Consider the following 54,105-nt stretch of genomic DNA (forward strand, 5'->3'; position numbering starts at 1 on the left):
GGGGAAGTTCGACGAGACATGGAGACTTCTTCCGTTGGTAACGATCAGATGCGAAACCCGGACTTTCCCGGGTTTCGCTGCGCTCTACCCAGGCTACTGGTTGATTTTGGTGAAGATCTGGTCGAACACGCCGCCGTCGTCGAAGTACTTGGGCTGGGCCTGTTTCCAGCCGCCGAAGTCCTTGTCGATGGTCACCAGCTTGAGATCCTGGAACTGGCCCTTGAACTCGGCGGCGATCTTCTCGTTGCGTGGGCGGTAGAAGTGCTTCGCGGCGATGCGCTGGCCTTCCTCACTGTACAGGTGCTCGAGGTAAGCCTCGGCCACGGCGCGGGTGCCCTTGCGCTCTACGTTGGCATCGACCACCGCCACCGGCGGTTCGGCGAGGATCGACAGCGACGGGGTGACGATCTCCAACTGGTCGCCGCCTTCTTCGGCCAGCGACAGGTAGGCCTCGTTTTCCCAGGCCAGCAGCACATCACCCAGGCCACGCTGGACGAAGCTGATGGTCGAGCCACGGGCGCCGGTATCCAGCACCGGGGCATGACGGTACAGCTCGGTGACGAACTCCAGGGCCTTGCCTTCGCTGCCGAATTTCTCGCGGGCATAGGCCCAGGCGGCGAGGAAGTTCCAGCGCGCGCCGCCGGAGGTTTTCGGATTCGGGGTGATGACTTCCACGCCGTCTTTCACCAGATCATCCCAGTCCTTGATGCCCTTCGGATTGCCCTTGCGCACCAGGAACACGATGGTTGAGGTATAGGGCGTGCTGTTGTCCGGCAGGCGCGCCTGCCAGTTCGGGTCGATCAATTGCTGGTTGAGGTTCAGCGCGTCGATGTCGCCGGACAGCGCCAGGGTCACCACGTCGGCGCGCAGGCCATCGATCACTGCGCGGGCCTGCTTGCCCGAGCCACCGTGGGATTGCTGGATGGTCAGCGGCGGGTGGCCCTTGGCTTGCCAGAACTTGTTGAAGGCGGCGTTGTACTCGACGTACAGCTCGCGGGTCGGGTCGTAGGACACGTTGAGCAGGGTTTCGGCGGCGACCGGGCCGGCGATCAGGGTGCTGGCCAGCGCGGCCAGGGCAAAGCGACGAATGGACATGGTGCAGCTCCTAAGGGGCGGAATTCTTGTGTTGGCGTGCGTTTAGCCCTCTGGTGGTCCAGTCGGGCTGCATCATGAGGTCGAGGTTCTGTTAGCTGTTCTTGGTGTTCGGTTGTTGCAGGCGAATCTTTTCCTTGCGCTCGATCTGCACCACCTGGCCGTTGTGCACGGTGATTTCCACCGAACCGAATTTCAGGCCATGCAGGGCGCTCTGGATCTCACGCAGGATGCTGGTTTCATCCTGGCCTTCGAGGTTTCTCAGCGTCGCGGTCATTTTCAGACTCCTTGTGAATGGCGCCGCGCGGGTCAGCAAGCCGCCGGCACTGGCGTGGAGCGGATAGTAGAAAGGCTCGAATATTCTTAAAAATAATGTTTAAGAACATTAATATTCCTTTTTGAGCTAATAAGGTTTCGGCATTAATGGAATAAATAAATAATTTCTTATTCTTTTTGAATCGATTCCGTGCTGCCTAGAATGATGCCATTCGATTCAAGGAGGCGCCGAATCATGCGCAGCGAAGCAATCCGTTATCTGATCCTGCCAGGCTGGCAGGGCTCCCCTGAGGAACACTGGCAAAGCCACTGGCAGCGCAGCCTGCCGGGTAGCGTGCGAGTCGAGCAGCGGGACTGGTTCAATCCGCAACGGGGCGACTGGGTCGCAGCGCTTAACCAGGCGATTGCCGCCGATCCGCGTCCGGCCACCCTTGTTGCTCACAGCCTGGGCTGCGTGACGGTGGCCCATTGGGCGCAGCAGGCACCGCGTGAACTGTTGCGCCGGGTACGCGGTGCGCTGTTGGTGGCGCCGGCCGATGTCGAGCGGCCAGGGTGCCCCGAGCCGCTGCAGAACTTCGCGCCTATCCCGCGCGCGCTGCTGCCCTTTCCCAGCCTGCTGATCGGCTCCGACAACGACGCTGCCGCCAGTGCCACACGGGCCATCGAGCTGGCCCGCGACTGGGGCAGCGAGGCAGTGATTCTGGGTGGCGCCGGGCATATCAATGTGAAGTCCGGGCACCACCATTGGGAGCAGGGCTTCGCCTATCTGTACCGCCTGCAGCACCGCATCGAGCAACAGCAGCGTCTGCAGGCGTGATCGTTCGAGGCGGGGAGGGCCAGGCAGCCACCCGCTTCCTTTTTCTTCCTGTATGCGCCACCCCATGAGGGGTGAGCATGGAGCGCTCCGCCATGACGTTCGCAGCGAACCCCCCTCTGACCTTCGCCGAATCCGACCGGAGCCCGCTGAGCATCCGCGCCAAGGCGCTGGTGTTCGTCGATGCCCGCTCGCAGCAGTTGCGCGAAAGGGCCGAGGCCCTGGCCAGCACTGGAATGCCTCTGTCGATTCTCGGTGAGACGGGCACCGGCAAGGAGCTGCTGGCGCGCTATGTTCATCGTCGGAGCGAGCGCGCTGGTCTGTTCGTAGCGGTGAACTGCGCGGCCATCAGTCCGCAATGGGGAGAGGCCGAGCTGTTCGGCCATGTCGGGGGTGCCCATGTCGGTGCCGCCAGCAGTCGCGCCGGCTGGTTCGGTTCGGCCAATGGCGGCACCCTCTACCTGGACGAGATCGCCGACCTGCCGCGCCCGTTGCAGAGCAAGCTGCTGGCGGCGCTGGAAACCCGCGAGGTCTACCGTGTCGGCGCCAGCCAGGCCTTGCCGGTGGACGTGCGCTTAGTGGCGGCGAGCAGCGTCGATCTGGCCCGTGCGGTGGCCGCCGGTACCTTCGACGAGCGCCTGCATGCTTACCTGTGCGATGGCCAGTTGTTGTTCCCGGCGTTGCGCCAGCGAATCGGCGATATCCTGCCGCTGGCCGAATATTTCCTCGGTATCCATGCCCAGCGCCTGGGGCTGGCCATCGCCGGTATCAGCCCGGCGGCGCAGGCCGCGCTGCAGGCTCACTCCTGGCCGGGCAACACCCGTGAACTGGAGAATGTCATTCACTTCGCCCTGCTGCTGGCCGGCGAAGAGGAAATCGGGCCGGAGCATCTGCAGTTGCCTGGGGGCTGAGGTGGCCGGCAGGCAAGCTGCCTGCCGGCCTGCGCTTCAGCTCTTGTGGTAGCTCGGGGCGAGCTTGTAGACCTCGGTGTCGAGGCCCTCGAAGCGTGCCTTGAGTTGCAGTGCCAGGTACAGCGAGTAGTGCCGCGACTGGTGCAGGTTGCCACCGTGGAACCACAGGTTGGCCTGTTGCGTGGGTTTCCACATGTTGCGCAGTTCCCCCTCGTATGGGCCGGGATCCTTGAGGGTGCCGGAGCCCAACCCCCAGCAGCGGCCCACCTTGTCTGCCACTTGCTGGGAGATCAGTTGCGCCGCCCAGCCGTTCATCGAGCCGTAGCCGGTGGCGTAGACGATCAGGTCGGCGGGCAGGCGGCTACCGTCGTTGAGCAGCACGGCATCCTCCTCGATGCGTTCCACACCGAGGCCCTTGCCACTCTTCAGGGCGATGCTGCCGTTGGCGATCAGCTCGCAGGCACCGACGTCGATGTAGTAACCCGAACCCCGGCGTAGATACTTGAGGAACAAGCCAGAGTCATCGTCGCCGAAGTCGAGCATGAAGCCAGCGGCGCTGAGGCGCTCGTAGAAGTCCTTGTCGCGCTCGCGCACCTGCTCGAAGACCTGGCGGTGGAGGGCGGGCAGCACCTGATAGGGCAGCGAGGCGAACAGCAGGTCGGCCTTGTCGGTGCTGATGCCCTGTTCCAGGGCCTCTTCCGAGTACAGTGGGCCGAAGACCAGATCCATCAGCGTTTCAGAACGCACGATATGGGTGCTGGAGCGTTGCACCATCGTCACTTGCGCACCGTTCTCCACCAGGTCGGCGCAGATGTCGTGGGCCGAGTTGTTCGAGCCGATCACCACGGCGCGCTTGCCGCGCCAGGCATCGCCGCCGGGATGACGGCTGGAGTGGTGCTGCTGGCCACGGAAGTTTTCTGCCCCGGGGTACTGCGGCACATTGGGTACGCCGGACATACCGGTGGCGAGAATCAATTGGGTGGGCTGCAGCGTCAGTGGCTTGCCGTCGCGCATCACCTGCACGTTCCAGCGTGCGTTGGCCTCGTCGTAACTGGCCTTCACGCACTCGGTGCGACTCCAGTAGTTCAGCTCCATCACCTGGCAGTACATCTCCAGCCAGTCGCCCATCTTGTCCTTGGGGGTGAACACGGGCCAGTGATCGGGAAATGGCAGGTAGGGCAGGTGGTCGTACCACACCGGATCATGCAAACACAGTGACTTGTAGCGGCCGCGCCACTGATCGCCTGGGCGCTCGGCCTTGTCCACGATCAACGTCGGCACACCCAGCCGCTTGAGGCGCGCACCCAGCGCCAGGCCGCCCTGGCCACCGCCGACGATCAGGCAGTAGGGCTGCTGGCTGACGCCGAGCGTGGCTTGTTCGTCGCGGCGCTTTTCCAGCCAGTTGCGTTTGTCGGCATGCCCGTGGCCGTGCTCGGCGCCCAGTGGCCGGCGACGTCCGGCGGGCTCCTCGAAGCCCTTGAGCTCGCGCATGGCGGTGAGCAGGGTCCAGCAGCGGCCATCTTTCAGGCGTACATAGCCTTTGCCGCGTGCCGCTGCGGTTTCCAGGCTGATCCAGCCTTCCAGCACGCCATCCTTGAGGCTGGCTTCGCCTTCCACTTGCCAATTCTGCGGGGCAACCTGCGGCAGGCGGGCATCGAGCATGGCGCGGATCTCGGGCTTGCCGCTGAGGGTGACCAGGTTCCAGGAGAACAGCACCAGGTCGCGCCAGTGGCAGTCGTCGGCGAACAGTTCCAGTGCGCCGTCGCTATCACGATCGGCCAGGCACTGGCCGAGGCGCTCGACCCAGGCCGAGAGTTGTGCGGTGGGGTGGTTTGCAGCAATCGAATCGTCATGAGTTTTCATGGTTACTCGCTTTCTTGTTGTTGTTGAGGGACTCGCCTGTGGGCTGGAGCAAGTCCGGGGCCATGTCGCTCTGAGGCGCGTGGCAGAGCGGTTGGCGCGCGTTGGTCGGGGGCTGCTTCTGTTCCCGCGCTGGTACACCGGGGTGACACAACGTGGCATGCGTGTGACAGCGGGGCGCCACGCCTCTGGCTGGCGTATGCTGGTAGCGACGCGATGCCTTGAAGGAGTCCAACAACAATGTCTTCGATCCGTCAGCACGCACATCAGGTGATGCGTTTCGGCGAAGGGCTTGGCGGCGCCAGTGGCCCGGCCCAGGATCCGGCCATCGCCCGTTCCTGGCGCCGTTGTCTGCACCAGCATCAGCTCGACCCATCGCGCCCCGAGGCGCCCTGCGTGGTCGAAGAGAGGCGCCTGGCCGAGCGGCGCGAACCTCTGGACAACCTGATTGGCATTGCCCGTGGGCAGATGAGCAGCCTGCACCAGCAGCTCGGTGGCCGTGGCCGCACGATCCTGCTGACCGACACCGAGGGGGTGGTGATCGACAGCCTCTGCCATCCGGACGAACGCCGCGAGTTTCAGCGCGCCGGGCTCTGGTTGGGGTCGGTCTGGAGTGAAGCGGTGGAGGGCACCAATGGCGTCGGCACCTGCCTGGTGGAACGCCAGCCGCTGACCATCCGGCGCGACGAACATTTCCGTGGCCGGCACACCGGGCTGAGCTGCTCGGCGATTCCGCTGTTCGACCCACAAGGCGGTCTGCAGGCGGTGCTCAATGTCTCCAGCACCCGCGAGGAGTTGTCCGGGCAGAGCCAGTTCCACGCCACCGCCCTGACCACCCTGTCGGCCAAACTGATCGAGAGCTGCTGCTTCCTGCAGCATTGTGAGGATCGCTACCTGCTGCGTTTTCATGCCCAGGCCCAGTTCATCGGCCTGCTCAGCGAGGGGCTGTTGGCTTTCGGTGGCGATGGCCGGGTCGAGGCGGTCAACGAGGCGGCGCTGGCGTTGCTCGAGGAAAGCCGCGAGCGTTTGCTCGGGCGCCCGCTGGAGAGCTTGTTCGCGGTACGCCTCGACGAGCTGCTGCAGCGTGCCCGCCCCGAACCGGACACCTGTTGGCCGCTGCGCCTGACCAGCGGCCGGCTGCTGCACGCACGTTTGCGTGGCCAGCGTCTGCGCAGCTTGCCGGCAATTCCCGCGCCGTTGCCTGGCCGACAGCGAGAGGCTGCGCCCTGTTTCGCCGACGCGCAGGTGCAGAAGGACTTGGCGCGGGCGCTCAAGGTGCTGGAGCGTGATGTCCCCGTGCTGCTGTGCGGCGAAACCGGTACAGGCAAGGAGGTGTTTGCCTGCGCCTTGCACCGTGCCAGTTCGCGTGCTGGCAAGCCGTTCGTGGCGCTCAATTGTGCGGCGATTCCAGAGGGCCTGATCGAGAGCGAACTGTTTGGTTACCGGGCCGGCAGCTTCACGGGCGCACGCAAGGAGGGCATGAGCGGCAAGCTGCAGCAGGCCAATGGTGGTGTGCTGTTTCTCGACGAGATCGGTGATATGCCGCTGCACCTGCAGACTCGCCTGCTGCGCGTGCTGGAAGAGCGGCGGGTGATGCCGCTGGGGGCGACCGAGGCACAGCCGCTGGACATCCGCGTGATCAGCGCCAGCCACCGTGATCTGCAGGCGTTGGTGGCCGAGGGGCGCTTCCGCGAGGATCTGTATTACCGCCTCAATGGTCTGTGCATCGCCCTGCCGGCCCTGCGCGAACGTAGCGACCGCGCGATATTGATCGAGCAAATGCTGGAGGAGGAGGCGCAGGGCCAGAGGCTGCAGTTGGAGCCGGGCGTGCGCGAGGCCCTGTTGGCCTTTGCTTGGCCGGGCAATGTGCGACAGTTGCGCAACGTGCTGCGCGCCCTGGTGGCGCTCAACGAGGATGGCTGGGTGTCGCTGGCAGAGTTGCAGCGGGTATTACCGGCGGCCGTAGCGGCGACGCGCCCGGCACAGCAGGCCGATCCGCTCGCGGCCGCCGAACGCGATGCCCTGCTGTCAGCCGTGCGCCGGTGCAACTGGCAACTGACGGCCGTGGCTGCAGAACTGGGCATCAGCCGCAATACCCTGTACCGCAAGCTACGCCGTTACGGTATTCGGCGCCAGGTGGACTGACGAGGTTCAAGGCGCCAGCAGCGACACCGACTTGATCTGCGCCCAGAGCGCTTGCCCGTCATGGATTCCGAGCTGCTCGAAGGAGTAACGGGTGATCCTTGCCAGCAAATGTTGATCACCCAGGCGCAGGGTCAGCAGGGCCTGGGCGTCCAGCGCCTGGCAGCGTTCCACGGTCACCGGCAGCAGATTGAGCAGGCTGCTGCCCTCGGCTCGTTCGAGCGCCAGGCTGACGTCACGCGCCTTGATCTTCACCCGCACTGCCCGACCCTCCGGCACCGCTGAGTGGGGTAGGCTCAATATCGCCTCGCTGCCTGGCAGGCGCAGATGCAGCAGGCCGTAGCGGGCGTCGTGGGCGCAGACCTGGCCGTCGATCACCGCCTCGGCATCGTCTTCGCTGGCAAAGGGCAAGTCGGCGCGCAGCAGCAACTCCTTGAGCGGGCCGCTGGCGCGTACCCGGCCTTCGTCGAGCAGCACCAGGTGATCGGCCAGGCGCGCCACTTCATCCGGCGCATGGCTGACATAGATCACCGGGATGTCCAGCTCCTCGTGCAGGCGCTGCAGGTAGGGCAGCACCTCCTGCTTGCGCTTGAGATCCAGCGAGGCCAGTGGCTCGTCCATCAGCAGCTGGCGTGGGCTGGTCACCAGGGCGCGGGCGATGCCGACGCGCTGACGCTCGCCACCGGACAGCGCCGAGGGCATGCGTTCGAGCAAGTGGCCGATGCCCAGTAGCTCCAGCGCCTGATCCAGCGCCACCTTGCGCTGTGCGGCTGGGATGCGTTTCTGCCCGTATTCCAGATTGCGCCGCACGTTCAGATGGGGGAACAGGTTGGCGTCCTGGAACACATAGCCAATGGCACGCTGGTGCGCGGGCAGAAAGAAGCCGCGTTCGCTGTCCTGCCAGCATTCCCCGGCCACCTGCAGGTAACCCTGCTGTGGTCGATCCAACCCGGCGAAGCAGCGCAGACAACTGGTCTTGCCCGAGCCGGAATGGCCGAACAGCGCGCTGACGCCACGGGCGGGCAGGTCGAGATTCACGTCCAGGCGAAAGCCAGGATGCTGCACCAGGAAATGCGCGCGGATACGTCCGTCATCGGTTACAGGCAGAGGCGAGGTCTTGCCGAAAGCGAACATCACCAGGCCCTCACGCTGCCGCTGCGGCCACTGTATAGCGCCAGCAGGACGATGAAGGAGAACGCCACCATGCCGCCCGCCAGCCAGTGCGCCTGGGCGTATTCCATGGCCTCGACATGGTTGTAGATCTGCACCGAGACCACCTGCGTCTTGCCAGGAATATTGCCGCCGATCATCAGCACCACGCCGAACTCGCCAACCGTATGGGCGAAGGCAAGGATCGCCGCAGTGACGAAGCCCGGCCGCGCCAGCGGCAGCACCACGCTGAAAAAACTGTCCCAGGGGCCTGCCCGCAACGTCGCGGCGGCCTCCAGCGGGGCGCGGCCGATGGCCTCGAAGGCGTTCTGCAGCGGCTGCACGACGAAGGGCAGGGAGTAGAAGATCGAGCCGATCACCAGGCCGGTGAAGGTGAACGTGAAGGTGCCGAGTCCGAGGCTCTGCGTCAGTTGGCCGAAGAAACCGTTGGGGCCCATGCTCACCAGCAGGTAGAAGCCGATCACCGTCGGCGGCAGTACCAGCGGCAGTGCCACCAGCGCGCCGACCGGGCGCTTGAGCCAGGAGTCGGTGCGGGTCAGCCACAGCGCGATGGGCGTGCCGATGATCAATAGCAGCACGGTGGTCAGCGAGGCCAGCTCCAGGGTCAGCAGGATGGCATCGAGATCGTTCTTGGACAGCGGCATGGATGGGGCCCAGGCTACGGCAGTTTATAGCCAAAGGACTCGATCACCTTGGCCGCTTCCGGGCCTTTCAGGTACTCGACCAGCGCGGCGGCAGCCGGGTTGTTCGCGCCCGCTTTGAGGATCACTGCGTCCTGCTTGATCGGTTCGTGCATCGCTTCCGGTACGATCCAGGCCGAGCCGCTGGCGAGCTGGCCATCCTTGTACACCTGCGACAGCGCGACGAAGCCCAGTTCGGCATTGCCGGTGGCGACGAACTGCTGTGCCTGGGTGATGTTCTGACCCTCGACCAACTTGCCCTTGACCGCCTCGCTCAGCCCCAGCTTGTCCAGCACCTGGGTCGCCGCCAGACCGTAGGGCGCAGCCTTCGGGTTGGCGATGGCCAGGTGCTTGAACGTGCCAGCCTTCAATGCAGCGTCGGTGCCGTCGAGGTAGTTGGCATCGGCTGACCACAGCACCAGGCTGCCGATGGAGTAGGTGAAGCGCGAGCCGGGCACTGTCGCCCCTTCGCGCTCCAGCTTGGCCGGGGTGCTGTCGTCGGCGGCGAGGAACACCTCGAAGGGAGCACCGTTGTTGATCTGCGCATAGAACTGCCCGGTGGCGCCGAAGGAGGCCACCAGCTTGTGCCCGGTGGCTTTCTCGAATGCCGGGGCGAGGGCCTGGATGGGGGCAGTGAAGTTGGCGGCGACCGCGACCTTGACTTCATCGGCGCTGGCGCTGCTGACGAAGACCAAGCCGAGGCCGAGCAAACCGTGCTGGAGAGACTTGAGCATGGGGGCTCCTGGTTGTGCTTGGGCGATGAATCGGCGCCTGGGCAGAGGCAAGTGCGGCAATCCTACATCGTTGTGTAATTTTGTATATAACGATGATGAAAGCTGCGTCTTCGACGCCATGGATTTTGCGTTCGATGCACGCTCGGGCAATCGAACGATCTGTTAAGGTGCGCGTCGCGCCGGCTGTCTGGCCCAAGGGAGAAGCAATGAAAGGAATCCCGCAATGAAGCGTTGGTTGCTCGCGAGCCTGTGCCTGGTCGTGTTGCTGGTGGGCTACACCAAGGTCATGGGACGCCTGGCTGGCGGCCCGGCACCGGAAGCTGAAAGCGCCGAACAGGCCGATCTGATCACCGTCGACAAGGCTCAGCGGCGCATGCAGCTCTGGTATGCGGGCACGCTGCTGAGCGAGTACCGCATCGTCCTCGGTGCAGCGGGCGACGAGGGGCACAAACAGCGCGAAGGTGACCAGCGCACGCCTGAGGGGCGCTACCTGATCGACTGGCGCAATGCCAAGTCCATGGCCTATCTCAGCCTGCACATCTCCTACCCGAACGAGCAGGATCAGGCCGCTGCTGCCGCGCGCGGCGAGAGCCCTGGCGGCAATATCATGATCCACGGCCTGCCCAATGGCTGGGGCTGGCTCGCGCCGCTGCATCATCTGTGGGACTGGACCGATGGCTGTATCGGCGTGACCAACGAGGAGATGCGCGACATCTGGCTGCGGGTCGCCAATGGCACACCCATCGAAATTCACTGAATGCACCTATCGAGGAAAGTGTCATGCGCGAGCCTGTGATCCAGGAAGACGTCTCCGGCTGTGGCATCGCTAGCGCCGCTAATATCCTCGGCAAGACCTACGCACAGATGAAGGCCATCGCCAATGCCATGGGCATCCATGCCGAGGACGAGGCGCTGTGGTCAGACACCCGTTATGTGCGCCGCCTGCTGGCCAGCGAGGGCGTGGTCTGCGCCGACGGGGAAACCCCGTTCCAGTCTTGGGAGGCATTGCCCGCCCTGGCCCTGCTGGCCATCAAGTTCCATCGCGAGGGCGAGCGCGACTTTTGGCACTGGGTGGTGTTCCGGCGTGAGGCCGGTGCCGCCGTCGTGCTGGATTCTGCGAGTTATCTGCCGAGCAATCGACGCACCGATTTCCAGGCCATGCAGCCCAAGTGGTTTATCGAAGTGTTCGGCGCCAGCGAGCAGCTCTGAGTAAGGCATATGGCGGGCGCCTAATCGCGAGAGGCGCCATCGCTTCGTTGTGGCATTCGGACTCGTTTTCTGCCTCGTCATGGGGCGTCAGGTAACGCTTTTGGTGCGCGCGTTGAGGCGCTGCTATCCGCTCTAAAAGCTATTTTCCTTGAAAAACAGCAAGTTGTGATTTTAGGCACGGCACCTGCATTTGGATGATTGTGTTTTTGGATCCAAAAATTCAGGAATCCTCACAATGCCTTTCGCCGTGACCACCTTCAATGCCCAGCCGGCCCTCTCGGCCGAGGACGAGGCTTACCTGCATCTGCTCGATGCCATCTGTCAGGGCCGTTACCGCACCGGCGACCGCCTGATAGCCGAGGACATCGCCGGGGAACTGGAGATGAGCCGCATGCCCATCCGTGGCGCCTTCAAGCGCTTGGCAGCGGAAGGCCTGGTGACGCTACGGCCCAATCGCGGTGCGATCGTCAGTGGCCTCAACCTCGAGCAGATGCGCGAAGTCTTCGAGATGCGCAGCGCCCTGGAGGGGCTGGCGATTCGCGTGGCCACGGCCAAGGTCAACGAGCGTCATCTGGCGCGCCTGGAGCGCCTGCTCGATGAAATGGACGAGTGCCGTGAGGACAGCTCGGAGTGGGTGGTGCGCCACCGCATCTTCCACGAGTACCTGTGCAGCCTCAGCGAGCGGCCACGGTTGATGCGCCAGATCAGTGCCCTCTACGCGCTGATCGAGCCGTACATGCGCCTCTGGCTCAAGCACGTCGACAAGCCCCTGAGCGCCCGCGAAGAACATCAGGTAATCCTCGACGCCCTGCGCACCGGTGATGCCCGGCATGCCGAGCGGATCCTCTGCGAGCACATCGAGGGCACCGTCCCCGACCTGCTCGAATTCCTGGAAAAGTCGGGCGCCTGAGACCCGTCCTCCCCCTTCATTTCGTACTGCCATACCAACAATTACACCGGAGTCGAACATGTCAAAACGTACCTTCGCAGCATCCCTGATGACTCTCTCGCTGATGGCCGGCCTGGCCCAGGCCGAGGTCACGGTTCCCGAGCGCCTGAAGACGACGGACAAGATCGTCTATTGCGGCGCCATGGATTCGCCGCCCATGGGTTTCTTCGACGAGAAGCAGAAACCGGTGGGTATCACCGTCGAGCTGGGCGACGAGATCGCCAAGCGCCTCGGCGGCAAGCGTGTGGAATGGCGCGTGACGCCCTTTTCCGGCCTGATCCCGGCGCTGATGGCGCGCCATTGCGACATGATCGTCGACCAGTTGTTCGACAAGCCGGCGCGCCGCGAAGTCATCGACATCGTCAACTACATGTACTCCAGCCAGGCGGTCACCGTGCTCAAGGGCAACCCGGCCGGCATCCACAGCCTCGACGACCTCTCCGGCAAGCGCGTCGCCGTGCTCAACGGCTCCACCATCCGCACCCTGCTCGAAGCGCACAACGATGTGCTGACCAAGGCCGGCAAGGCGCCCATGACCCTGGTGGTGTTCAACTCCGACACCGATGCCTTCCAGGCGCTGCGCGTCGGCCAGGCCGATGCCTACGGCACCACCATGGAAACCGCTGGCTACTACCAGAGCATGGCGCCGGAGCTGTTCGAGGTCGGCGTGCCGGCCTTCGACAAGATCCTCACCGGTCTCGGCATCCGCAAGGACGACCCCGAGCTGAGCACGGCGGTCAGTCAGGCCCTGGCCGACATGAAAGCCGATGGCAGTTACATGGCGCTACTGAGCAAGTGGCACATCGAAGGCAATAAGCTCGACTGAGGCGCGACGATGAACTTCAACTGGGACATATTCTGGCAATACCTGCTGCAGCCCAGCGACGTATACCTCTACGGCCTCTGGCTGACCTGCGTGATCGCGGTGATGGCGATGCTGCTGGGATGCGTCCTCGGCCTGCTGGCGGCGCTGATGCGCGCCTCCAGCAACCCGCTGCTCAACTATCCGGTGCGCTTCTACATCTGGCTGATGCGCGGCACACCGCTGCTGGTACAGATCGTCTTCCTCTATACCGCGTTGGCGGCTGGCGGCATCTTCCGCTTCGAGGATCTGGATCTGGGCCTGTTCATCCTGCCGGGCAACATCCAGGCGGCGATCATCGCCCTGGGCCTCAATGAAGGTGCCTACATGGCGGAGATCATCCGCTCCGGGATCAACGCAGTGGATCGCGGCCAGTACGAGGCGGGGCGCTCGCTGGGCATGACCTACCCACGGCTGATGCGGCGCATCGTCCTGCCGCAGGCCTTCCGCGTGATCGTGCCGCCGCTGGGCAACGAGTTCAACGTGATGCTCAAGAACACCACCCTGGTCAGCGTGATCGGCGTGCAGGAGCTGCTGCTGAGCACGCAGATGATCACCTCGGCCACCTTCCGCGTGTTCGAGCTGTATCTGGTGGTGGCCATCTACTTCCTGCTGCTGACCACGCTCTGGGGCCTGTTCCAGCGCTGGCTGGAAGCGCGCTTCGGGCGTACCGACGGCCACGTGCCGGCGAGCAACCGGCTGTTCGGCCTGGGTGCCATGAAATTTCTGAGGGGGCGTTGAGATGGGCGCATTGGACGAGAGTCTGGTGATCCAGGCCAGTAGCGTGCACAAGCGCTTCGGTGAGCTGGAAATCCTCAAGGGCGTGTCGTTGAACGTGCGCCGTGGTGAGGTGGTGGTGCTGATCGGCGCCTCCGGCTCGGGCAAGACCACCTTCATCCGCTGCCTCAACTACCTGGAGGACATCCAGGGCGGCAGCATCCTGGTCAACGGCAAGCCCATGGGTTACATCGAGCGTGCCGACGGCAAGCGCGTGCGTGACTCCGAGCGCAACATCGCGCGCATGCGCCGTGACATCGGCATGGTGTTCCAGCGCTTCAACCTGTTCCCGCACATGACCGTACTGGAGAACATCATCGAGGCGCCGACCCAGGTGCTCGGCGTCAGCCGGCGCGAAGCCGAGGAACAGGCGCGGCAACTGCTGGCCCGTGTGCGCCTGTCGGACAAGGCCGATCACTACCCCAGCCAGCTCTCCGGCGGTCAGCAACAGCGTGTGGCGATTGCCCGCGCGCTGGCGATGAAGCCGCAGGCCATGCTCTTCGACGAACCGACCAGCGCGTTGGACCCGGAAACCGTGGGCGAGGTACTGCAAGTGATGAAGGAGCTGGCCGAGGAGGGCATGACCATGGTGGTGGTCACCCACGAGATGGGTTTTGCCCGCGAGGTGGCCGACCGTGTGGTGGTGCTGCACCAGGGCGAACTGATCGAAGAAGGGCCACCGGCCCAGGTATTCGGCAACCCCCATCACCCGCGCACGCGGGAGTTCCTCAGTCGCGTTCTGTGAGAGGCGAGCGGCAGCGACCTGCCGCTCAGCCCTGCAATCAAACCCTGTATCGAGTTCCAGTCATGCTCAATTTCTCTGCCCACGAATATCCCTACGCCTCTCAGCGCCAGAGCGTGTTCGCCCGCAAGGGCATGGTCGCGGCCTCGCAGCCGCTGGCGGCCGAAGCCGGTATCGCCATGCTGCGCCGTGGCGGCAATGCGGTGGACGCCGCCATCGCCACTGCCGCCGCGCTGACGGTGGTCGAGCCCACCGGCTGCGCCATCGGCGGCGACGCCTTCGCCCTGGTGTGGATCAAGGACAAACTCCATGGCCTGGACGCCAGTGGCCATGCGCCGGCAGCGCTGTCCAGCGAAGCGGTCAAGGCCGCCGGCCACGAGCGCGTGCCGGTGCACGGCTGGTTGCCGGTCACCGTACCCGGTTGTCCCGCGGCCTGGGCCGAGCTGTCGCGGCGCTTCGGCAAGCTGCCCTTCGCCGAACTGCTGCAGCCGGCCATCGAGCTGGCGCGCGATGGCTTCCCGGTGTCTCCGGTGGTCGCCCACCAGTGGCGCATCGCCCAGGATGAGTACCAGGCCAGCCGCGAGGCCTTCCCTGAGCTGCAAGCCTGGTTCGACACCTACCTGATCGACGGCCAGGCGCCTGTAGCCGGGCAACTGTTCCGCAATCCGGCGCAGGCGCAGACCCTGACCGAGCTGGCCGAAACCCAGTGCGAAAGCTTCTACCGCGGCGCCATCGCCGAGCGTCTGGCCAGTCATGCTGCCGCCACTGGCGGCAAGCTCACTGCCGCCGACCTGGCCGGCTATCTGCCGCGCTGGGTCGAGCCGATCAAGGTCAACTACCGCGGCTACGACGTCTGGGAAATTCCGCCGGCCGGCCAGGGCCTGATCGCCCTGATGACCCTGAAGATTCTCGAAGGCTTCGACTTCGACCACCGCGACAGCCGCCAGACCTGGCACCGCCAGATCGAGGCGATGAAGCTGGCCTACGCCGACGGTCTGCACTACATCACCGACCCCGAGCACATGCGCGTGGCCGCCGAGCAACTGCTCGCCGACGACTACTGCGCCCGGCGCCGCGCACTGATCGGCGAACGTGCCCGCGAGCCGTTGCACGGCGACCCCCAGGCCAGCGGCACGGTGTACATCGCCACCGCCGATGGCGAGGGCAACATGGTCTCGTTCATTCAGAGCGCCTATCACGGCTTCGGCTCCGGCGTGGTGCTGCCGGACAGCGGCATCGCCCTGCAGAACCGGGGTTCGGAGTTCAGCCTCGACCCGAGTCATGCCAACTACCTGCTGCCGGGCAAGAAGACCTTCCACACCATCATTCCGGGCTTCCTCAGCAAGGACGGCGCGGCGGTCGGCCCGTTCGGTGTGATGGGCGGCTATATGCAGCCGCAGGGGCACGTGCAGATGGTGATGAACCTGGTGGACTTCGGCCTCAACCCCCAGGCTGCGCTGGATGCCCCACGCTGGCAGTGGCTGGGCGGGCAGAAAGTGGGCATCGAGCAGGAAACCCCGCGCGATCTCACCTTCGCCCTGGCCCGTTGCGGCCATCAGATCGAAGTGGCCTGCGACCGCACCGACTACGGGCGCGGCCAGATCATCCTGCGCGACTCGCAGACCGGCGTGCTCTGCGGCGGCACCGAGCCGAGGGCCGACTCGCATATCGCCGTGTATTGAGGTTCGGCGCCCTTTGGGCGCTGGTGGCCGGGGATGCGCCTTAGCTGCGATACAGCTTGAGGCTTTCGACCCGCGCCCGGTAGGCGCCGAGGCGTTCCTTGAGCTGATCCTTGCGGGCGCTGGCGACGCAGTGCAGCAGCACGTTCAGGGCGCTGGTCAGGCCGCCGGTGGACTCGAGGATCAGGCCGGTCTTGGTCTTCATGGTGACGATGTGCGGCGTGTCGATATGCTTGGCGATGCCGTATTCGTCGGTGAACACCACCAGGTCGGTGTTCTGCTGCAGGCAGTTGTTGGCGAAGGCGATGCCGGCATCGGCGTAGGGCGCGATGTCGATGAGGATCACGCAGCAGCGCTGGTTGTGGCTGTCCAGCCACTGGCCGAGCACGCCGCTGTAGAGGTCGAGAAATTCCACCCCCGAGCGCACCAGGGCCAGGCGGTTGGCGAAGTCCTCGGCCAACCCGCGAATGGTCTGGAAGCCACAGACGAACACACGCTCGGCATCCCCCACGCGGGCCACGATGTCGCGCCAGTGCTGGCTGCCGAGCAGCGCGGCGAAGGCGCGCAGGGCTTCGATTTCCTCGTTGAGGTGGGCCACCAGATCGTCCGGTTGCTCCACCCGCTCGATCAGCGCCGGGTTGAGCAGCGATTGCACGCGCACTTCATCGCGCAGTTCGTCCTTCAGGCTTTTCAGGCCCTTGTAGCCGAGCCGGCGCAGGAAGCGGCTGACGGTGTTGGGGCTGACCCCGCTCTTGGCCGCCAGGCTGGCGCCGTTCTCGAAGGCGAGGGTTTCCAGATTGGCCTGGATATAGGCCCACAAGGTGCGCTCGGCCGGCGTCAGCTTGCCTTCCAGGTGTTGCATCTTGCCATCGAGCATGTCCGATTTTCCTACCATACCAAATCGGTCTGACATTTAAATGTCAGAGTATTGATCTTTGGAATAAATATATTCTACTCTGCAGTCGTAACGCAAAGAGATGTCGATTGGCCGTTACCAGGGTGAAGAAAGCCATCAGAGCCTTTCCGCTGCGCAATCGACACTCGCGCTTCCTGCCGCAACAAGCAAACGTCGCGCCCTGCGCGGCCACAACAGTGGAGAACAGGAACATGCCCACACTGCGTCATCTCACCCTGTGCGTCGCGCTTGGCAGCGGCTGCGTCACTGGTGCCGCCCAGGCCGCCGAAGAATTGCGCCTGTACAACTGGGGCGACTACATCAACCCCGAGGTATTGACCCGTTTCACCGCCGAGACCGGCATCAAGGTATCGCTCGACACCTATGGCAGCAACGAAGAGATGCTGGCCAAGCTGCAGGCCGGCGCACAAGGCTACGACATCGTCTTCCCCTCGGTGCACATGCACGACACCATGGCTGCCATCGGCCTGCTGGAGAAGACCGAGATCAACCAGGATCCGGCTTTCGCCAATATCGACCCCGCCTTCCTGCGCTCGAAATCCGATCCCAAGGGTGAGTACTGCATGCCCTACGCCTGGGGCACGGTGGGCATCTTCTACAACAAGAACAAGGTCTCCAAGCCGATCGAGAGCTGGGACGACTTCTTCGCCGAGGCCAAGGCCGGCAAGAAGGTGATCATGCTCGACGACATGCGCGAAACCCTCGGCGTCGGCCTGATCAAGGACGGCAAGTCGGTCAACACCACCAACCCCGACGACCTCAAGCAGGCTGCCGACTGGCTGATCGAGCGCAAGCCGCTGATCTCCGCCTTCACCTACGACAGCGTGCCGATGGTGCAGTCCGGCGACGCTGCTGCCTCGCACTATTTCGTCGGCGCCATGATGTACGTGAAGCAGGACCCGCAGAACCTCGCTTACGTCATTCCCAAGGAAGGCGCGACGATGTACCAGGAGGACATGTGCGTGCTCAAGAGCGCGCCGAACAAGGCCAACGCCAAGCGCTTCATGAGCTTCTTCCTGCAACCGGAGATCGCCGCGCTGAATACCGCGCAGCAGATGAACGGCACGCCCAACAAGGAGGCGCTGAAGCTGCTGCCGGCCGAGCTGCGCGACAACCCGCAGGTCAACCCGCCAGCCGAGGTGATGGCCAAGCTGCAGATCTTCGAGGATCTGGGTAAGGGGCTGCGTCAGTACGACCGGGTGTGGACGCGCGTGCGTACCGCCAACTGAAGGTGGGTTGCGCAGGGCTGTTAGGGCTCTGCGTAGCCGATGTTGCCAACGGTGCGCACAGCGCACCCTACGGCGTCCGTTTCGCCTTCGGTGAACGGGCCTGTGCTGGAGTCTTCCATGACCGCTTTCACCCAGACCGCGCCTGTGGTCGAGATCCGTGGCGCGGTGAAGCACTACCGTGCACCGGAAGGGCACCTGGTGCGTGCCCTCGATGGCCTCGATCTGGCCGTCGGCGCCAATGAATTCGTCACCCTGCTGGGGCCGTCCGGCTGCGGCAAGACCACGTTGCTGCGCACCATCAGCGGTTTCGAGCAACTCGATGGTGGTGAGCTGCTGATCCAGGGCCAGCCGATGAACAGCGTGCCGCCGCACCGCCGCCCGGTGCATACGGTGTTCCAGAGCTACGCGCTGTTCCCGCACATGAGCATCGGCGACAACGTCGGCTACGCGCTGGACGTGCGCGGCGTGGGCAAGGCCGAGAAACGCCAGCGCGTCGGCGAGGCCCTGGAAATGGTCGGCCTGGCCGGTATGGAGCGGCGCAAGCCCGGCCAGCTCTCCGGTGGTCAGCAGCAACGGGTGGCGCTGGCTCGCGCCATCGTCGATCGCCCGGCGCTGCTGTTGCTCGACGAGCCGCTGTCGGCCCTCGACCGCCAGTTGCGCCAGGCCATGCAGCGCGAGCTGAAGAACCTGCAGCACGAGCTGGGCATCGCCTTCGTCTTCGTCACTCACGATCAGGAAGAGGCCCTGACCATGAGCGACCGCATCGTCGTGCTCAATGGTGGCCATATCCAGCAGATCGGCGCCCCGGCAGAGATCTACCACCGCCCGGCCAACGCCTTCGTTGCCGGTTTCATCGGCGAGAGCAACCTGTTCAACGCGCACGTCGGTTCGGTCAACGACGGCATCGCCTATCTGCTCGACAGCCAGGGCGACCTGCTGCAGGCGCGCCATCCCGACCTGCGCGTCGGCCAGTACGCCCAGCTCATGCTGCGTCCCGAGCAGTTCCACCTGCATTGCCCCGGCGAGGGCTTCGCCGCGCTGGAAGGGCGGCTGGAGCAACTGCTGTTCATCGGCAAGGATTTCGAGCTGCTGCTGCGTACCTCGCACGGTCGCCTGGTCAAGGCGGTGCTGCGTGACGCCGCGCCGCAACGCCTACGCACCGGCGATAGCGTGCAGCTCTGGTACGGTCGGGAGGCCGCGCACCTGATCCCAGGAGGTGCCTGATGCCGTTGCGCGAGCGCTTGCGCCTGGTCGGCCTGCTGACCCCGGTGACGCTGATCATCGGCGTGTTCTTTCTTGCCCCGTTGACCATCATGGCGCTGTACAGCCTGCTCGAACCGGGACTCTATGGTGGCGTCGAGTGGAACTTCTACCCGGACAACTTCGGCCGCGTGCTGGGCTGGGCCGATGGCACCAATGAGGACTTCGATCCGGTCTACCTGGAAATCATCCTGCGCTCGTTCAAGCTGGCCGGGATGACCGTGCTGGCGACCCTGGCGCTGTGCTACCCGGCGGCCTTCTGGGTGGCGCGGCAGCCGGAGCGGATGCGCAACTTCTGTCTGTTTCTGATCACCCTGCCGTTCTTCACCAGCCTGATCGTGCGCCTCTACGCCTGGCTGCTGATCCTGCGTCCCAGTGGCGTGATCAACACCGCGCTGGCGGCGCTGGGTTTCTACAACCCGGTGGAGCTGATCTACACCGAGGCGGCGGTGCTGATCGGCATGACCTACATCTTCATCCCGTTCATGTTCATGCCGGTCTACGCCAGCGTCGAGAAGCTCGACAGGCGCCTGCTGGAGGCCTCTGCCGACCTCGGCGCGAGCCGCTGGCAGAGCTTCTGGAAGGTGATCTTCCCGCTGACCTTGCCGGGCATCGCCGCCGGCTCGATCATCGTCTTCATCCCCAGCCTGGGTAACTTCATCGTGCCGTCGCTGCTCGGTGGCGCGCGCGTGCTGATGATCGGTAGCCTGGTCGAGCAGCAGTTCCTCGCCGCGCGCAACTGGCCGTTCGGCGCCGCCCTGGCGATGTTGCTGATGGCTGCGGTGCTGGTGTGCCTGGTGCTCTACGTGCTGGCGCAGGGGCGCAACGGCGCACAGGAGGCCAGCCGATGAACACCTTGCCCGCACGTCTCGGGCGCCGCCTGCTGGGCGGCTACAGCCTGGCCTTCTTCGTCTTCCTGTACCTGCCAATCGGCCTGATCGTCGCCTACTCGTTCAACAGCAACCCGATCAACATGATGATCTGGGACGGCTTCAGCCTGGACTGGTATCGCTCGCTGTTCGGCCTGTCCACCAGCCTCAGCGAGAACGCGCTGTACGTCGAGTCCACTGACCAGTTACTGGCCGCGCTGCGCACCAGCCTGGTGGTGGCGCTGACCACCACGGCGATCTCCACGGTGATCGGCACGCTCACCGCGCTGGCGCTGGCGCGTTATCGCTTCCGCCTGCAGAAGTTCTACCGGGTGCTACTGTTCATGCCGATGCTGATGCCCGATATCGTGCTCGGCATCGCCCTGCTGATCTTCTTCGTCGGCGTCGGCCTGCCGCTGGGCAAGCTGTCGATCATCATCGGCCACTGCACCTTCCTGATCAGCTACGTGTTCCTCATCGTCAGCGCCCGTCTGGCCGGCATGGACACGCGCCTGGAGGAGGCCTCGGCCGATCTCGGCGCCTCGCCCTGGATGACCTTCCGCCGGGTGACCCTGCCGCAGATCCTGCCCGGTGTGGTCGGCGGCGCGCTGCTGGCGTTCATCATCTCGATGGACGACCTGGTGATCACCTACTTCATCGCCGGTGTGGACTCCACCACGCTGCCGGTCTTCATCTACGGCATGATCCGCCGTGGCATCAAGCCGGAGATCAACGCCATCGCCACCCTGCTGCTGATCGCCTCGCTGCTGATCGCCGCCCTCGGCCTGTACCTGCGCAATCGCAAGCCCGCTACCTCTCAGGATGACTCTCATGGCTAAACCTCGCGCCCGCGAACTCGGCCTGCCGCTGCCCGGCACCCCCGGCCCGTACAACGCCATCACCGACGTGTCTGGTGTGCTGGTGGGCTACCGCACCCTCGATGGCGTGGCCGCCAACGGTCGGCGCATCCAGACCGGCGTCACCGCCATCCTGCCGCGCGGCCGCGATGCCGAGCCGCAGCCGGTGTGGGCGGGCTTCCATGCGCTCAACGGCAATGGCGAGATGACCGGCACCCACTGGATCGAACACGGCGGTTACTTCGTCGGCCCGCTGTGCATCACCAACTCCCATAGCGTCGGCATCGTTCACCATGCAGCCACGCGCTGGACGATCCAGCAGTACGCCGATGCCTGGCAGCGCGAGCACCTGTGGGCCATGCCGGTGGTGGCCGAGACCTATGATGGGGTGATCAACGACATCAACGGCCAGCACATCAGCGAGGCCGATGCCCTGGCCGCACTGGATGCGGCCAAGGGTGGCGCCATCGCCGAAGGCAACGTCGGCGGCGGCAACGGCATGATCTGCTACGGCTACAAGGGCGGCACCGGCAGTGCTTCGCGCCTTGTCGAGATCGACGGCCAGACCTACACCCTCGGCGCCCTGGTGCAGGCCAACCATGGTCAGCGCGACTGGCTCAAGGTCTGCGGCGTGCCGGTGGGCGAGCGCCTGGAAGATGACCTGCCGGCCGGGCTGGAACGCGAACGTGGTTCGATCATCGTCATCCTCGCCACCGACGCGCCGTTGCTGCCGCACCAACTCAAGCGCCTGGCGCAGCGCGCGGGTCTCGGTATCGCCCTGGCCGGCACGCCCGGCGGCAACAACTCCGGCGATATCTTCCTCGCCTTCAGTGTGGCCAACCCACGACCCTTGCCGCAGGTGTCGCAAGCGCGGCTGAGCCTGGACTACCTCAACGACGAGTGTTTCGACGCCCTGTATCTGGCCGCCGTGCAGGCCACCGACGAAGCCGTGCTCAACGCCATGCTCGCCGCCGAAGACTCTCCGATGCAGAAGCCCGAAGGCATCTGCCGCGCTATTGATGGCCAGCGTTTGCGCGAACTGGTGACTGGGGCCTGACGTAGCCCGGATGCAATCCGGGGACTCGGTATCGCCTCCCCCGGATTTCATCCGGGCTACATGGGGCAGGCTCCGCTCAGGCGGCCTTGCGCTTGGCCGCCGACAGCCGCGAGACGCCCAGTAGCACCAGGGCCAGGCCGGCAATCTGGTACAGGCTGATGGCCTCACCGAGCAGCAGCCAGGCGGCGAACAGGGTCAGCACCGGGCCGAGGTTGCCGAACAGGGCAGCATGGCTGGCGCCCATGCGCTGCACGGCCAGGGCCAGCCAGTAGATCGGCAATACCGTCGACAGCACCGCCATCAGTGCGCCGTACCACCATACTTCATTTGGCAGGCTCGCCAGTTGCGCAGGGTCGCGGGTCGCGCCGTAGTGGATCAGCACCATGATCGCCGAAGCCCCGCCGGCCAGCCCGGCCAGGCGCATCGAGCCGACCCGGCGGATCACCACGCCGGTGCCCAGGTAGTACAGGGCATAGGTCACCGCACTGGCAAACACCCAGGCGGCGCCCAGCAGGATCTGCTCGCTGTCGCCCTCGACGCGGATGTCATGCATCAGGGCGATGCCCAGGCCCAGGTAGCACAAGCCCATGGCCAGGAAAGTGCGCGGGCCTGGCCGCTCGCCCTGCGTCAGCATCTGCAACAGCAGCACCAGGGTTGGGTAGGTGAACAGGATCAGCCGTTCCAGCCCGGCGCTGATGTACTGCAGGCCCTGGAAGTCGAACAGGCTCGACAGGTAGTAACCGAACATCCCCAGCAGCAGGACGTGCGCCCAGTCTTTCGGCGTGAGCCGGGTCTGCCCGGTGCCCCGGCTCAGCCACAGCAGCCAGAGGAACAACGGCAAGGCCAGGGCCATGCGCAGACTCAGCACGGTGACGGCATCCACCGGCGCGGCGGCATAGGTGAGTTTGACGAAGATGGCTTTCAGGCTGAAGCCGGTGGCCGAGAGCACGGCGAACAGCACGCCGTTGTCGAGGCTGCGGCGGTACGAGGCGGTCAGAGCATTCATGGCAAGGCTGCGGCAGGAGAGTGATTCGTTATTCTGAATGGAATGCCAAGCGGCTAGAATCGCAATTTCACGAACATGGCTTTCTGTTTTGGAGAACGCTCGATGCACTTCGACCTGCCCGATCTGCGCCTGATCGTCGCCATTGCCGCGAGTGGCAGCCTGAGCAAGGCGGCGGCCACCTTTCCCGTCGCGGTATCGGCGGCGAGCACGCGGCTGAGGGCGTTCGAGGAGCGCTGCGGCCTGACCCTGTTCGTGCGCAGCAGCGATGGCATGAGCCTGACGCCGGCCGGGCGCCTGGTACTGGATGCCTGCCAGGGCGTACTGAAGGAGGCCCACCAGCTCAGCGACACCCTGCAGGAACTCAAGGGCGAGCGGCGCATCACCTTGCGCCTGGCCGCTTCCACCGTGGCCAACAGCACCTTCCTGCCAGCGGCGCTCGGCCCGTTTCTGGCCGACTACCCGGAAGTGGATCTGCAACTGGCCGAGCAGGGCAGCAAGGCCGTGCTGAGATCGGTGAGGGAGGGCAGCATCGACATCGGTGTATACGACGGCAACCTGCCCACCGATGACCTGCTGTCGCTGCCGTTTCGCAACGACCGTCTGGTGCTGCTGGTGCCCCGTGGTCATGCGCTGATCGAGCAGCGTCCGGCGTTGTTGCGCAGCGCGCTGAATTTCCCCTTCGTCTGCCTGCCAGCCGAGCGCGCGATGCAGCGCTTCATCGAATACATGGCGGTGCGCAACGCGATGCCGCTCAGGGTGCGGGTGCGCGCGCCGAGCTTCGATGCCATCGCCCAACTGGTGGCGCAGGGTGTCGGCGTGGCCATGCTGCCCGAAGCGGCCGCCACCCGCCTTGCTCAGGAGCTGCCGGTGAAGGTGGTGATGCTGGAGGATATCTGGGCCACCCGTGAACTGCGCCTGTGCGTGCGCAGTTGGGAGGGATTGTCGTCCCATGCGCGACAGTTGCTCAGCTACCTCACCCGCGACAGTGCCGCCGGTGAGGTAACGGGCGAGAGGGCCTGAGTCAGCGAACCTGTACCACCACCTTGCCCACCGCCTTGCGCTGGCCGAGGGCATCGATGGCTTCGCCCGCGCGGGCCAGGGGGAAGGTCTGCGAGACCAGCGGCTTGAGCTTGCCTTCGGCATGCCAGGCAAACAGTTGCTGGAAATTCGCGGCATTGTCCTGCGGCTGACGCTGGGCGAAGGAACCCCAGAACACGCCGACCAGGGAGGCGCCCTTGAGCAATGGCAGGTTGGCCGGCAGTGCCGGGATGCCACCGCCGGCGGCGAAGCCCACCACCAGGAAGCGGCCATTCCAGCCGATGCAGCGGAAGGCTTCCTCGAACAGCGGGCCGCCTACCGGATCGTAGATCACGTCCACGCCCTGGCCGCCGGTCAGTCGTTTCACCTCGTCCTTGAGGCTTTGCTCGCTGTAGTTGATCAACTCGTCGGCGCCGGCCTGGCGTGCGACTTCCAGTTTCTCCGCCGTGCTCGCGGCGGCGATCACCTTGGCGCCCATGGCCTTGCCGATCTCCACTGCCGCGAGGCCGACGCCGCCGGAGGCACCGAGCACCAGCAGGGTTTCGCCGGCCTGAAGGTTGGCGCGCTGCCTGAGCGCATGCATGGACGTGCCGTAGGTCATGCCGAAGGCCGCTGCGGTGTTCAGCTCCATGCTCCTGGGTACCGGCAGCACGTTATAGGACGGCACGGCCACTTCCTCGGCGAAACCGCCCCAGCCGGTCAGGGCCATCACCCGGTCACCGGCGCGCAGATGGCTGACCTTTTCGCCGACGGCCTTGACCACGCCGGCTACCTCGCCACCCGGGGCGAAGGGGAAGGGGGGCTTGAACTGGTACTTGCCTTCGATGATCAGCGTATCGGGAAAATTGACCCCGGCAGCCTGCACCTCGATCAGCACCTCGTTCTTCTTGGGTTCGGGGCTGGCGACCTCTTCCAGAGCCAGGGTGTCGGCGGGGCCGAAGGCTTTGCACAGCAGGGCTTTCATCGCGCTTTCCTCGCGTTCGTGATTGCCTTGCAGTGTAGAAAACGAGCGCCACGGGTCAACGAGCATGCCGCTGCCTGATGACCCGGCATAAGCATCGGGCTTGGGTGCTGGCGCGTGGATGGCTATGCTAGGCACATCCCCGATGGAGTGCCTGCCGTGAAACTGTTGACCGCCCTGTTGCTGAGCCTGTCGATCTGCCTGCCTGCGCTGGCGTCTTCGGAGAAGAAGGAAGAGGCGCCGACGACGCTCTACTACAACCTGTTCCCGGCACTGATCGGCAATCTGGCTGATCCGGGGGCGCGCTTGAAGTTCTTCAAGGCCGATGTGTCCCTGCGCGTCACTGGCACCGAGGCCGAGGAGAAGATCAAGCATCACGAGCCGCTGATCCGCCATCAACTGGTGCTGTTGTTTTCGGCCCAGACCAGCGAAGCGATCAACGCCCCCGATGGCCGCGAAACCCTGCGTCAGGAGGCACTGAAGAAGGTGCAGGACGCGCTCAACGGTGAAGAGGGCAAGCCCATCGTCGAAGACCTGTTGTTCAACAACCTCATCATTCAATAGCGGCAAGCCACAAGCCACAAGCTGCAAGAGGGTGCTCGCTTCTACTTGTGGCTTGCCGCTTGCAGCTTGCCGCTGCTTCTATGCCATCTGCGCCAGGGTCTTGCGAAAGCGCCTCAGGGCCGCGAGGAAGAACAGCGTGCCGATCATCGCGATGGCCAGCAGTTGCGGCCAGACGATGGCCAGCCCCGCACCGCGATAGAGGATGGCCTGGGCCAGATCGACGAAGTGGGTGGTCGGTGCGGCGAGCATGATCCGTTGCACCAGCTCGGGCATGCTTTCACGCGGCGTGGTGCCGCCGGAGAGGATTTCCAGTGGCAGCAGCACCAGGATGATCAACAATCCCAGTTGCGGCATCGAGCGCGCCACGGTGCCGAAGAAGATGCCCATGGAGGTGGTGGCGAACAGGTGCAGCGTCGCCCCCAGCAGGAACAAGGCGATGGAACCCTCTATCGGCACCTGCAACCAGCCCTGCACTACCAGCAGCAGCGACAGCGCCGCGGCCGTCAGCACCACCAGGCCCATCGACCAGACCTTGGCCAGCATGATTTCCAGCGGCGTCACCGGCATCACCAGCAGGTGTTCGACCGTGCCGTGCTCGCGCTCGCGGATCAATGCCGCGCCGGTGAGGATGATCGACAGCATGGTGATCTGGTTGATCACCTCCATCACCGAGCCGAACCAGGCGCGCGTCAGGTTGGGGTTGAAGGCCACGCGCATGGCCAGTTCGGCCTGCTGCGGAAGGCTGGCGCGGTAGTGGCGGACGAATTCGGCGATCTCCTCGCTGGCGATGCTCTGGATGTAGCCGGCGCCTGTAAAGGCCATGCTCACCTGGGTGGCATCGACGTTCAGTTGCACCGCCGGCGAGCGTCCGGCCAGCAGGTCACGCTGGAAGTTCGGCGGGATGTTCAGAGTGAAGGTGTAGCGCCCGGCGTCCATGCCGCGATCCATTTCGCTCAGGTCGATAAGGGCAGGCGGGCGGAAGAAGGGTGGCTGGAAGGCCTGCACCAGACGCCCGGAGAGCGGCGAGCGGTCTTCGTCCACCACCGCGATCGAAGCATTGTGCAGGCTTTCCGGCATGCTGGTGGCCGAGGAATAGACGCCCATGCTGAAGGCCCAGATGATCAGGAGCAGCAGCGCATAGTCATGCTGCAGGCTGCGAAACTCCTTGACGCCCAAGTGAAGGATGTTGGCTAGCTGACGCATCTCAGACCTCCTGCTTCTTCAGCAGGCTGACGCACAGCGCCAGCAACAGCGGAATGGTCAGTGCCAGCGGGATGAAGTAGCCATATAGCTCGCCCAGGTCGAGTGCCTTGGAGAATACGCCACGGCTGATCACTAGAAAGTGCGAGGTGGGGTAGAGCTGGCCGATCACTGCGCCGGCGCCTTCCAGCGAGGACACCGGATAGATCAGCCCGGAGAACTGGATGGCCGGCAGCAGGGTGACGATGGCGGTGCCGAACACGGCGGCGATCTGGCTGCGGGTGAAGGTGGACATCAACAGCCCCAGCGCCGTGGCACAGCCAATGTACAGTGCGCCGCCGAGCAACAGGGTCAGCGGGCTGCCCTTGAGCGGTACGTGGAACACCGTGATTGCCAGGAGCACCAACAGGACGAAGTTGAGCAGGCCCAGGCCGACATAGGGCAACTGCTTGCCGATCAGGAACTCCAGGCGTGTCACCGGGGTGACGTAGAGGTTGATGATCGAGCCCAGCTCCTTCTCGCGCACCACGCCGAGGGCGGTGAGCATGGCTGGAATCAGCATCAGCAGCATGGGGATCACCGCCGGCACCATGGCCTTGAGGCTTTCCACGTCCGGGTTGTAGCGGTAGCGCAGCTCGAGCCTGGCCGGGCTGGCGGCAGCCGTTTGCGGTGAGCGCCGCGCCAGTTCTTCCAGGTAGGCGGCATGGATGCCTTGCACGTAGCCCTTGATGGTTTCTGCGCGTGTGGGCATGGCGCCGTCGATCCAGATGCCCACTTGCGGCACGGCGCCGCGCTTGAGGTCGCGTCCGAAGTTCGGTGGCAGCTCCACCGCCAGGCTGATCTCGCCACTGCGCAGGCGCCGCTCGAGGTCGGCGTAATTGGCCAGTGGCGGCTTCTCGATGAAGTAGCGCGAGCCGGACAGGTTGAGCACGTAGTCCTGGCTGGTGGTGGTCTGGTCGCGGTCGAGTACGGCGAAGGTCAGGTCTTCGACATCCAGGCTGATGCCGTAACCGATGATGAACAGCAGCAGGACGCTGCCGAGCAGCGCCATGCTGCCCCGGATCGGGTCGCGGCGCAGTTCCAGTGATTCGCGGCGGGCATAGCTGAACAAGCGGCGCAGGCTGAAGCGGCGCCGCAGGGCGGCGCCGGCATCTGCGGGGGGCGTACTGACCGGCGCCGTTTCGCTGGCATCAGCGGTGCTGCCTGCGGCCTCCTGAAGGTAGGCGATGAAGGTCGCCTCCAGGGTCGGCAGGCCGCGCTTGGCCATCAGGCCCTGCGGCGTATCGCTGTCGAGCACCTTGCCGGCATGCATCAACGAGATGCGGTCGCAGCGCTGCGCTTCGTTCATGAAGTGGGTGGAGATGAAGATGGTCACGCCATCGCCGCGCGACAGATCGAGCATCAGTTGCCAGAAGCCGTCGCGCGCGATCGGGTCGACGCCCGAGGTGGGTTCGTCGAGGATGAGGATTTCCGGTTCGTGGATCACCGCCACGGCCAGCGACAGGCGCTGGCGGATGCCCAGTGGCAGGCGCTCGGGCAGCATGTCCATGACCGTGTCGAGGTCGAAACGGCGGGCCATGGCCTCGACTCGCTCGGCGATGCGTTCGCGTGGCACGTGGAACAGTTGCGCGTGCAGCACCAGGTTCTGCTGCACCGTCAGCTCGCTGTACAGCGAGAAGGCCTGGGACATGTAGCCGACGCGCTGGCGCGTGGCCATGTCGCTGGGGTCGATGGCCTGGCCGAACAGCAGCGCCTCGCCCTCGCTGGCGGGCAGCAGGCCGGTGAGCATCTTCATGGTGGTGCTCTTGCCACAGCCGTTGGAGCCGAGGAAGCCGAAGATTTCCCCGCGCTCGATGCGGAAGTTGACCCGATCCACCGCGACGAAGTCGCCGAAGCGGCAGGTCAGCCCGCGCGCCTCGATGGCGATGTCGCCGTTGCCAGCGTTGGCGCGGGGGGGAATCTGCAACTGCTGGTGGCCCTGACGTTTCTCCTCCGGCAGCAAGGCGATGAAGGCCGTTTCCAGCTCGCTGCAGGCGGTGCGCTGCAGCAGTTCGGCCGGGCTGCCCTCGGCCAGCACGCGACCGGCGTCCATCGCCACCAGATGATCGAAGCGCGCCGCTTCCTCCATGTAGGCGGTGGCCACCAGCACGCTCATCTGTGGGCGCTGCTGGCGGATACGGCCGATCAGCTCCCAGAACTGGTTGCGCGACAGCGGATCGACGCCGGTGGTGGGCTCGTCGAGGATCAGCAGATCCGGGTCGTGGATCAGCGCGCAGCACAGCCCGAGCTTCTGCTTCATGCCGCCGGAGAGCTTGCCCGCCGGGCGCTCACGGAAAGGCGCCAGGCCGGTGCTGCGCAGCAGGTCGTCGATGCGCGCGGCGCGTTCGGCGGCGCCCTGGCCGAACAGGCGGCCGAAGAAGTCGAGGTTCTCCACCACCGATAGCGTCGGGTAGAGGTTCTTGCCCAGGCCTTGCGGCATGTAGGCGATCTGCGGGCAGACGGCGCGACGATGTGCGCGGCTGGCCATGTCGCCCCCGAGCACTTCGACCTGGCCGTCCTGGATCTTGCGTGCGCCGGCGATCAGCGCCAGCAGGCTGGACTTGCCGACGCCGTCCGGGCCGATCAGGCCGACCATGCGGCGCGCCGGGATGGCCAGGTCGACGGCATCCACCGCGCGGGTGCCGCCATAGCGCAGCGACACCCCCTGCAGACGGGCGACGGGCTCGGCCGCAGCGTTCATTGCGGAACCTTGATCGCCAGATGTTCAGGCCAGGCCTGCTCGGGGTCGAGGCGCAGATAGGCCATGCCTGGCACGCCGGTCTTCACCTGGGCCAGGTGCTTGCGCAGCAGCTCGGGATCGATGCGTGCCTTGACGCGGAACATCAGCTTCTCGCGTTCGTTGGCGGTTTCTACCGTCTTGGGGGTGAACTGGGCGACGCTGGCGACGAAGCTGATCTCGGCCGGAATCACGTATTGCGGCGCGGCGTCGATCACCAGCCTTGCTTCGCTGCCAAGGGCGACACGACCGGCCAGGCGTTCGGGAAGGAAGAAGGTCATGTAGACGTCGGTGAGATCCACCAGGTTGAGCACCTTGCCGCCGGCGCCAAGCACCTCGCCAGGCTGCGCGACGCGATATTGCACGCGGCCAGCACGTGGCGCGCGCAACTGGCTGTCGTCGATATCGGCCTGTAAACGCTCGACGCTGGCGCGGGCCGCTTCCACTGCCGAGCGGGCTTCCTCGACCTGAGCCTGGGCGGCGGTTATGCCGGCACCAGCCGATGCTACCTGGGCATTGGCCGCGGCCAAGGCGGCCTGGCTGCTCTGCAGGCGTGCCAGGTCGTCGTCCAGGGTTTGTTGGGGCAGGGCGTTGCGTTTGACCAGGGTGGCGCTGCGCGCATGGCGCTTATGCGCGGCCTCTAGCTCGGCCTGGCGCTGGCGCACCACGGCTTCGGCGCTGAGCTTTTCGCTCTCGCGCAGGGCCACCTGGGCCACGGCAGTGCGTTCGGCGTTCTCGGCCTGGCGCACCTGGGCCTGGGCCTGCTGCAACTGGGCGTCGAGCACCTGGGTGTCCATGCGCGCGACGACCTGGCCGGGCTCGACGAAGGCACCTTCGTCCACCTCGATGCTGGCGACGCGCCCGGCCAGTTTGGTGGCCACGTCCACTTCGGTGGCTTCGATGCGCCCGTTGCCGCTGACGAAACCATCCCCCAGGCCGCTGGGGCGCAGCTCTAACCAGAGCAGAGCGGCCAGGGCGGTACAGGCGAAGAGGATCAAGGCACGGGTGACAAGGCGTTGATTGAGGGTCATGGCACGACGATTTCCTTTTCTGACAGCAGTCAGTATGGCCAAGGTGCACGTGGCCATCCTGATATGTGTCAAATCGTCGCCTGTTACGGCCTGTGCGGGCGCCTCAGCGCATGGCGAGGACGGCCTGCCACTGCGCTTCGCTCACCGGCATCACCGATAGCCGGCTGGCCCGTTGCACCAGAGGCAGTTCATGCAATGCCGGATTGTTCTTCAGGGCTGGTAACGGCAGCACTTCGGTGAAAGCTTCGACGAACTCGACGTCCAGCGCGCTCCAGGGATTCTTTTCGGCACTGGCCTTGGCGTCGTGATAATGGCTCTGCGGATCGAGGGCGGTGGGGTCGGGGTAAACCGTGCTGGTGATCCGGCCAATGCCGGCGATGCCCGGCTGTGGGCAACTGGAGTGGTAGAAGAAGAACAGGTCGCCGGGTTGCATTGCGCGCAGGAAGTTGCGCGCCTGGTAATTGCGCACGCCATCCCAGCGTGCCGTGCCGAGGCGTTCGAGGTCGCGGATGGATAATTCATCGGGTTCCGATTTCATCAGCCAATAAGGCATGAACTTTGCTCCTAGTCGTTTGTCCCTGAGCGGACGCAATTGAGTCGAGGTCTCCGACGATCGGTGGGAGACGGAAATTGCGCAGCGCTTCGCGCTGGCGGAAAATGCGCGGCTAAACGCTTGGTAGCGTCGGATTGCACGAGTCCATAATGCAGCAGTCCACGCCTGAAATTGCCTGAAAGGGGGAGGCAATCAATGAAACGCAAGCCAGATCTTCTGTGGGTTATCGTTATTTTGTTCGGCCTGGGCGTGGTTACCACGGGTTACACCCAGAGTCTCTGGGAGCGCCAGAACGACGCTCCGGTCAGCATCACGCAGCAGCCCTGACGGGTCTGCATGGGCCGCAAGGATTGCGGCGCGCTTCACTTACCGCAATACCATCTCTCATCGCTCACCGTCGCCTGCAAGGGCACGTCCCAACTGGCCAATGCCAGTTCATCCACGCGCTGGCATTCATGGGCAAGGCCCAACAGTGTCGGCTTGTGCCAATTTTTGCGCATGCGCAGGTAAGCCAGGCTGCGGTCATAGAAGCCGCCGCCCATGCCCAGACGCCCGCCGCGATCATCGAAGCCCACCAGGGGCAGCAGCAGCAGATCCAGCGTCCAGGGCTGGCGTTGTCGCTTGGGCTGCGGGCGCGGTTCGAGAATGCGAAAGCGATTGCCGGCGAGCTTCTCGTTGCGGCTGATCCTTTGGAACACCATTTTGGTTCGCGGCCAGGCGCTGAGCACCGGCAGGTAGGTGTGCTTGCCACGTCGTTGTGCGGCGCGCAGCAGGGGGCGTGGGTCGATCTCGCCATCGTTGGGCAGGTACAGGGCAATGTGTCGTGCCCGGCGAAACAGGGGGTGTTGAACCAGTTGCCGATACAGGCCATGTGCGGCCTGGCGTTGCTGGCTGGGGGACAGGCTGCGGCGCTTCTGGCGCAGCAGGCGGCGCAACTGCGGGCGGCTGAGAGTGGTGGCTTCGATCATGCAGAGTGGCGCCGAATGGCGTGAGCAGAAGAAGGCGTGGCTCCCCGGCATGCCGCTGTCGGTTTAGCCCTTGAACCCGAAAGTTCAAGGTGGAGGTTGCAGGAGGCGTTAAGGCTTTCCGTCAGGCGGACATGCACACCGGCCCCAACTGGCAACCCCCGTGGTTGTGCGTATCGGCTCAGGGACATCCCCGACTGGCGCACACCCCAGGGAACGGAGGCCAGTATACCCGATACGACCGCCATGCGGGCACCACTCGGCGAGTCAGCTTGCAGGCAGTGGCTCAGGGCGTGTTGCCGTCGTCGCTCAGGGCCTGATCGACGCGGTCGAGCAGGTCGCGTACCTGCTTGCGGGTGGAGTTGGCATCCATGTCCAGGCGCTGCTGCTTGTGCAGCAGGTCATGGGTGATGTTCAGCGCGGCCATCACCGCCACGCGGTCGGCGCCGATCACCTTGCCGGTGGTGCGGATCTCTCGCATCTTGCCGTCCAGATAGCGTGCGGCGCTTTCCAGATTGGCGTGTTCTTCTGGCGGGCAGGCGATGCAATATTCTTTGTCCAGGATGTGGACGGTCACGGTTTTCGATTGAGTCATGTGTCCTGCTCCAGGGCTTTGAGGCGCGAAATCATCGATTCGACCTTGTGCCGGGCCAATTCGTTCTTTTCGATCAGATGGGCACGTTCCTCGCGCCATGCCTGTTCATTCGCCAGCAGGAGTCGGTTGTGAGCCTTGAGCTGTTCGACACGCTGGATCAGCAGCTCCAGCTTGCTGGTCAGGATTTGCAGATCGGCGTCTTCCATGGGCTCTCGCTGTGGGAGGGAATGGCTGGACTTCAGGGCTCCCCCAAAAACGGCCTGCGCTTTTGGAAAGGCTCTTTATAGGCATGTCCAGCAGGCAGGTCAAACGCCTGGCAAACGGGCCTCCGATGGCCTTGGTTCACCTGCCGATGCTAGGATACGAGGCCGTCATTCTAGAGATTGCGCCCTCTGGCGCCTAGCTGCCCATGTCGACTTCCTCTTCTCCCTACGCTGCCTTTGCTGCTCTGCTGAGCAACGCTGGCCACACCGTTTCTCCCGCCGAGCTGCATGGCCTGCTGCTCGGACGCAGTTGCGCCGGCGCTGGCTTCGAGCCCGGCCCCTGGCTGGTGGATGCCGCCGAGCTGCTCGGTGGCGAGCCGCAGGATGCCGTGCGCCAGGCCCTGATCGGCCTGCAGGAGATGGTCAAGGGCGAGCTGTGCAGTGAAGACATCACCCTGGTGTTGTTGCTGCCGGACGACGAAGCCCCGCTGGCCCAGCGTGCCACCGCCCTCGGCCAGTGGTGCCAGGGCTTTCTCGGTGGCTTCGGCCTGACTGCCCGTGATGGCGCGCTGAGCGCCGAGGCCATGGAGGTGCTGCAGGATCTTTCCGCCATAGCCCAGGTGCAGAGTGCCCTGGATGAATCCGAGGACGGCGAGAGCGACTACATGGAGGTGATGGAGTACCTGCGAGTGGCGCCGCTGCTGCTGTTCGCCGAATGCGCCAAGCCCGTCGCCGCGCCGAAACCTTCCCTGCACTGACTACCACTGGTTGGAGCCTGCCTTGATCAGCATTCCCAAGTCCGAATATGCCCGTCGGCGCAAGGCGCTGATGGCGCAGATGGAACCCAACAGCATCGCCATCCTGCCGGCCGCGCCGGTGTACATCCGCAACCGCGACGTCGAGCACACCTACCGTCAGGACAGCGATTTCCAGTACCTCACCGGCTTCCCCGAGCCGGAGGCGGTGATGGCGCTGATCCCCGGTCGCGAACACGGTGAATACGTGCTGTTCTGCCGCGAGCGTGACCCTGAGCGCGAGCTGTGGGACGGCCTGCGCGCCGGCCAGGACGGTGCCGTGAGCACCTTCGGCGCCGACGATGCCTTCCCCATCGGCGATATCGACGACATCCTGCCGGGGTTGATTGAAGGTCGTGAGCGCGTCTACTACGCCATCGGCTTCAATCAGGAATTCGATCACCGGCTGATGGAGTGGATCAACCATATCCGCGCCAAGGCGCGTCAGGGCGCCACGCCGCCGAACGAGTTCGTCGCCCTCGACCACCTGCTGCACGACATGCGCCTGTACAAGTCCGCCGCCGAGGTCAAGGTGATGCGCGAGGCCGCCGAGATCAGCGCGCGTGCGCACGTCCGCGCCATGCAGGCCAGCCGTGCCGGCCTTTACGAATACCATCTGGAAGCCGAGCTGGATTACGAGTTCCGTAAGGGCGGGGCGAAGATGCCGGCTTACGGCAGCATCGTCGCGGCGGGCAAGAATGCCTGCATCCTGCACTACCGCGAGAACGATGCAGTGCTCAAGGACGGTGACCTGGTGCTGATCGACGCCGGCTGCGAGATCGACTGCTACGCCAGCGATATCACCCGCACCTTCCCGGTCAGCGGCAAGTTTTCCCCCGAGCAGAAGGCCATCTACGAACTGGTGCTGAAAGCCAACGAAGAGGCCTTCAAGCACATCGCCCCCGGTAAACACTGGAACGAGGCCCACGAGGCCACTGTGCGGGTGATCACCGCCGGCCTGGTGGAGCTGGGATTGCTCAGCGGGGATGTCGAACAACTGATCGCCAGCGAAGCCTATAAACCCTTCTACATGCACCGTGCCGGCCACTGGCTGGGCATGGACGTGCACGATGTCGGCGACTACAAGGTCGGTGGGCAGTGGCGCGTGCTCGAGCCGGGTATGGCCATGACCGTGGAGCCGGGCATCTATATCGCCCCGGACAACGACAAGGTGGCGAAGAAATGGCGCGGCATCGGCGTGCGTATCGAGGACGACGTGGTGGTGACCAAGAAGGGCTGCGAGATTCTCACGGGTGGCGTGCCCAAAGCGGTCGCCGAGATCGAGGCGCTGATGGCTGCCGCGCGCAGCGAGGCGGCCTGAGCCCATGGCCCAGGTGAACCTGGCGATCATCGGTGGCGGCCTGGTAGGCGCTAGCCTGGCCTTGGCCCTGCAGGAAACGGCGCGTCAGCGTGGCTGGCGTATCGCCCTGATCGAGCCTTTCGCTCCTGGCGATGCCTATCAGCCCAGCTACGACGCGCGCTCCACCGCGCTGTCCTACGGCAGCCGGCTGATCTACGAGCGCCTCGAGCTGTGGCAGGCCATCGCCCAGCGCGCCGAGCCGATCCGGCAGATTCATGTATCCGACCGTGGCCGTTTCGGCGCCACCCGTCTGCAGGCCATCGAAGAAGGTGTGCCCGCCCTGGGCTACGTGGTGGAGAACGCCTGGATCGGCCATTGCCTGTGGCAGGCCCTCGACCCCGAAATCGTCCAGTGGCACTGCCCGGCCGAGGTCAGTGCCTTGCAGCAGATCGAGGCTGGCTATCGCCTGCGCCTGATCGATGGCAGCACGCTGGATTGCCAACTGGCGGTGCTGGCCGACGGCGGTCGCTCCGGCCTGCGCGAGCAACTGGGCATCGCCGTCAGCCAGACGCCTTATGGGCAGAGCGCCATCATTGCCAACGTCAGCCCGCTGGAAGCTCATCGCGGCCAGGCCTTCGAGCGTTTCACCGACGAGGGGCCGATGGCCATGCTACCGCTGGACGGTAATCGTTGCGCCTTGGTCTGGACGCGCGCCAGCAGCGATGCCGAGCGGCTGATGGCCCTGAGCGAACGCGCTTTCCTTGACGAACTGCAACAGGCCTTCGGTTATCGCCTCGGTGCGCTGCGCCAGGTTGGCCAGCGCCATCTTTATCCCTTGTCACTGGTGGAAGCCCGCGAGCAGGTGCGGCCAAACCTGGTAGTGCTGGGCAATGCGGCGCACAGCCTGCACCCCATCGCGGGGCAAGGCTACAACCTCTCGCTGCGCGATACCCTGGCGCTGGCCGAGGTGCTGCAGCGCGGCGACGCGCCCTTGGGGGATTTCGCCACCCTGCAGCGTTACCTGCAGCGCCAGCAGATGGATCAGCAGCTTACGGTCGGCTTCTCCGACCGGGTGACGCGCCTGTTCAGTACCAACCAACCGCTGCTGGCCGCCGGGCGTAACCTCGGCCTGCTCGGGCTGGATCTGCTGCCACCTGCCAAGCGCTGGTTCGCCCGCCAGGCCATGGGCATGGGAACCCGCAGCCTGTGAGTAATTCCGTAGGGTGTCGCGGGGCCGCCCAGGCCGTGCGCAGCAAACGGAAGCCATGGTGCGCACGGCGCACCCTACGGTTTAAGGAGTGATATGCGCGCGGATCTGATCATCGTCGGTGCCGGAATGGTCGGCAGCACCCTGGCCCTGGCGCTGGAACACAGTGGCCTGGATATCCTCATCGTCGATGGCAGCCCGCTGAGCGTGGCGCCATTCGCCGCCGAGGCGCCGTTCGAGCCACGGGTCAGCGCCCTGTCGGTGGCCAGTCAGCGCATCATCGAGCGTCTCGGTGCCTGGCAGGGCATCGCCAGCCGGCGCGCCTGCCCCTACGGCGAAATGCGCGTCTGGGATGGCTCTGGCACCGGCAGCATCCATTTCGCGGCGGCCAGCGTGCACGCCGACACCCTGGGGCATATCGTCGAGAACCGTGTGGTGCAGGATGCCCTGCTCGAACGCCTGCACGACAGCCAGATCGGCCTGTTGCCCAGTGCCCGTCTGGAGCAGTTGCGCCACAGCGGCGACGACTGGCTGCTGACCCTCACCGATGGTCGCCAGTTGCGCACGCCCTTGCTGGTGGCCGCCGATGGCGCCAACTCGGCGGTACGCCGCCTGGCCGGTTGCGCCACTCGCGAGTGGGATTATCTGCACCATGCCATCGTCACCAGCGTGCGTTGCGAGCGCCCGCACCAGGCCACCGCCTGGCAGCGTTTCACCGACGATGGTCCACTGGCCTTCCTGCCGCTGGCTGGGCCGGCTGGCGAGCACTGGTGCTCGATCGTCTGGTCGACCATCCCTGCCGAAGCCGAGCGCCTGATGGCGTTGGGCGACGAGGATTTCTGTCGGGAACTGACTCGCGCCTTCGAGTCGCGTCTGGGCCGCGTGCTGCATGCCGATTCGCGTCTGTGCATCCCGCTGCGTCAGCGTCATGCCAAGCGTTATATCGAACCGGGCCTGGCGCTGATCGGCGATGCCGCGCACACCATCCACCCACTGGCGGGGCAGGGGGTCAACCTGGGCTTTCTCGACGCCGCCGTGCTGGCCGAGGTGCTGCTGCATGCCGCCGAGCGTGGCGAGAACCTGGCCGACGAGCGCGTGCTGAGCCGCTACGAGCGCCGGCGCATGCCGCACAACCTGGCGATGATGGCGGCGATGGAAGGTTTCGAGCGGCTGTTCCAGGCCGATCCGCTGCCACTGCGCCTGCTGCGTAATATCGGCCTGGATCTGGTCGATGGCCAGGCCGAGGCCAAGGCGCTGTTCGTGCGTCAAGCGCTGGGGCTGTCGGGTGATCTGCCGGAGTTGGCGCGGGTCTGAGCTGCCTGGTAAATGGTTTCTGGTGGAGTTTCGGGAAAGTCCTTCTTGATACCGGACTGGCAAGTTTGTGTGTGGCCTTGTTGGTCTGTTTTGGTGTTCTGGATGCCGCCTTGGGTGTTTTCAGATATTCCGGGTTTCGCCCCCTCGGGCGACTCACTTTTCTTTGAAATCGGATTGCCGCCCAGCGCAAAGAAAAGTAAGCATGGGAGGGCGAAACCAAAGACATCAACAAAAACGCGGCAATTCGGAACAGACGCCCAAAGACAACACACAAACTTGCCAGTCCGGTATCAATCAAAGCACCCCTGATCCAATACCCCAAAACAAAAATCCGATGTCGCCATGGCGACATCGGATTTTCTGTGGCGCTGCCGACGTCATCCGGGGTTCGGCCCGGATGACCCTGGCAGAAGTGTCAGCGCTGCAATTGCTGCGCTTCTTCTGCCTTCTCGGCGGCGAGGTTGTCTTCCGAGGTGTGGTTGCTCCAGTAGTCAGCATTCTTGATGCCGAGCTTCTCGGGGTGGAACACCGGATCCTTGCCCTGATCCTGCTGCTCTTCGTAATCCTTCAGGCACTTGTAGGCGACCTTGTGCATCAGCAGGATGGCGATGATGTTCAGCCAGGCCATCAGGCCCACGCCGAGGTCACCCAGATCCCAGGCGAAGGTGGCGGTGTGCACGGTGCCGTAGACGGTCGCGGCGATGATGCCGAACTTCAGCAGCAGGGTGAGGATGGGGCGCTTCACCTTGCGGTTGATGTAGGCGATGTTGGTTTCGGCGATGTAGTAGTAGGCCAGGATGGTGGTGAAGGCGAAGAAGAACAGGGCGATGGCGACGAAGGCGTTGCCGAAGCCGGGCATCATGTTCTCCATCGCGGTCTGCACGTAGCCCGGGCCGGCCGCCACGCCGGCGATGCCGGTGAACAGCGCGCTGCCATCGGGGGCCTGCACGTTGTACTGGCCGGTGATCAGCAGCATGAAGGCGGTCGCCGAGCAGACGAACAGGGTGTCGACGTACACCGAGAAACCCTGCACCAGGCCCTGTTTGGCCGGGTGGCTGACGGCCGCTGCGGACGAGGCGTGTGGGCCGGTGCCCTGGCCGGCTTCGTTGGAGTACACGCCACGCTTGACGCCCCACTGGATGGCCATGCCGACAATGGCGCCGAAACCGGCCTCCAGGCCGAAGGCGCTCTTGAAGATCAGCGCGATCACGCTCGGCAGTTGCTCGATGTTGAGCAGGATGATCACCAGGGCCACCAGGATGTAGCCCAGCGCCATGAACGGCACCACCACCTGGGTGAAGTGGGCGATACGCTTGACGCCACCGAAGATGATCAGGCCGATCAGTACGGCAAGCACGGCAGCGGTGACGTTCGGGTCGATGCCGAAGGCGGTGTTGGCGCTGGAAGCGATGGAGTTGGCCTGTACACCCGGCAGCAGCAGGCCGCAGGCGAACACGGTGACGATGGCGAACAGCCAGGCGTACCACTTCAGGCCTAGGCCACGCTCGATGTAGAAGGCCGGGCCACCACGGTATTCACCGTTGAGCTTTTCCTTGTACACCTGGCCGAGAGTGGACTCGACGAAGGCCGAGCTGGCGCCGAGGAAGGCTACCATCCACATCCAGAACACAGCACCTGGGCCACCGAAGGTAATGGCGGTGGCCACACCGGCGATGTTGCCGGTACCGACGCGGCCGGCGAGGGTCATGGTCAGGGCCTGGAACGAGGTGATGCCGTGTTCGTCGGTCTTGCCGGTGAACATCAGGCGGATCATTTCCTTGAAATGGCGAACCTGGAGAAAGCGGCCACGTAAAGAGAAGTACAAACCCACGCCGAGACAAAGGTAGATCAGTGCCGGGCTCCAGACGAGCCCGTTGAGGGTCGAGACCAGTTCGTTCATGCAATGCTCCTGGGTCTGCGGTCGCCTTTTGGGCAGTGCCGATACCCGTTGATTTGTTATAGGAAGAGGGGCGACGCTGCGAGGTGCCGACCTCTGCCGGGAGCGCTGTGCTGGTAAAGCGGGTCGCGCACGCGGCGCGAAAAGCATGACAAAGACGGTCGGTCTTGTAATTTCTCGAGGTCACAATTTGTTACGTCAAGGCGACATTTACCCCTGCAGATCGCCCCAAAGTTGCTGAGCGACGCTGAGGGCGACCACTGGCGCGGTTTCCGTACGCAAGACCCGTGGCCCCAGGCGTGCCGGCTGAAAGCCCGCTTGTCTGGCCTGTTCTACTTCTGCGTCGTTTAGGCCACCTTCCGGGCCGATGAGAAAGGCCAGGTTGCTCGGCCTGGCATGGCTGTGCAGGGCTTCGGCGACCGGGTGTAGCACCAGTTTCAGGTCGGCTTCGACTCGCTGCAGCCAGGCCGCCAGTTCCAGCGGCGGATGGATCACTGGCACCACCGAGCGGCCGCACTGCTCGCAGGCACTGATCGCCACCTGGCGCCAATGGGCCAGGCGCTTGTCGGCGCGTTCGTCCTTGAGGCGCACCTCGCAGCGTTCGGAGACGATCGGGGTGATCTCGCTGGCACCCAGCTCGGTGGCTTTCTGAATCGCCCAATCCATGCGCTCGCCACGCGACAGGCCCTGGCCCAGGTGAATCTGCAGGGGGGATTCGGTTAGGCCCGCGATGGCCTCGCGCAGCTCGACCCGCACGTTCTTCTTGCCCACCTCGATCAGCTCGCCGCGGTATTCCTGGCCACTGCCATCGAACAGTTGCACGGCATCGCCGACGCCGTGGCGCAGTACGCGCGCAATGTAATGGGCCTGCGCCTCGGGCAAGTCGTGCTGGCCAAGGGACAGAGGGGCATCGATGAAGAAGCGGGATAGGCGCATAAAGGCAGCTACAAGCGGCAAGTTTGAAGCCGCAAGTTTAAAGCACCAGGCGCTCCTGCTGTTACTTGCGGCTTGTCGCTTGCAGCTTGACGCTTCCCTTAGCCCGGATCGCGGTGATCCGGGTAGCGGCCGTCCACCGCCACGCTGACTGACTCGCGGGTGGCGATGTCGATGCCTTCGCTGGCCACCTCGGCGAGAAAATCGATCTGTTCCGGGGTAATCACATAGGGCGGCAGGAAGTACACCACGCTGCCCAGCGGGCGCAGCAGGGCGCCGCGCTCCAGCGCATGCTGGTAGACGCGCAGACCACGGCGCTGCTGCCAGGGGTAGGCGGTCTTGCTGGCCTTGTCGGCGACCATCTCGACGGCCAGGGCCATGCCGGTCTGGCGTACTTCGGCCACGTGCGGGTGATCGGCCAGGTGCGCGGTGGCGCTGGCCATGCGCAGGGCCAGGGCCTTGTTGCGCTGGATCACGTCGTCATCGCGGAAGATGTCCAGGGTCGCCAGGGCCGCTGCACAAGCCAGCGGGTTGCCGGTGTAGGTGTGCGAATGGAGGAAGGCGCGCAGGGTGGCGTATTCGTCGTAGAAGGCCGCATAGACTTCATCGGTGGTGAGTACGGCAGCCATGGGCAGGTAGCCGCCGGTGAGCGCCTTGGACAGCACCAGGAAGTCCGGGGTGATGCCGGCCTGCTCGCAGGCGAACATCGTCCCGGTACGGCCGAAGCCGACGGCGATCTCGTCATGGATCAGGTGCACGTCGTAACGGTCGCAGGCCTCGCGCAACAGCTTGAGGTAGATCGGGTGATACATGCGCATGCCGCCGGCGCCCTGGATCAGCGGCTCGACTATCACAGCGGCGACTTCGTGGTGGTGCTCGGCCAGCGTCTGCTCCATGTGGGCGAACATGGCGCGCGAGTGCGCTTCCCAGCTCACCCCTTCGGGGCGCAGGTAGCAGTCCGGGCTGGGCACCTTGAGGGTGTCCAGCAGCAGCGCCTTGTAGGTGTCGGTGAACAGCGACACGTCGCCCACCGACATCGCCGCCACCGTCTCGCCATGGTAGCTGTTGCTCAGGGTGACGAAACGCTTCTTGTTCGACTGGCCGCTGTTGAGCCAGTAGTGGAAACTCATCTTCAGCGCCACCTCGATGCCCGAGGAGCCGTTGTCGGCGTAGAACACCTTGTTCAGCCCGGCCGGGGTGATCTGCACCAGGCGCTCGGACAGTTCGATTACCGGCTCATGAGTGAAGCCGGCGAGCATGACGTGTTCGAGGCTCTCCAGTTGCTCGCGGATGCGCGCATTGATGCGCGGGTTGGCATGGCCGAAGACGTTGACCCACCAGGAACTGACTGCGTCCAGGTAGCGCTTGCCGGCGAAGTCTTCCAGCCACACGCCTTCGCCACGGCGTATGGGGATCAGCGGCAGGCGTTCGTGATCCTTCATCTGGGTGCAGGGGTGCCAGAGGACTTCGAGGTCGCGTTGCATCCAAGGGGCGTTCAGGCTCATCACGGGTCTCCCTGTTCTCGGCCGCACAGCCTAACAGATGCTGCCCGGGGCGCGCCCGTTGCCGTCCATCCTGCGCGGCCTGCCGTCTGGCGGCGCTGTGGCAACTTCGGCGTGCCGCTCGCGACTAAGCTCCTTGGTAGATGAACCGCTGTCTAAATATCGTATTTCTCGATATTTCCAAGCGAAAAATTCCTCTTTAATTCGATACGTTTCTCGCTAGTCTTTTCCCACTCACTTTCACGGACGCACGATATGCAGTGGCGCAACACCCTCGCACGATACGGTCTGGTCAGCATCACTCTGCACTGGCTGGTGGCTCTGGCCGTGTTCGGCCTTTTCGCTCTGGGTTACTGGATGGTGGGCTTGAGTTACTACGACCCTTGGCGCCAGGACGCACCGTCCTTGCACAAGAGCATCGGCATCCTGCTGTTCGCAGTGATGCTGCTGCGGGTGCTGTGGCGCCTGGCCAATCCGGCGCCGGCACCGCTGGCCAGCCATGGCGCGCTGACCCGCCTGGCCTCGAAGCTGGGCCATGGCCTGCTGTATCTCGGCCTGTTCGGCGTGATGATTTCCGGTTACCTGATCTCCACCGCCGATGGGCGGGGTATCGAGGTGTTCGGCCTGTTCAGCGTGCCGGCCACGCTTACCGCCATCCCTGACCAGGAAGACGTCGCCGGTGACATCCACCGCATTCTCGCCTGGGGCTTGGTGATCTTCGCCGGCATCCATGGCCTGGCGGCACTCAAGCATCATTTCATCGACCGTGACAGCACGCTGCTGCGCATGTTCGGCCGCTGATCCATACCGGGCGAACGATTCGCCCATTTACGCTACGACCTGCAAGGAGACTCAAGATGCTGAAGAAAACCCTCGCTGCACTGGCACTCGGTTCTGCATTGATCGGCACTCAGGCCATGGCCGCCGACTACGTGATCGACAAACAAGGCCAGCATGCCTTCGTCAACTTCAAGATCAGCCACCTGGGCTATAGCTGGCTGTACGGCACTTTCAAGGACTTCGACGGCAAGTTCAGCTTCGATGCCGCCAAGCCCGAGGCCAGCAGCGTCAGCGTTACCCTGAAGACCGCCAGCGTCGACACCAACCACGCCGAACGTGACAAGCACATCCGTAGCGCCGACTTCCTCAACGTGAGCAAGCACGACACCGCGACCTTCGAGTCCACCTCGGTCAAGTCCACCGGTGAAGGCACCGCCGATATCACCGGCAACCTGACCCTCAACGGCGTGACCAAGCCGGTGGTGATCGCCGCCAAGTTTATCGGCGAAGGCAAGGATCCATGGGGCGGCTACCGTGCCGGCTTCGAGGGCACCACCACCCTGAAACTCAAGGACTTCGACATCACCAAGGATCTCGGCCCGGCTTCGGAAACCGTCGAGCTGATCATTTCGGTCGAAGGCATTCGCCAGTAAAGAAAGCGGCCGCTCGAGGCTAGCTGATGACCCTCTCCCATTTAATGGGAGACGACTGCAAGGATGCAGGAGCTAAAGCCGAGGGTGCCCGAAGGGCGGGAGAGGGCTGGTTCTTCACCAGCCTCTTTCCGTAAACAAGAACGCCGCCCTTAAGGGCGGCGTTCTTGTTGGTGCGCTGGCGCGGCAGGATAACCGCCGGAGCCCAGCGGCGTTTCCTGTGCCCCGCGCTTACTCGTCGCGGTTACGGGTCAGCAGGGCTGGTTTCTCGCCGCGCGGGCGGCTGCCGTTGGCCAGTTCGTCGAGCTGCTCCGGGGTCGGGAAGCGATCCAGGCGCGAACTCTTGTGCACGATCAGCGGTTGACGCTCGCGCGGATTGCGCACGGCCGCCTCGGCGCGCGGCAACTCGTCACGGTCCAGCGAGGTGATACGGCCATCGTGGGCAGGGCGACGCGAGCCGCCAGCACCGTTACGGCCCTGGCCACCACCGCCTTGGCGGCGACCCTTGCCGGCCTGCTGGCCAGCCGGCTTGGCACCGCCATTGTTGCGTGGCGGCTTGTTTGCCGGGCGCGCAGCACCCTGGGAACCGCCGCTGCCAGAGCCACCGCGACGGCCACGCGATTGCGACTTGTTCTGGTTGGGGCTGACGTAGTCGACGCGGTTGCCGAAGTTGTCGATCTCGTCATCGAGGAATTCTTCCGGGTCACGGTTCGGCGGCAATGCCGGCACGGCCGGGCTGGCCGCTGCGCTGTCGCCTTTGGGCGAGCGGCGCTTGCGGTCGCGGCGAGGTTTGGCGGGTTGATCCTTGCCAGCATCCTTGCCCTTGTCCTTGCGGCCACCATTTTCATGCTCGGCCTTGGTTTTGCTGTCGCCGCCGTTCTGAGCCTTCTGGGGCTTCTGCCCACGTTGCCCGCCACGCGGCTGGCGTGGCTCGCGCACTTCCGGGCGCTCCGCTTCCACGGCGCTGGCGTCGAAGCCCATCAGGTCGCCATCGGGGATCTTCTGCTTGGTCATCCGCTCGATGCTCTTGAGCAGCTTTTCCTCGTCCGGGGCGACCAGGGAGATGGCCTCACCGCTGCGCCCGGCACGGCCGGTACGGCCGATGCGGTGCACGTAGTCTTCCTCGACGTTGGGCAGCTCGAAGTTGACCACGTGCGGCAACTGGTCGATATCCAGGCCGCGGGCGGCAATGTCGGTGGCGACCAGGATGCGCATCTTGTTCGCCTTGAAGTCAGCCAGGGCCTTGGTGCGCGCGTTCTGGCTCTTGTTGCCATGGATCGCGGCGGCCGGCAGGCCGTGCTTGTCGAGGTATTCGGCCAGGCGGTTGGCGCCGTGCTTGGTGCGGGTGAACACCAGCACCTGCTCCCAGGCACCCTGGGTGATCAGGTGGGCGAGCAGGGCACGCTTGTGGCTGGCCGGCAGGCGGAACACACGCTGTTCGATGCGCTCGACCGTGGTGTTCGGCGGGGTGACCTCGATGCGCTCGGGGTTGTGCAGCAGCTTGCCGGCCAGGTCGGTGATGTCCTTAGAGAAGGTGGCCGAGAACAGCAGGTTCTGGCGCTGTGCCGGCAGCTTGGCCAGCACCTTCTTGACGTCATGGATGAAGCCCATATCGAGCATTCGGTCGGCTTCGTCGAGCACGAGGATCTCGACGTGGGCCAGGTCGATGGCCTTCTGGTTGGCCAGGTCGAGCAGCCGGCCGGGGCAGGCCACGAGCACATCGACACCCTTGGCCAGGGCCTGCACCTGCGGGTTCATGCCAACGCCGCCGAAGATGCAGGCGCTGACGAATTTCAAATCGCGGGCATAGACCTTGAAGCTGTCATGCACCTGGGCGGCCAGTTCGCGGGTGGGGGTCAGCACCAGCACGCGCGGTTGTTTCGGGCCGTGACGTTGTTCGCGATCCGGGTGACCGCCTGGGAACAGGCGTTCTAGGATCGGCAGGGCGAAACCGCCCGTTTTACCTGTACCCGTCTGGGCCGCCACCATCAGGTCGCGACCTTGCAACACGGCGGGAATGGCCCGCTGTTGCACCGGAGTGGGCTGGGTGTAGCCGGCGGATTCGACCGCACGGACTAAAGCCTCGGAGAGACCGAGGGAGGCAAAGGACATGAGCAATCCTGTACTAGTGAGGGCGTGGCCCTGGGGGTGTAGAGCCTGGCTTGAATCACGCGTTGGGGGAGCATGATCCCGTCCGGTACTGCTGGCTTCCGAGAACCAGCATCCGGGCGCAAGCCTGGCGGGAAGCCCCGAGTATAACAGAGCATGCGCGTTGCGCACCTATCAGCCTGTCGGATGGATCACAGGATGGCTCGAACCGGCCCGTTAACGGGCCGGCCGCTTGTGAGGCGCCGCATGCGCGACGTTCTGCCCCGTGTGGCTCAGGAAACCACGCGGTAGCAGGGCTCGTAGGCGCTGCCGCCGGGCAGCTTCATCCGGTGCTGCTCGACGAAGGCCTGCAGCAGGCGATCCAGCGGCTGCATGATGCTGCTCTCGCCGCGAATCTCGTAGGGGCCATGCTCCTCGATCAGGCGGATGCCGTTTTCCTTGACGTTGCCGGCGACGATTCCGGAGAAGGCGCGGCGCAGGTTGGCGGCCAACTCGTGCAGCGGCTGCTGGCGGGTCAGGTTGAGGCTGGCCATGTTGGCGTGGGTGGGCTCGAAGGGGTGCTGGAAGCCCTCGTCGATCTTCAGCAGCCAGTTGAAGTGGAAGGCGTCGTTGCGCTCGCGGCGGAAACGCTCCACTTCCTTGATGCCGGCGTGCATCGCGCGCGCCACCTCGGCCGGGTCGTCGAGGATGATGCGGTAGCGTTGCTGCGCTCCGTCACCCAGGGCGGCGCCGATGAAGGCATGCAACTGCTCCATGTAGGCCGCCGCGCTCTTCGGCCCGGTGAGCACGACCGGGAAGGGCAGCTCCTGGTTGTCCGGGTGGGTGAGGATGCCCAGCAGGTAGAGGAACTCCTCGGCCGTGCCGGCGCCACCGGGGAAGATGATGATGCCGTGGCCGACGCGCACGAAGGCTTCCAGGCGCTTCTCGATGTCCGGCAGGATCACCAGTTCGTTGACGATGGGATTCGGTGCCTCGGCGGCGATGATGCCCGGCTCGGTCAGGCCCAGGTAGCGGCCCTTGAGGTTGCGCTGCTTGGCGTGGCTGATGGTGGCGCCCTTCATCGGCCCCTTCATCACGCCCGGGCCGCAGCCGGTGCAGATGTCCAGGCCACGCAGGCCCAGCTCGTGGCCGACCTTCTTGGTGTACTTGTACTCCTCGGTGCTGATCGAGTGACCGCCCCAGCACACCACCATCTTCGGCTCGACGCCGCTACGCAGGGTGCGAGCGTTGCGCAGCAGGTGAAAGACGTAGTCGGTGATGCCTTCGGAGCTGTCCAGGTCGATGCGCTTGTTCTCCAGCTCGCTCTGCGTATAGACGATGTCGCGCAGGGCGCTGAACAGCATCTCGCGGGTGCTGGCGATCATCTCGCCATCGACGAAGGCATCGGCCGGCGCGTTGAGCAGCTCCAGGCGAATACCGCGATCCTGCTGGTGGATCTTCACCTCGAAATCCGGGTAGGCCTCGAGGATGGTCTTGGCGTTGTCGCTGTGCGAGCCGGTATTGAGGATCGCCAGGGCGCATTGGCGGAACAGGCGGTAGACGCTGCCGGAACCGGTTTCGCGCAGTTGCTGCACTTCGCGCTGGGAGAGGGTTTCCAGGCTGCCCTTGGGGCTGACGGAGGCATTGATCTTGGAGCGTTTGAGCATACGGACGATCCTTCGGGGCGAGGCGAGGAGGCAAGAGCGGCGGGCTGTCCGTGGCGGACAGCCCGAAGACAAGCACCTTAACGCGGTAGCTTGAGATTGTTCCAGATGGCCAGGCTGGGGCCAGCCAGGTTCATGCTGTAGAAGTGCAGGCCCGGCGCTCCGCCTTGCAGCAGGCGTTCGCACATTTCCGTGATCACCTGTTCGCCGAAGGCGCGAATGCTGTCGCTGTCATCGCCGTAGGCTTCCAGTTGCTTGCGCACCCAGCGCGGGATCTCGGCGCCGCAGGCGTCGGAGAAACGGGCCAGCTTGCTGTAGTTGGTGATCGGCATGATGCCTGGCACCACGGGGATGTCCACACCCAGCTTGCGCACGCGCTCGACGAAGTAGAAGTAGCTGTCGGCGTTGAAGAAGTACTGGGTGATGGCGCTGTCGGCACCGGCCTTGGCCTTGCGCACGAAGTTGGCGATATCGCTCTCGAAGTTGCGCGCCTGCGGGTGCATCTCCGGGTAGGCGGCCACTTCGATGTGAAAGTGATCACCGGTCTCGCTGCGGATGAACTCCACCAGTTCGTTGGCGTAGCGCAGCTCGCCGCTGGCCATGCCCATGCCCGATGGCAGGTCGCCGCGCAGGGCGACGATGCGCGCGATGCCGGCAGCCTTGTAGGTGTGCAGCAACTCGCGCAGCTCGGCCTTGGAATCGCCGACGCAGGACAGGTGCGGTGCGGTGGGTACCTTCACCTCGCCATCGAGCTGCAGCACGGTGCTCAGGGTGCGGTCACGGGTCGAGCCGCCGGCGCCATAGGTGCAGGAGAAGAAATCGGGTTTGTACGCGGCCAGTTGGCGGGCCACGTCCAGCAGTTTTTCATGCCCGGCTTCGGTCTTGGCAGGGAAGAACTCGAAGCTGTAACGGCGTTCTTGAGACATGGAGAAGGTTCCCTTCTCAGCGGCAAGCCTCAAGCCCCAAGCTGCAAGTGGAGTCGCTTCCTCTTGCAGCTTGCGGCTTGCGGCTTGTAGCTGCTGTTAGTAGCGGTAGGTGTCCGGCTTGAACGGGCCGTCGACGGTCACGCCGATGTAGTCGGCCTGCTGCTGGGTCAGACGGGTGATCACGCCACCGAAGCCCTTGACCATCTCCAGCGCCACTTCTTCGTCCAGCTTCTTCGGCAGCACTTCCACGGTCAGGCGCGCGGACTTCATTTCGGCCGGCAGGTTGGCGAACTTCTGCTCGAACAGGAAGATCTGCGCCAGCACCTGGTTGGCGAACGAGCCGTCCATGATGCGGCTCGGGTGACCAGTGGCGTTGCCCAGGTTCACCAGACGGCCTTCGGCCAGCAGGATCAGGTAGTCGTCGTTGGCCGGATCGAAGGTGCCAGCACCGGTGCGGTGGATCTTGTGCACCTGTGGCTTGACCTCTTCCCAGGCCCAGTTCTTGCGCATGAAGGCGGTGTCGATCTCGTTGTCGAAGTGACCGATGTTGCAGACCACGGCGCGCTTCTTCAGGGCCTTGAGCATGCCGGCGTCGCAGACGTTGGCGTTGCCGGTGGTGGTGACGATCAGGTCGATCTTGCCCAGCAGCGCCTTGTCGATGCAGGCGTCGGTGCCGTCGTTACGGCCGTCGATGTACGGCGAGACCAGCTCGTAGCCGTCCATGCAGGCCTGCATGGCGCAGATCGGATCGATCTCGGAAACCTTGACGATCATGCCTTCCTGACGCAGCGAGGCGGCCGAGCCCTTGCCCACGTCGCCGTAGCCGATGACCAGCGCCTGCTTGCCCGACAGCAGGTGGTCGGTGCCGCGCTTGATGGCGTCGTTGAGGCTGTGGCGGCAGCCGTACTTGTTGTCGTTCTTGCTCTTGGTTACGGCGTCGTTGACGTTGATCGCCGGGACTTTCAGGGTGCCGGCCTTGAGCATGTCGAGCAGGCGGTGCACGCCGGTGGTGGTTTCTTCGGTGATGCCGTGGATCTTGTCCAGCATCTGTGGGTATTTCTTGTGCAGGATCTCGGTCAGGTCACCGCCGTCGTCCAGCACCATGTTGGCGTCCCACGGCTGGCCGTCCTTGAGGATGGTCTGCTCGATGCACCACTCGTACTCCTCTTCGGTCTCGCCCTTCCAGGCGAACACCGGGATGCCGGCGGCGGCGATGGCGGCAGCGGCCTGATCCTGGGTGGAGAAAATGTTGCAGCTCGACCAGCGCACTTCCGCGCCCAGGGCGGTCAGCGTCTCGATCAGCACGCCGGTCTGGATGGTCATGTGGATGCAGCCGAGAATCTTGGCGCCCTTGAGCGGTTGGCTGGCGGCGTACTTGCGGCGCAGGCCCATCAGTGCCGGCATCTCGGATTCGGCGATGGTCAGTTCCTTGCGGCCCCAGTCGGCCAGGGAAATATCGGCGACCTTGTAGTCGTTGAAAGCGCTCATGAAAGCTCTCCATTCGTTGTCTGCGAATGGGCGCCGTTGATGCGTTTGGATAACGCCCCATCCGAGCCTGACAAGTCGGCGTCGACCGACTTGCTGCAGCGCCCCTCGGACGGGTGGCGGGAGCGACCGGGCAGTGCCGGTCGCGTGAAGCCTGTGGATTATAGCGAGCCGGGCGGCGCTGCCCAAGGTTTTCCGTCGTGGCTTCGAGGGTGGGGGTGTCACAGGGTTTTCCAATCACTGGCCCTATGTTTGCAAAGGTCGTGGTGCTAAAGCGTCAGGGCCGCTTGGCCTGAACGCCTGCCTTGGTGTGGTGGACGCGCCCGATGACCTTCAATAGGGGGGAAGCAAGCATGAAAGACCTGAGCAACCTGGATGTGACCGTGCATAGCCCAGAGGCTCTGGGCCAGTACAACGAGGCGGTGACCGTGCTCTGCCGCTTCGCTGACCCCACTGCCCATGTCGAGCGCATGCTGGCCATCGAGCCGACCTTCGCCATGGGGCAGGTGTTCAACGCCCACCTTGCCCTGTGGAGCACCGATCGTGCCGACCTGCAGCCTGCCTGTGACAGCCTGGCGCAGGCTCAGGGTGTCGACGGCGGTAAGCTGAATCGCCGCGAGCGCATGCATCTGGCGGCATTGCAGGCTTGGGTGGGCGGCGACCTGCACAAAGCGTCGCAGCTATTCGATGCCCTGCTGATCGAGTACCCCACCGATCTGCTGGCGCTGCTCAGTGGTCACCAGATCGATTTCTTCGTCGGCGATGCCCTCAATCTACGTGATCGCGTCTCCCGGGTGCTGGGTGCGTGGGACACGCAGCACCCCTGCTACGGCTATCTGCTGGGCATGCTCGCGTTCGGCCAGGAGGAGGCCGGTCACTATGAGCTGGCCGAACACACGGCGCGGCAAGCCGTGGCGCGCAACCCTGGAGACATCTGGGGTATTCATGCGCTGGCTCATGCGCTGGAAATGCAGAACAAGTTCGCCGAGGGCCTGCACTTCATGCGCGAGCACGAGGCGACCTGGGCCGTTGATAACGGCATGGTTTCCCACAATGCCGTGCATCTGGATCTGTTCCTGCTCGAGGCGAACGACCTGGCCGGCGCCCTGGACGCCTACGACCGTTACATCAACTTCCCGGGTGTCGCCCCCTTGCCGATGGTGCTGCTGGATGGCTCATCGGTACTCTGGCGTGTATATCTCGAGGGGCATGATGTGAGTGCACGGGCACAGTGCCTGGCCGAGAGCTGGAGCCCCAAGATCGATCAGTGTTTCTATGCCTTCAACGATGCACATGCCGTTATCGCCTACTGTGCCAGTGGGCAACTGGATATAGCCGCAAGGTTGGTAGTGACGCTACGTGACTATCTGCGCGAAGGAGATGCGTCGACCTCCAACCATTTCATGACGCGAGAGGTGGGATTGCCGGTCTGCGAGGCCATTCTGGCATTCGCGCGTGCTGACTACGCGACCAGCATCGACCGTCTGATGGGCATCAAGAACAAGACCCACTTGTTCGGCGGCAGCTTGATTCAGCGCGATGTGTTCTCTCGCACCTTGCTGGAGGCGGCGATTCGGTCCAGGCATAAACCGCTCGCCAGTGCCTTGATCAGTGAGCGCCTGTCGCACAAGCCCAGAAGTCCTTACAACCAGCTCAAGGCGGAACAGGTTCGGGCACTCTAGTGCCTGGGCGAATTGCGGCACAGGCACTATCCGCTCACCTAGGCGTTTCAGTCAACGGCCAGGTAATGCTTGGTGAAGCTATCGCTCACCACCTCCCAGAGGGTGTTGGTGCCGCTGGCGACGAAGAAGGCGTCGCCGGCCTTGTAGTGGGCGGTTTCGCCGGTGGCCTCGTTGGTGATCTTCACTTCGCCGAGGGTCACCACGGCTTGCTCATGGAAGGTATAGGGCAGGCGGAAGCGGCTGCGGCGCACGCCGAAGTAGCCGGCGCTGACCGATTCGTCCTCGGTGGCGAAGGTGGTGAGAGCGTACATGGCGTTATCGCCGTCGATCATCTCGACACCGATGTCTTCGAGCGTGCCGCTCAGTTCCAGTTCGTCCAGGGTGATGCCTTGCTTGATGCTTTGCAGCATGTGGGTTCTCACTCGTCGAAGGGTTGAGGTCTTTGCCCACGCTAGCAGGCCCGAGCGTTCGAGCCATGCGCATCTGCGACATCGGCAGCCAGGGAAGCGCCTCGACGCATGGATACGATGATCGTGGTGATCGAGCGCAGCGCCTGATCGCCCTGATCATTGGCTGCAATGCCTTGTCCGCTCCTCGTTGTAGCCATGGACGTGATGGGGGCGAGAGGCCAAGCTGAGCCTTCCCTATCCTGCTGCGGAGCTGCCTCATGACCCTCGCCTACTGGTGCGTACTGATCGCCATTGTCCTGCCCTATCTGGGAACCGCCAGCGCCAAGTTCCTCGGCCCTGGCTACGGGCCGCGCGCCAATCAGGATCCGCGCGCCTTTCTCGGTAGCCTGCAAGGCTGGCGCAAGCGGGCCGACAATGCCCAGCAAAACGGCTTCGAGGTCACGCCTGCCTTCGCTGCTGCAGTGATCATCGCCCACCTGGCCGGTGGTGCCGCGCAAGGGCTGCTCGATCAGTTGGCCGTTGCCTTCATCGTCAGCCGTGTGCTGTATCTGCTCTGCTACCTGGCCGGCTGGGGTGTGCTGCGCTCGCTGGTCTGGTTTGCCGGCATGGGCGTGATCGTCGCGCTGTTCGTGGTCTCGGCCTGATTGCCCAGCGACTGCCAGCCCTGGCTGAATCCAGGCTGACAGCGGAAGGATCTGCACGCTTCTGCGACATTTGCGGGCTTGGCCTGGTTTCGGCAAGTGGCGATACTGGCGCCCCCATGTCGCCAGGAAGTCGTGTCGATGACGCTGAAGAAACTGTTGCTGCTCGCCTGTGCTTGCCTGATGTTGGCGGCCTGCGGGGGCGTCGACCCTGATTCGCCGCTGGGCAAGCGCCAGGCCTTGTTCAAGCAGATGCTCAAGGTCAGCGAGAACCTGGGTGGCATGTTGCGTGGGCGCATTCCCTACGACGAAGCGGCTTTCATCTCCGGTGCGGCAAAGCTGGACAAGCTGTCGCACGAGCCCTGGCAGCACTTCCCCCAGGTGCGTGACGACGAGCGCAGCAAGGCCACCGATGAGGTGTGGCAACGCCAGGCGCGTTTCCAGGAAATGGCCCGCGATCTCGAGGCGGCTACCGCTGCGCTGGTGCAGGCCACTACTTCCACGCCACTGCGGCGCTCGACGCTGGAGCCGGCCATGCAAGGCGTCGAGGATAGCTGCGAAGCCTGCCACAAGGCCTTTCGCGCCTACTGATCGGCCTCTGCCTCTGCCTCTGCCTCTGCCTCCGCTTCGGCCTGGGCCTGCTGCAGTTCGGCACGTGCTTCGGCCAGCTCGGCCTGACGCTGGGCGATCTTCTTCTGGTCGCCCTCGCCCAGGGCCTCACGTAATGCCTGCTCGTGTTCCTGTACGGCCTGGCGGGCTTCTTCCACGCTGGCCAGGCGCTGGCGATGCAGGGAGACGTCGTCGCAATAGGCATCGACATTACCCAGCGCCCGGCGCAGCCCGTCCAGGGCCTGTTCATCGCCGCGCTGCTCGGCAGCGGCGAGTTTGTCCTGCAGGACTTGGCGCTTGCTGGCGCAGTCGAACTCGGCCTGGGCGGTGAATACGGGGGTGGCGTTCAGCCCGGCGGTGAGCAGCAGGCCGAACACTGTGGCTTGACGGATCATGGTAGTTCCTCGTGAGTGCCTATTGGGAGGTGACCCCTGGCACTGCCTGAGGTTCGGCCGAAGCGGCGACTCCGGATCCAGATTCGATCCTTGGGTGCGCTTGGAAAGCGGCCACTCCGGCACGCTGCAGTTGCGCCCCCAGGCGCTGCACTTCCGGGTGGGCGAAGAACGCCTGCAACTGATCCGCACGCTTGAGTCCCGCGCCCGGTTGGCGCCGCCAGTCGTCCCGGCTGCGAGCCAGCAGGCTGGGCCAGTCGGCGTGAGGGTCACTGTCGAAGCCCGGAGGTGCGCCGAGGGCGCTCAACCATTGCCACAGGGTTTTGTCCTTGGCCTGCTGGAAGGTCGCCTGTAGCTGCGCGGCGCGTCTTGGGCCGATGCCGGGCAGCGCCTGGAGCTGGCTGGCATCGAATTCCAACCAGTCCAGCAGGCCATGCAGCGGCAGGCTGCTCCAGGTGCCGGGGCCGACGCCGCTCATGTCCAGACCGTGCTTGCCGCTCAGCCAGGCCAGGCGCGCCAGAAACTGCTGCTGGCACTGCGCGCTGCTGCGCCAGCAACTGAGCGCGTGATAGGACTCGGCGCGCGGTACCTGCACGTCGGCACGCTGCTGGCTGCGCCAGATCACCTCCTCGAGCTGAGGAATGGTCAGCCCGGAGAGGCGGATGGCCACCTGGTCGCCGGGGCGGATGTCCAGGTCTTGCCAGCGCTGCAGCGAGCCGACGGCAACGCGGCGGACGCGCCGATCATCGAGCTGCACCGGCTGCAGTTCCAGCACCGGGCTGATGCGCCCGCTGCGCCCGATGTTGAATTGCACCTTCTGCACCACGGCCAGGGCCTGGCTGACCGGGTATTTC

The 54,105-nt window shown here is 64.7% G+C and carries 54 protein-coding genes, 1 other RNA gene and 1 riboswitch (2 of these 56 only partly in view); of the genes, 27 read left to right on the forward strand and 28 right to left on the reverse strand.

The genetic code is table 11. The features are described 5' to 3' along the window. From cysT to oscA, 3 genes are all read right to left on the reverse strand, one after another. Window positions 1-20 carry the start of a sulfate ABC transporter permease subunit CysT gene (gene cysT / locus OU800_RS01780; protein WP_268180707.1) on the reverse strand. It extends 793 nt beyond the left edge of the window, so 20 of the gene's 813 nt are visible here — the first part of the coding sequence; its start codon is at window positions 18-20; its stop codon lies beyond the left edge, outside the window. 73 nt (window positions 21-93) lie between these two features. Beyond that, the gene (locus tag OU800_RS01785; protein WP_268180709.1) at window positions 94-1,095 is read right to left on the reverse strand and encodes a sulfate ABC transporter substrate-binding protein; all 1,002 of its coding nucleotides are present in this window, start codon (window positions 1,093-1,095) and stop codon (window positions 94-96) included. Window positions 1,096-1,186: 91 nt separating this feature from the next. After that, the gene (gene oscA / locus OU800_RS01790; RefSeq protein ID WP_268180710.1) at window positions 1,187-1,369 is read right to left on the reverse strand and encodes a sulfur starvation response protein OscA; all 183 of its coding nucleotides are present in this window, start codon (window positions 1,367-1,369) and stop codon (window positions 1,187-1,189) included. Window positions 1,370-1,603: 234 nt separating this feature from the next. Here oscA and OU800_RS01795 point away from each other — a divergent pair, with 234 nt between their 5' ends. Beyond that, on the forward strand, window positions 1,604-2,185 hold the full coding sequence (locus OU800_RS01795) for an RBBP9/YdeN family alpha/beta hydrolase (RefSeq protein ID WP_268180711.1): 582 nt from the start codon (window positions 1,604-1,606) through the stop codon (window positions 2,183-2,185). A 92-nt stretch (window positions 2,186-2,277) separates the two neighbouring features. Beyond that, the gene (locus OU800_RS01800; protein ID WP_268180712.1) at window positions 2,278-3,093 is read left to right on the forward strand and encodes a sigma 54-interacting transcriptional regulator; all 816 of its coding nucleotides are present in this window, start codon (window positions 2,278-2,280) and stop codon (window positions 3,091-3,093) included. Between the two features lie 36 nt (window positions 3,094-3,129). On the opposite strand, the gene OU800_RS01805 is transcribed toward OU800_RS01800, so the two are convergent. Further along, the gene (locus OU800_RS01805) at window positions 3,130-4,956 is read right to left on the reverse strand and encodes an NAD(P)/FAD-dependent oxidoreductase (RefSeq protein ID WP_268180713.1); all 1,827 of its coding nucleotides are present in this window, start codon (window positions 4,954-4,956) and stop codon (window positions 3,130-3,132) included. 237 nt (window positions 4,957-5,193) lie between these two features. Between OU800_RS01805 and OU800_RS01810 the strand changes: the two genes are divergently transcribed. Further along, a complete protein-coding gene (locus tag OU800_RS01810; RefSeq protein WP_268180714.1) occupies window positions 5,194-7,098 on the forward strand; it encodes a sigma-54-dependent Fis family transcriptional regulator in 1,905 nt (634 codons plus the stop codon). Between the two features lie 6 nt (window positions 7,099-7,104). Here the strand turns inward: OU800_RS01810 and modC are convergent, their stop codons facing one another. Genes modC through modA form a run of 3 tightly spaced genes read right to left on the reverse strand, consistent with a single transcriptional unit; the run spans window position 7,105 to window position 9,679 of the window. Then, complete coding sequence (modC, locus tag OU800_RS01815; protein WP_268184446.1) at window positions 7,105-8,229, reverse strand: molybdenum ABC transporter ATP-binding protein; 1,125 nt, start codon at window positions 8,227-8,229, stop codon at window positions 7,105-7,107. Continuing rightward, window positions 8,229-8,909 (reverse strand): molybdate ABC transporter permease subunit, encoded by a 681-nt coding sequence (gene modB, locus OU800_RS01820; protein ID WP_268180715.1) that lies wholly within the window; start codon window positions 8,907-8,909, stop codon window positions 8,229-8,231. Before modB ends, modC begins: the two co-directional genes overlap by 1 nt. Before the next feature lie 14 nt (window positions 8,910-8,923). After that, complete coding sequence (gene modA, locus OU800_RS01825; protein ID WP_268180716.1) at window positions 8,924-9,679, reverse strand: molybdate ABC transporter substrate-binding protein; 756 nt, start codon at window positions 9,677-9,679, stop codon at window positions 8,924-8,926. Window positions 9,680-9,902: 223 nt separating this feature from the next. Here modA and OU800_RS01830 point away from each other — a divergent pair, with 223 nt between their 5' ends. From OU800_RS01830 to OU800_RS01860, 7 genes are all read left to right on the forward strand, one after another. After that, window positions 9,903-10,436 (forward strand): L,D-transpeptidase family protein, encoded by a 534-nt coding sequence (locus OU800_RS01830; protein WP_268180717.1) that lies wholly within the window; start codon window positions 9,903-9,905, stop codon window positions 10,434-10,436. A gap of 23 nt (window positions 10,437-10,459) precedes the next feature. Continuing rightward, the gene (locus OU800_RS01835) at window positions 10,460-10,888 is read left to right on the forward strand and encodes a hypothetical protein (RefSeq protein WP_268180718.1); all 429 of its coding nucleotides are present in this window, start codon (window positions 10,460-10,462) and stop codon (window positions 10,886-10,888) included. 235 nt (window positions 10,889-11,123) lie between these two features. Further along, on the forward strand, window positions 11,124-11,798 hold the full coding sequence (locus OU800_RS01840; RefSeq protein WP_268180719.1) for a GntR family transcriptional regulator: 675 nt from the start codon (window positions 11,124-11,126) through the stop codon (window positions 11,796-11,798). A gap of 88 nt (window positions 11,799-11,886) precedes the next feature. Then, window positions 11,887-12,663 carry an ABC transporter substrate-binding protein gene (locus tag OU800_RS01845; RefSeq protein WP_268184448.1) on the forward strand — a complete coding sequence of 259 codons (777 nt, stop codon included), beginning with the start codon at window positions 11,887-11,889 and terminating at the stop codon, window positions 12,661-12,663. A 9-nt stretch (window positions 12,664-12,672) separates the two neighbouring features. Further along, the gene (locus OU800_RS01850; protein WP_268180720.1) at window positions 12,673-13,440 is read left to right on the forward strand and encodes an amino acid ABC transporter permease; all 768 of its coding nucleotides are present in this window, start codon (window positions 12,673-12,675) and stop codon (window positions 13,438-13,440) included. A 1-nt stretch (window position 13,441) separates the two neighbouring features. Continuing rightward, entirely contained in the window at window positions 13,442-14,221 is a 780-nt protein-coding gene (locus OU800_RS01855; RefSeq protein ID WP_268180721.1) for an amino acid ABC transporter ATP-binding protein, read from the forward strand. Window positions 14,222-14,283: 62 nt separating this feature from the next. Next, the gene (locus OU800_RS01860) at window positions 14,284-15,900 is read left to right on the forward strand and encodes a gamma-glutamyltransferase family protein (protein ID WP_268180722.1); all 1,617 of its coding nucleotides are present in this window, start codon (window positions 14,284-14,286) and stop codon (window positions 15,898-15,900) included. Window positions 15,901-15,940: 40 nt separating this feature from the next. Here the strand turns inward: OU800_RS01860 and OU800_RS01865 are convergent, their stop codons facing one another. After that, window positions 15,941-16,774 carry a MurR/RpiR family transcriptional regulator gene (locus OU800_RS01865; RefSeq protein ID WP_268180723.1) on the reverse strand — a complete coding sequence of 278 codons (834 nt, stop codon included), beginning with the start codon at window positions 16,772-16,774 and terminating at the stop codon, window positions 15,941-15,943. 230 nt (window positions 16,775-17,004) lie between these two features. Here OU800_RS01865 and OU800_RS01870 point away from each other — a divergent pair, with 230 nt between their 5' ends. The 5 genes from OU800_RS01870 (at window position 17,005) to OU800_RS01890 (ending at window position 22,085) form a co-directional block, all read left to right on the forward strand. After that, window positions 17,005-18,042 (forward strand): polyamine ABC transporter substrate-binding protein, encoded by a 1,038-nt coding sequence (locus tag OU800_RS01870; RefSeq protein WP_268180725.1) that lies wholly within the window; start codon window positions 17,005-17,007, stop codon window positions 18,040-18,042. A gap of 117 nt (window positions 18,043-18,159) precedes the next feature. Next, on the forward strand, window positions 18,160-19,266 hold the full coding sequence (locus OU800_RS01875; RefSeq protein WP_268180727.1) for an ABC transporter ATP-binding protein: 1,107 nt from the start codon (window positions 18,160-18,162) through the stop codon (window positions 19,264-19,266). Further along, entirely contained in the window at window positions 19,266-20,153 is an 888-nt protein-coding gene (locus OU800_RS01880) for an ABC transporter permease (protein ID WP_268180729.1), read from the forward strand. Before OU800_RS01875 ends, OU800_RS01880 begins: the two co-directional genes overlap by 1 nt. Continuing rightward, the gene (locus tag OU800_RS01885) at window positions 20,150-21,010 is read left to right on the forward strand and encodes an ABC transporter permease (protein WP_268180731.1); all 861 of its coding nucleotides are present in this window, start codon (window positions 20,150-20,152) and stop codon (window positions 21,008-21,010) included. The genes OU800_RS01880 and OU800_RS01885 overlap by 4 nt, the downstream gene beginning before the upstream one ends. Then, a complete protein-coding gene (locus OU800_RS01890; RefSeq protein ID WP_268180733.1) occupies window positions 21,003-22,085 on the forward strand; it encodes a DmpA family aminopeptidase in 1,083 nt (360 codons plus the stop codon). The genes OU800_RS01885 and OU800_RS01890 overlap by 8 nt, the downstream gene beginning before the upstream one ends. Before the next feature lie 76 nt (window positions 22,086-22,161). On the opposite strand, the gene OU800_RS01895 is transcribed toward OU800_RS01890, so the two are convergent. After that, the gene (locus OU800_RS01895) at window positions 22,162-23,091 is read right to left on the reverse strand and encodes a DMT family transporter (protein ID WP_268180735.1); all 930 of its coding nucleotides are present in this window, start codon (window positions 23,089-23,091) and stop codon (window positions 22,162-22,164) included. A 102-nt stretch (window positions 23,092-23,193) separates the two neighbouring features. On the opposite strand from OU800_RS01895, the gene OU800_RS01900 reads away from it, so the two are divergent. Continuing rightward, on the forward strand, window positions 23,194-24,111 hold the full coding sequence (locus OU800_RS01900) for a LysR family transcriptional regulator (RefSeq protein ID WP_268180737.1): 918 nt from the start codon (window positions 23,194-23,196) through the stop codon (window positions 24,109-24,111). Window position 24,112: 1 nt separating this feature from the next. Here OU800_RS01900 and OU800_RS01905 read toward each other — a convergent pair whose 3' ends face one another. Beyond that, window positions 24,113-25,093 (reverse strand): NADPH:quinone oxidoreductase family protein, encoded by a 981-nt coding sequence (locus tag OU800_RS01905; protein ID WP_268180739.1) that lies wholly within the window; start codon window positions 25,091-25,093, stop codon window positions 24,113-24,115. A gap of 156 nt (window positions 25,094-25,249) precedes the next feature. On the opposite strand from OU800_RS01905, the gene OU800_RS01910 reads away from it, so the two are divergent. Continuing rightward, window positions 25,250-25,654 (forward strand): flagellar basal body-associated protein FliL, encoded by a 405-nt coding sequence (locus OU800_RS01910; RefSeq protein WP_268180741.1) that lies wholly within the window; start codon window positions 25,250-25,252, stop codon window positions 25,652-25,654. Between the two features lie 78 nt (window positions 25,655-25,732). Here the strand turns inward: OU800_RS01910 and OU800_RS01915 are convergent, their stop codons facing one another. The 4 genes from OU800_RS01915 to OU800_RS01930 all read right to left on the reverse strand — a co-directional run bounded on the left by OU800_RS01915 (window position 25,733) and on the right by OU800_RS01930 (window position 31,214). Beyond that, complete coding sequence (locus OU800_RS01915) at window positions 25,733-26,857, reverse strand: ABC transporter permease (protein ID WP_268180743.1); 1,125 nt, start codon at window positions 26,855-26,857, stop codon at window positions 25,733-25,735. A gap of 1 nt (window position 26,858) precedes the next feature. Next, window positions 26,859-29,594: a ribosome-associated ATPase/putative transporter RbbA gene (gene rbbA / locus OU800_RS01920; protein WP_268180745.1), complete on the reverse strand. Its 2,736-nt coding sequence runs from the start codon at window positions 29,592-29,594 to the stop codon at window positions 26,859-26,861. Next, on the reverse strand, window positions 29,591-30,661 hold the full coding sequence (locus OU800_RS01925; protein ID WP_268180747.1) for an HlyD family secretion protein: 1,071 nt from the start codon (window positions 30,659-30,661) through the stop codon (window positions 29,591-29,593). Before OU800_RS01925 ends, rbbA begins: the two co-directional genes overlap by 4 nt. Window positions 30,662-30,764: 103 nt before the next feature. After that, entirely contained in the window at window positions 30,765-31,214 is a 450-nt protein-coding gene (locus tag OU800_RS01930; RefSeq protein ID WP_268180749.1) for an EVE domain-containing protein, read from the reverse strand. A 195-nt stretch (window positions 31,215-31,409) separates the two neighbouring features. Here OU800_RS01930 and OU800_RS01935 point away from each other — a divergent pair, with 195 nt between their 5' ends. Continuing rightward, window positions 31,410-31,541, forward strand: a complete 132-nt coding sequence (locus tag OU800_RS01935) for a hypothetical protein (protein WP_268180751.1) — start codon at window positions 31,410-31,412, stop codon at window positions 31,539-31,541. 35 nt (window positions 31,542-31,576) lie between these two features. On the opposite strand, the gene OU800_RS01940 is transcribed toward OU800_RS01935, so the two are convergent. From OU800_RS01940 to OU800_RS01955, 4 genes are all read right to left on the reverse strand, one after another. Continuing rightward, a complete protein-coding gene (locus OU800_RS01940) occupies window positions 31,577-32,182 on the reverse strand; it encodes a 5-formyltetrahydrofolate cyclo-ligase (RefSeq protein WP_268180753.1) in 606 nt (201 codons plus the stop codon). A gap of 37 nt (window positions 32,183-32,219) precedes the next feature. Beyond that, window positions 32,220-32,398, reverse strand: a non-coding RNA gene (gene ssrS / locus OU800_RS01945) — 6S RNA. Window positions 32,399-32,465: 67 nt separating this feature from the next. Next, complete coding sequence (locus OU800_RS01950; RefSeq protein ID WP_268180755.1) at window positions 32,466-32,774, reverse strand: cell division protein ZapA; 309 nt, start codon at window positions 32,772-32,774, stop codon at window positions 32,466-32,468. Continuing rightward, complete coding sequence (locus tag OU800_RS01955; RefSeq protein WP_268180757.1) at window positions 32,771-32,980, reverse strand: TIGR02449 family protein; 210 nt, start codon at window positions 32,978-32,980, stop codon at window positions 32,771-32,773. The genes OU800_RS01950 and OU800_RS01955 overlap by 4 nt, the downstream gene beginning before the upstream one ends. Window positions 32,981-33,183: 203 nt before the next feature. On the opposite strand from OU800_RS01955, the gene OU800_RS01960 reads away from it, so the two are divergent. The 4 genes from OU800_RS01960 (at window position 33,184) to OU800_RS01975 (ending at window position 37,592) form a co-directional block, all read left to right on the forward strand. Beyond that, window positions 33,184-33,735 carry a YecA/YgfB family protein gene (locus OU800_RS01960; protein WP_268180759.1) on the forward strand — a complete coding sequence of 184 codons (552 nt, stop codon included), beginning with the start codon at window positions 33,184-33,186 and terminating at the stop codon, window positions 33,733-33,735. A gap of 22 nt (window positions 33,736-33,757) precedes the next feature. Further along, entirely contained in the window at window positions 33,758-35,092 is a 1,335-nt protein-coding gene (pepP, locus tag OU800_RS01965) for a Xaa-Pro aminopeptidase (protein WP_268180761.1), read from the forward strand. A gap of 4 nt (window positions 35,093-35,096) precedes the next feature. Then, a complete protein-coding gene (gene ubiH / locus OU800_RS01970; RefSeq protein WP_268180763.1) occupies window positions 35,097-36,281 on the forward strand; it encodes a 2-octaprenyl-6-methoxyphenyl hydroxylase in 1,185 nt (394 codons plus the stop codon). A gap of 93 nt (window positions 36,282-36,374) precedes the next feature. After that, window positions 36,375-37,592, forward strand: coding sequence for a 2-octaprenyl-3-methyl-6-methoxy-1,4-benzoquinol hydroxylase (locus OU800_RS01975; RefSeq protein WP_268180765.1), 1,218 nt, complete (start codon window positions 36,375-36,377; stop codon window positions 37,590-37,592). A 415-nt stretch (window positions 37,593-38,007) separates the two neighbouring features. Here OU800_RS01975 and OU800_RS01980 read toward each other — a convergent pair whose 3' ends face one another. The 3 genes from OU800_RS01980 to OU800_RS01990 form a co-directional block, all read right to left on the reverse strand. Beyond that, complete coding sequence (locus OU800_RS01980) at window positions 38,008-39,492, reverse strand: alanine/glycine:cation symporter family protein (protein WP_268180767.1); 1,485 nt, start codon at window positions 39,490-39,492, stop codon at window positions 38,008-38,010. Between the two features lie 207 nt (window positions 39,493-39,699). Continuing rightward, window positions 39,700-40,425, reverse strand: coding sequence for a 16S rRNA (uracil(1498)-N(3))-methyltransferase (locus OU800_RS01985; RefSeq protein ID WP_268180769.1), 726 nt, complete (start codon window positions 40,423-40,425; stop codon window positions 39,700-39,702). A gap of 98 nt (window positions 40,426-40,523) precedes the next feature. After that, window positions 40,524-41,927: an adenosylmethionine--8-amino-7-oxononanoate transaminase gene (locus OU800_RS01990; protein WP_268180771.1), complete on the reverse strand. Its 1,404-nt coding sequence runs from the start codon at window positions 41,925-41,927 to the stop codon at window positions 40,524-40,526. Window positions 41,928-42,179: 252 nt separating this feature from the next. Here OU800_RS01990 and OU800_RS01995 point away from each other — a divergent pair, with 252 nt between their 5' ends. Both OU800_RS01995 and OU800_RS02000 read left to right on the forward strand, forming a co-directional pair. After that, window positions 42,180-42,725, forward strand: coding sequence for a cytochrome b (locus OU800_RS01995; RefSeq protein WP_268180773.1), 546 nt, complete (start codon window positions 42,180-42,182; stop codon window positions 42,723-42,725). A gap of 56 nt (window positions 42,726-42,781) precedes the next feature. Next, the gene (locus OU800_RS02000) at window positions 42,782-43,357 is read left to right on the forward strand and encodes a YceI family protein (RefSeq protein WP_268180775.1); all 576 of its coding nucleotides are present in this window, start codon (window positions 42,782-42,784) and stop codon (window positions 43,355-43,357) included. Between the two features lie 228 nt (window positions 43,358-43,585). Here OU800_RS02000 and OU800_RS02005 read toward each other — a convergent pair whose 3' ends face one another. The 4 genes from OU800_RS02005 to ahcY all read right to left on the reverse strand — a co-directional run bounded on the left by OU800_RS02005 (window position 43,586) and on the right by ahcY (window position 49,520). Next, complete coding sequence (locus OU800_RS02005) at window positions 43,586-45,466, reverse strand: DEAD/DEAH box helicase (protein WP_268180777.1); 1,881 nt, start codon at window positions 45,464-45,466, stop codon at window positions 43,586-43,588. A 269-nt stretch (window positions 45,467-45,735) separates the two neighbouring features. After that, complete coding sequence (ppnN, locus tag OU800_RS02010; protein WP_268180779.1) at window positions 45,736-47,109, reverse strand: nucleotide 5'-monophosphate nucleosidase PpnN; 1,374 nt, start codon at window positions 47,107-47,109, stop codon at window positions 45,736-45,738. A 77-nt stretch (window positions 47,110-47,186) separates the two neighbouring features. Next, window positions 47,187-48,032: a methylenetetrahydrofolate reductase [NAD(P)H] gene (gene metF, locus OU800_RS02015; RefSeq protein ID WP_268180780.1), complete on the reverse strand. Its 846-nt coding sequence runs from the start codon at window positions 48,030-48,032 to the stop codon at window positions 47,187-47,189. A gap of 96 nt (window positions 48,033-48,128) precedes the next feature. Beyond that, the gene (ahcY, locus tag OU800_RS02020; protein WP_268180782.1) at window positions 48,129-49,520 is read right to left on the reverse strand and encodes an adenosylhomocysteinase; all 1,392 of its coding nucleotides are present in this window, start codon (window positions 49,518-49,520) and stop codon (window positions 48,129-48,131) included. Between the two features lie 21 nt (window positions 49,521-49,541). After that, a riboswitch (S-adenosyl-L-homocysteine riboswitch) is annotated at window positions 49,542-49,633 on the reverse strand. 237 nt (window positions 49,634-49,870) lie between these two features. On the opposite strand from ahcY, the gene OU800_RS02025 reads away from it, so the two are divergent. Next, window positions 49,871-51,199 carry a tetratricopeptide repeat protein gene (locus OU800_RS02025; protein WP_268180784.1) on the forward strand — a complete coding sequence of 443 codons (1,329 nt, stop codon included), beginning with the start codon at window positions 49,871-49,873 and terminating at the stop codon, window positions 51,197-51,199. 47 nt (window positions 51,200-51,246) lie between these two features. On the opposite strand, the gene OU800_RS02030 is transcribed toward OU800_RS02025, so the two are convergent. Then, window positions 51,247-51,609, reverse strand: coding sequence for a cupin domain-containing protein (locus OU800_RS02030; protein WP_268180785.1), 363 nt, complete (start codon window positions 51,607-51,609; stop codon window positions 51,247-51,249). A gap of 257 nt (window positions 51,610-51,866) precedes the next feature. Here OU800_RS02030 and OU800_RS02035 point away from each other — a divergent pair, with 257 nt between their 5' ends. Together OU800_RS02035 and OU800_RS02040 are read left to right on the forward strand one after the other, a co-directional pair. After that, window positions 51,867-52,253 carry an MAPEG family protein gene (locus OU800_RS02035; RefSeq protein ID WP_268180786.1) on the forward strand — a complete coding sequence of 129 codons (387 nt, stop codon included), beginning with the start codon at window positions 51,867-51,869 and terminating at the stop codon, window positions 52,251-52,253. A gap of 138 nt (window positions 52,254-52,391) precedes the next feature. Continuing rightward, complete coding sequence (locus OU800_RS02040) at window positions 52,392-52,841, forward strand: c-type cytochrome (RefSeq protein ID WP_268180787.1); 450 nt, start codon at window positions 52,392-52,394, stop codon at window positions 52,839-52,841. Here the strand turns inward: OU800_RS02040 and OU800_RS02045 are convergent. After that, on the reverse strand, window positions 52,835-53,254 hold the full coding sequence (locus OU800_RS02045) for a DUF1090 domain-containing protein (RefSeq protein WP_268180789.1): 420 nt from the start codon (window positions 53,252-53,254) through the stop codon (window positions 52,835-52,837). The genes OU800_RS02040 and OU800_RS02045 overlap by 7 nt on opposite strands. Before the next feature lie 19 nt (window positions 53,255-53,273). Further along, on the reverse strand, window positions 53,274-54,105 hold the end of the coding sequence (ligB, locus tag OU800_RS02050) for an NAD-dependent DNA ligase LigB (protein ID WP_268180791.1). The gene runs 911 nt beyond the window's last position; 832 of the gene's 1,743 nt are visible here — the last part of the coding sequence; the start codon falls outside the window, past its right edge; the stop codon is at window positions 53,274-53,276.

Origin of the sequence: Pseudomonas sp. GOM7 (assembly GCF_026723825.1) — a bacterium.
Taxonomy (GTDB): domain Bacteria; phylum Pseudomonadota; class Gammaproteobacteria; order Pseudomonadales; family Pseudomonadaceae; genus Aquipseudomonas.

Excerpts from the sequence above, each read along its gene's own strand:
- OU800_RS01785 (WP_268180709.1), bottom strand. The coding sequence starts at position 1,095 with ATGTCCATTCGTCGCTTTGCCCTGGCCGCGCTGGCCAGCACCCTGATC.
- oscA (WP_268180710.1), bottom strand. The coding sequence starts at position 1,369 with ATGACCGCGACGCTGAGAAACCTCGAAGGCCAGGATGAAACCAGCATC.
- OU800_RS01795 (WP_268180711.1), top strand. The coding sequence starts at position 1,604 with ATGCGCAGCGAAGCAATCCGTTATCTGATCCTGCCAGGCTGGCAGGGC.
- OU800_RS01800 (WP_268180712.1), top strand. The coding sequence starts at position 2,278 with ATGACGTTCGCAGCGAACCCCCCTCTGACCTTCGCCGAATCCGACCGG.
- OU800_RS01805 (WP_268180713.1), bottom strand. The coding sequence starts at position 4,956 with ATGAAAACTCATGACGATTCGATTGCTGCAAACCACCCCACCGCACAA.
- OU800_RS01810 (WP_268180714.1), top strand. The coding sequence starts at position 5,194 with ATGTCTTCGATCCGTCAGCACGCACATCAGGTGATGCGTTTCGGCGAA.
- modC (WP_268184446.1), bottom strand. The coding sequence starts at position 8,229 with ATGTTCGCTTTCGGCAAGACCTCGCCTCTGCCTGTAACCGATGACGGA.
- modB (WP_268180715.1), bottom strand. The coding sequence starts at position 8,909 with ATGCCGCTGTCCAAGAACGATCTCGATGCCATCCTGCTGACCCTGGAG.
- modA (WP_268180716.1), bottom strand. The coding sequence starts at position 9,679 with ATGCTCAAGTCTCTCCAGCACGGTTTGCTCGGCCTCGGCTTGGTCTTC.
- OU800_RS01830 (WP_268180717.1), top strand. The coding sequence starts at position 9,903 with ATGAAGCGTTGGTTGCTCGCGAGCCTGTGCCTGGTCGTGTTGCTGGTG.
- OU800_RS01835 (WP_268180718.1), top strand. The coding sequence starts at position 10,460 with ATGCGCGAGCCTGTGATCCAGGAAGACGTCTCCGGCTGTGGCATCGCT.
- OU800_RS01840 (WP_268180719.1), top strand. The coding sequence starts at position 11,124 with ATGCCTTTCGCCGTGACCACCTTCAATGCCCAGCCGGCCCTCTCGGCC.
- OU800_RS01845 (WP_268184448.1), top strand. The coding sequence starts at position 11,887 with ATGACTCTCTCGCTGATGGCCGGCCTGGCCCAGGCCGAGGTCACGGTT.
- OU800_RS01850 (WP_268180720.1), top strand. The coding sequence starts at position 12,673 with ATGAACTTCAACTGGGACATATTCTGGCAATACCTGCTGCAGCCCAGC.
- OU800_RS01855 (WP_268180721.1), top strand. The coding sequence starts at position 13,442 with ATGGGCGCATTGGACGAGAGTCTGGTGATCCAGGCCAGTAGCGTGCAC.
- OU800_RS01860 (WP_268180722.1), top strand. The coding sequence starts at position 14,284 with ATGCTCAATTTCTCTGCCCACGAATATCCCTACGCCTCTCAGCGCCAG.
- OU800_RS01865 (WP_268180723.1), bottom strand. The coding sequence starts at position 16,774 with ATGCTCGATGGCAAGATGCAACACCTGGAAGGCAAGCTGACGCCGGCC.
- OU800_RS01870 (WP_268180725.1), top strand. The coding sequence starts at position 17,005 with ATGCCCACACTGCGTCATCTCACCCTGTGCGTCGCGCTTGGCAGCGGC.
- OU800_RS01875 (WP_268180727.1), top strand. The coding sequence starts at position 18,160 with ATGACCGCTTTCACCCAGACCGCGCCTGTGGTCGAGATCCGTGGCGCG.
- OU800_RS01880 (WP_268180729.1), top strand. The coding sequence starts at position 19,266 with ATGCCGTTGCGCGAGCGCTTGCGCCTGGTCGGCCTGCTGACCCCGGTG.
- OU800_RS01885 (WP_268180731.1), top strand. The coding sequence starts at position 20,150 with ATGAACACCTTGCCCGCACGTCTCGGGCGCCGCCTGCTGGGCGGCTAC.
- OU800_RS01890 (WP_268180733.1), top strand. The coding sequence starts at position 21,003 with ATGGCTAAACCTCGCGCCCGCGAACTCGGCCTGCCGCTGCCCGGCACC.
- OU800_RS01895 (WP_268180735.1), bottom strand. The coding sequence starts at position 23,091 with ATGAATGCTCTGACCGCCTCGTACCGCCGCAGCCTCGACAACGGCGTG.
- OU800_RS01900 (WP_268180737.1), top strand. The coding sequence starts at position 23,194 with ATGCACTTCGACCTGCCCGATCTGCGCCTGATCGTCGCCATTGCCGCG.
- OU800_RS01905 (WP_268180739.1), bottom strand. The coding sequence starts at position 25,093 with ATGAAAGCCCTGCTGTGCAAAGCCTTCGGCCCCGCCGACACCCTGGCT.
- OU800_RS01915 (WP_268180743.1), bottom strand. The coding sequence starts at position 26,857 with ATGCGTCAGCTAGCCAACATCCTTCACTTGGGCGTCAAGGAGTTTCGC.
- rbbA (WP_268180745.1), bottom strand. The coding sequence starts at position 29,594 with ATGAACGCTGCGGCCGAGCCCGTCGCCCGTCTGCAGGGGGTGTCGCTG.
- OU800_RS01925 (WP_268180747.1), bottom strand. The coding sequence starts at position 30,661 with ATGACCCTCAATCAACGCCTTGTCACCCGTGCCTTGATCCTCTTCGCC.
- OU800_RS01930 (WP_268180749.1), bottom strand. The coding sequence starts at position 31,214 with ATGCCTTATTGGCTGATGAAATCGGAACCCGATGAATTATCCATCCGC.
- OU800_RS01935 (WP_268180751.1), top strand. The coding sequence starts at position 31,410 with ATGAAACGCAAGCCAGATCTTCTGTGGGTTATCGTTATTTTGTTCGGC.
- OU800_RS01940 (WP_268180753.1), bottom strand. The coding sequence starts at position 32,182 with ATGATCGAAGCCACCACTCTCAGCCGCCCGCAGTTGCGCCGCCTGCTG.
- OU800_RS01950 (WP_268180755.1), bottom strand. The coding sequence starts at position 32,774 with ATGACTCAATCGAAAACCGTGACCGTCCACATCCTGGACAAAGAATAT.
- OU800_RS01955 (WP_268180757.1), bottom strand. The coding sequence starts at position 32,980 with ATGGAAGACGCCGATCTGCAAATCCTGACCAGCAAGCTGGAGCTGCTG.
- OU800_RS01960 (WP_268180759.1), top strand. The coding sequence starts at position 33,184 with ATGTCGACTTCCTCTTCTCCCTACGCTGCCTTTGCTGCTCTGCTGAGC.
- ubiH (WP_268180763.1), top strand. The coding sequence starts at position 35,097 with ATGGCCCAGGTGAACCTGGCGATCATCGGTGGCGGCCTGGTAGGCGCT.
- OU800_RS01975 (WP_268180765.1), top strand. The coding sequence starts at position 36,375 with ATGCGCGCGGATCTGATCATCGTCGGTGCCGGAATGGTCGGCAGCACC.
- OU800_RS01980 (WP_268180767.1), bottom strand. The coding sequence starts at position 39,492 with ATGAACGAACTGGTCTCGACCCTCAACGGGCTCGTCTGGAGCCCGGCA.
- OU800_RS01985 (WP_268180769.1), bottom strand. The coding sequence starts at position 40,425 with ATGCGCCTATCCCGCTTCTTCATCGATGCCCCTCTGTCCCTTGGCCAG.
- OU800_RS01990 (WP_268180771.1), bottom strand. The coding sequence starts at position 41,927 with ATGAGCCTGAACGCCCCTTGGATGCAACGCGACCTCGAAGTCCTCTGG.
- OU800_RS01995 (WP_268180773.1), top strand. The coding sequence starts at position 42,180 with ATGCAGTGGCGCAACACCCTCGCACGATACGGTCTGGTCAGCATCACT.
- OU800_RS02000 (WP_268180775.1), top strand. The coding sequence starts at position 42,782 with ATGCTGAAGAAAACCCTCGCTGCACTGGCACTCGGTTCTGCATTGATC.
- OU800_RS02005 (WP_268180777.1), bottom strand. The coding sequence starts at position 45,466 with ATGTCCTTTGCCTCCCTCGGTCTCTCCGAGGCTTTAGTCCGTGCGGTC.
- ppnN (WP_268180779.1), bottom strand. The coding sequence starts at position 47,109 with ATGCTCAAACGCTCCAAGATCAATGCCTCCGTCAGCCCCAAGGGCAGC.
- metF (WP_268180780.1), bottom strand. The coding sequence starts at position 48,032 with ATGTCTCAAGAACGCCGTTACAGCTTCGAGTTCTTCCCTGCCAAGACC.
- ahcY (WP_268180782.1), bottom strand. The coding sequence starts at position 49,520 with ATGAGCGCTTTCAACGACTACAAGGTCGCCGATATTTCCCTGGCCGAC.
- OU800_RS02025 (WP_268180784.1), top strand. The coding sequence starts at position 49,871 with ATGAAAGACCTGAGCAACCTGGATGTGACCGTGCATAGCCCAGAGGCT.
- OU800_RS02030 (WP_268180785.1), bottom strand. The coding sequence starts at position 51,609 with ATGCTGCAAAGCATCAAGCAAGGCATCACCCTGGACGAACTGGAACTG.
- OU800_RS02035 (WP_268180786.1), top strand. The coding sequence starts at position 51,867 with ATGACCCTCGCCTACTGGTGCGTACTGATCGCCATTGTCCTGCCCTAT.
- OU800_RS02040 (WP_268180787.1), top strand. The coding sequence starts at position 52,392 with ATGACGCTGAAGAAACTGTTGCTGCTCGCCTGTGCTTGCCTGATGTTG.
- OU800_RS02045 (WP_268180789.1), bottom strand. The coding sequence starts at position 53,254 with ATGATCCGTCAAGCCACAGTGTTCGGCCTGCTGCTCACCGCCGGGCTG.